The organism is Adlercreutzia sp. ZJ242 (assembly GCF_011038995.1).
Taxonomy (GTDB): domain Bacteria; phylum Actinomycetota; class Coriobacteriia; order Coriobacteriales; family Eggerthellaceae; genus CAAEEV01.
Map to the genome: position 1 here is coordinate 57,672 of NZ_JAAKEE010000004.1, position 57,671 is coordinate 115,342.

Genomic DNA, 57,671 nt, shown 5'->3' on the forward strand with positions numbered 1-57,671 from the left:
CACCACGGCGCGCATCGGCTTCACGTAGATGCGCGTGGGGGTGAGCAGGGCCTCGAGCACGCTGCGCCCCTCGAGCTCCTCGCGCGGCGCGCGCAGCTCCTCGGGCGTCCTGCCCTCGACGCACACCTTGCGCGCGAGCGAGTAGCCGTTGGAGTGCAGGCCGCTCGAGGCGAGGCCGATGAGCACGTCGCCCTCGCGCACGCTCTCGGGGTCGAGCATCTTCGGGCGGTCGACGATTCCCACGCAGAAGCCCGACAGGTCGTAGTCGTCCGGGTCCATCACGCCGGGGTGCTCGGCCATCTCGCCGCCGATGAGCGCGCAGCCGGCCTGCTTGCAGCCCTCGCCGATGCCGGCCACGATGTCGGCCACGGCCTCGGCCCTCAGCTTGCCGATGGCCACGTAGTCCAGGAAGAACAGCGGCTCGGCGCCCGTGGCCAGGATGTCGTTGGCGCACATGGCCACCAGGTCGATGCCCACCGTGGAGTGCTGCCCGAGCATCTGGGCCACCTTGAGCTTGGTGCCCACGCCGTCGGTGCCGCTCACGAGCAGCGGGTCGGCCATGTCCTTGGCCGCCGCGATGGAGAACAGGCCGCCGAAGCCGCCGATGTCGCCCACGACCTCGGGACGATACGTTTCGTGGACCACGCCCTTGATGGCGTCAACCGCACGCGCCCCCTCGGCCGTGTCCACCCCGGCCTGGGCGTAAGTCACCTGATTTTCCATGAGCATCCTTTCCAGGGAATTACCGATACCCGAATTATATACGTTCGCAGGTCATTCAGGCGTTCGCAACGTCGCAGGTCGTTCGCAGCGTCAGCGAGGGTTCGCGCGGTGCCTGAGATAGCCCCGCCTTGGGGCCAAGTTGGCTTCGCCAACGCAGTGCCCCAAACAGCAAACAGTCCTGCGAACTGTTTGGGACCATCTATGCGCCCGAGAGGGCGCGCCCTGAGCAGCTTTGCTGATCAGGGCTCCAGGTGCCGTACGAAGCCGCAGCGTCAGCGAGGGTTCGCGCGGAACAGCTCCTCGGGAATCTCCACGGGGTAGCGGCCGGTGAAGCACGCCTCGCAGAAGCCCTGGGTGCGCGCGCCGGCCACCGATTGGCGCAGGCCCTCAATCGAGATGAACGCCAGCGAGTCCGACCCGATCCACGCGTTCATCTCCGCAAGCGTCATGTTGGCCGCGATGAGCTGGTCGCGCGTGTCGGTGTCGATGCCGTAGAAGCACGGCCACGTCACCTCGGGGCTCACGATGCGCAGGTGCACCTCGGCGGCGCCCGCGTCGCGCAGCATCTGCACGAGCTTCTTCGACGTGTTGCCGCGCACGATGGAGTCGTCGATCACCACGAGGCGCTTGCCCGCGATCACGCTCGGCAGCGGGTTCAGCTTCAGGCGGATGCCCAGCTGGCGCATGGCCTGGGTGGGCTGGATGAACGTGCGCCCCACGTAGCGGTTCTTCACGATGCCGTCGGTGTAGGCGATGCCGCTGGCCTCGGCGTAGCCGAGCGCCGCCGGCACGCCCGAGTCGGGCACGCCGAGCACGAGGTCGGCCTCGACGGGCGCCTCCTGCGACAGGATGCGGCCCATGGCGCGGCGCGCCTGGTAGACGCTCTGCCCGTCGAGCAGGCTGTCGGGGCGCGCGAAGTAGACGTACTCGAAGATGCAGGCCGCGGGCTCGAGCGCGGGAACCGCCTGCTCGGAGTCGACGCCCGCCTCGGAGAAGCGCACCACCTCGCCGGGGGCCACGTCGCGCACGTACTGCGCGCCCACGATGTCGAGCCCGCACGTCTCGCTCGACACCACCCAGCCGCGGCCCTCGGGCAAGCGCCCGATGCACAGCGGCCGGATGCCGTGCGGGTCGCGGAAGGCGTAGAGCGCGCGGGGGGTGGCGAGCACCATGGCGTAGGCGCCCTTGAGGTTCTCCATGGCATACCCGATGCCGTCGCGCAGGCGGTGCGTCCGGCGCGTGACGAATCCGATGGCCTTGGCGGCCACCTCGGAGTCGGTGCCCGCCCGCAGCTGCACGCCCTCGGCGATGAGCTGCGTGCGGATGCGCGCGGTGTTCACGAGCGTGCCGTTGTGCGCGAGCGCGATGAGCTCGTCGTCGATGGCCGAGATGTGCGGCTGGGCGGCCTCCCACGACGCCTTGCCGCCGCTCGTGGAGTAGCGCACGTGCCCCACGGCCACGTGCCCCTCGAGCGCGGCGAGCGCCGCCTCGTCGAACACCTGGGTGACCAGCCCCAGGTCCTTCGCCACCATGACGGTCTCCCCGTCGCCTACGGCGATGCCCGCGCTCTCCTGCCCGCGGTGCTGCAGCGCCTGCAGCCCGTAGCAGGTCATGCGCGCCACGTCCTCGCCGGGGGCGTACACGCCGAAGACCGCGCACTCCTCCTCGAGCCGGTCGGGCCGCTCGCCCGGCATGGTCGACATGCTCACGAAACCCTCTCCTCTGCCATGTTGCTGATGTCCGAGACGTCGTCGGGACTCACCGCGTCGGCTCCGCCCTCCGAGCCTGCGCCGCCCGACGAGAGCGCAGCCGCGCCGCCTGCGACGTTCGAGCCGTTGAGCGAGGCGGTCCCGCCCGCGGGGAGGTACTCGACCACTTCCGCGAACGTGACGAAGCGGTATGTGTCCTGAGCGTTGTCGCAGGTGGAGAACGCGAACACCTGCGCGATCTCAGACGCGGGGCGCGGCGCGGGGTCGGGCGTCACGAGGGAGTCGTCCATGCGCTTCTGCACGTAGGCGGCAAGCTCGTCGGGCGTCTGGCTCGGCACCACGACGGTGGTGTCAGAGCCCGCGATGCGGTCGACGGCGAACGTGCTCAGGCGGAAGTTGCCCGCAGGCGTGAGCACGTAGATGGTGCGGTGCGCGTTGAACACGCTCGGGTCGGTGAAGCCCGCGAACGGGGCGAACATGGAGCCGTTCGCCATGTTGTGCCCGTAGACCACGTTCACCTCGTCGGTGAAGTCGCCGCCGTTCTCGCCCGAGAGCATGATGCAGCCGAACTCCGCGCCGAACTGGCCGGTGGTGTCGCCGCCGAAGGTGTGGTTGAGGTAGTAGCTGTCGTCGTGGTCGCGGTGCACGATGGGGTAGTTCACGCCGATGCCAGGCACGTACACCCAGCCCACCACGTCGGGGTTCACCGCGCGCAGGGCGTCCCAGTCAACCGAGAAGTCGGCGAGCGTGGCCGAGGCGGCGTCCTCGGGGACGGTGAGGTTCGCGCTGGCGATGTCATCGTAGGCGCGCTGCCCGCTCCAGTACGTGAAGCCGATGTAGGCGAGCGCGCCGAGCGACGCCACGAGCACCGCGAGCGCGAGCAGGAACACCACGCGCCACGGGCCGCGCTTGCGGGCGCGCGTGGCGTAGCGCCCGCTTTCGCGGCCGTACGCGGTTTGCTGGGGGTCGGGCGGTTGCGGTTGTCTCACGTGTCGAGCCATAAGGTCCTCTCAAAACGACATGACGCCATCATAATAGGAGGCGCCCCCGGTCGTCGGGGGCGCCCACGAGGTTTAACATGCAATTCATCCTGCCTGGCAACGCGACGCGGAGCTCATGCGCGAACGCGCTGCGATGCGAGGCGAGACGCTCATCGGATGCTACTTCTTCATCTCGTCGATGAAGCCCTTCGCGATGAAGATCACGATGATCAAGACGATGATCGCGACGATCACCCAGACCGCTTCCATGGGAATAAAGCTCATAAGGCTACCTCTTCGGCGTCAGGCGCGCGCTGCGCGCGGGTCGAGTCATGCATCCGAACATACTAGCGCGACCCCTCGTTTTCCGCAAGCAACGCCGCCCCTACTTTCCCAGGCGCTCCTCCAGGGCGTCCACGATGGTGCGCAGGGCCTTCACGCGGGCGTGGAGCTTGTTGTCGCTCTCGAGGACCACCCAGGGGGCGTAGACGGTCGAGGTCAGGCGGAACATGTCATCGATGGCGCTCTTGTACTGCGGGTACTTCTCACGGTTGCGCCAGTCGTCCGGCGTGATCTTCCACTGCTTGGAGGGGTCGGCCGCGCGCGCCTCGAAGCGGCGCAGCTGCTCCTCGGGGCTCACGTCGACCCAGAACTTCAGCAGGATGGCGCCCCAGTCGACCAGGTCGTGCTCGAACTCGTTGATCTCGTCGTAGGCGCGCGACCACTGGTCGGGCGTGGCGAAGCCCTCCACGCGCTCCACCAGCACGCGCCCGTACCACGAGCGGTCGTACATGCCCACATGCCCCGCCTTGGGCAGGCGCGTCCAGTAGCGCCACAGGTGCGGGTGGGCCAGCTCGAACTTCGTGGGCGCGGGGCTCGGGAAGATGGTGTAGGCGCGCGCGTCAAGCGCCTGGGCCACGCGCTTGATGTTGCCGCCCTTGCCGGCGGCGTCCCAGCCCTCGTACATGATGATGAGCGGGATGCGCGCCTGGTACATCATGTTCTCCAAGCGGAACAGGCGCTTCTGCAGCTGCTTGAGCTCTCTCTTGTACTCGTCGCGCTCAAGGGCGAGCGTGTGGTCGATGGTGTCCACCTGCGGGTAGTCGGCCGTGATGGAGAAGCGCGAGGCCGCCGGCGCGAACGCGTGCTGGATGCGCGCGGCCTCCTCGGGCGGGGTGCCGGGCTCCACCGCGGCGATGGCCTGCTTGTCCCGGTGCGCCTTGCGGGCGAGCGCGTCCTCGAAGGCCCTCACGAGCGTGCGCGCGATGGACAGGTTGGCTGCGCGCTTGTCCTCGCCGTTCACGAGCACCCACGGCGCGAAGTCGAAGTTGCTGCCCTCGAGCAGGCGGTCGTACAGCTCGTACTGGTCCTCGTAGCTGCGCGTGCTGGCGAGCTTCTTCTCGGGCGCGCGCCAGCGCGTGGCCGGGTCGTCGTAGAGGCGCTCGAGGCGCTTGCGCTGGGCCTTCTTCGTCACGTGGATGAAGAACTTCACCACCACGTAGCCGTCGCTCGTGAGCTGGCGCTCGAAGTCGCGGATGGGCTCGAGGTAGTGGCGCGCGCCCTCGCGCGGGTGCAGGAGCTCCCCCGCCGTGCGCGCGAGCATGCGCTGCGTGGCCTTGGTGTACCAGCCGCGGTCGTAGAACGTGATGCCGCCGCGCTCGCCGAGCGCCTGCCAGTACTCCTGCATGAGCGGGAAGTAGTCCGACACGCCGCTCGCGCGCCCGGGGAAGTCGCGCACCTTGGACGCGTCCACGTCAGACGCCACGTACACGCTGGTCGCGCGCGCGTCGAGGTTGTACATGAGGTCGGAGATGCGGCTGCCCTTGCCCGCGCCGTTCCATCCCTCGAACAGCACCACCAGGCCCACGCCCTGCTCGCGCGCCTGCTGCTGGAGCACCACCAGCCGGTCGACGAGCTCGTCGTAGTCCTGCTTGTACGCTTCCTTCGTCAGGGGCTTTTGGCTGAAGTCGACTTTCTCAAGCATGGCAGTGCCTCCTCGCGCGCGCCCGCGCACATCACCCGCAGGCATGCGAACGCGCCTAAATTCCATCGAAACTGATAAGATAGGATCATATTATCACTGTTATCGCTGGCTGCGCGCCCTCGGGCGGGCGGAGAGGGAGGCTCATGGCATACTACGGCGTCATCGACTTGGGATCGAACTCCATTCGCCTGGTGGTCTACGAGGTGGCTGGCAGCGCCCGCAAGCCCTTCTCGAAGAAGGACTTCCACAGCGTCATCAACGAGAAGAAGATCGCGGGGCTCTCCGCCTACGTGAGCGACGGCGTGTTCACCCAGGCCGGCATCGACCGCGCCGTGGAGGTGCTCGCCGAGCACCTGCGCCGCGCGCGCAACGTGGGCTGCGATCGCGTGCGCGTGTTCGCCACCGCCGTGCTGCGCAACTGCTCGAACTCGAAGGCCGCCACGCGCGCCATCAGCGACGCCATCGGGCTGCCCGTCGAGCTGCTCTCCGCGCGCGACGAGGCGCACCTGGGGTTCGTGGGCGCCACGTGCGACCGTGACATCGAGCGCGGCACGCTCATCGACATCGGCGGCGGCTCGACCGAGCTCACGCGCGTGGAGGGCGGCGCCGACAGCTGCGGCGTGAGCCTGCCGCAGGGCAGCGTGTCGTCGTACGCCCAGTTCGTGAGCATGATCCTGCCCACGCATGACGAGATGCACGTCATCGAGGACGCCTTCGCCGCGCACCTGGACACGCTCGGCGACCTCGAGCCGTACCGTGCCGCGCGCCTGTACGGCGTCGGCGGCTCCACGCGCGCCGCAGCCAAGATGTACGCCGCCGCCTTCGGCACGTCCGGCCGCCCGCGCACGCTCGAGCTCCACCAGCTCGACGCGCTCCTGGCCCTCCTGGCGCGCAACCCGCGCACCTTCGCGCACCTGGCCGTGAAGGCCACGCCCGACCGCCTGCACACGCTCGTGCCCGGCTGCCTCATCGCGATCACGCTCATGCGCGCGCTCGGCGCCGAGAGTTTGGAAATATGCAAGTACGGCGTACGCGAAGGGTTCCTCATTAGGCGTATACTGGAAGCGTAGGCTTTTCGAGGCTTCCCTGGCGCGCCCCAAGCCCTTACTGACGCTTGCGCGCCTTGCGCGCGCATGCCGTCGTCCCCATAAGAGAAAGCGAGATGCTATGGACCGTAACGCCGCACCCGTCAGACTCCCCTACATGCAGAACCGCGAACTGTCCTGGCTCGCCTTCAACAAGCGCGTCCTCGACCAGGGCGCCGACGCCACCGTGCCCCTGCTCGACCGCCTGAACTTCATCTCCATCTTCTGGAGCAACCTCCAGGAGTTCTTCATGGTGCGCGTCGGCAGCCTGACCGACCTCGCGCTGGTCAAGAAGTCGATCATCGACTCGAAGTCGGGCATGACGCCCGCCGAGCAGCTCGACGCCATCTACGCGCGCTGCCACGAGCTGTACCCGTACTACGAGCACACCTACGAGGACCTGCGCGCGCAGCTCGCCGCCGAGGGCATCGAGAACGTGCGCGCCGCCGACCTCTCCGACGACCAGCGCTCCTTCCTCGACGACTACGTGCACGCCCAGGTCATGCCGTTCCTCTCGCCGCAGATCATCAACGCGCGCCACCCCTTCCCCCACCTCGAGAACGGCGCGCTCTACATCGTGGTGCGCCTCGACGAGCGCGCTCTGCCGAAGAAGGACAAGAAGGCCCGCGCGAAGGACCCGAAGGCCGACAAGGCCGGGAAGGCCGCGGCGAAGGAGGCCGCCCGCGAGGCGCGCGCCACCAAGGACCTCGGCGCCGTGGGCGTGACGCTCGGCCTCATCCCGCTGCCGCGCCAGTGCGACCGCGTGGTGCAGCTGCCGGGCAAGGGGACCTCGTTCATCCTGCTCGAGCACGTGATCGAGATGTACGCCGCCGAGGTGTTCTCCATGTACAAGGTGAAGCACACCAACGTGATCTGCGTGACGCGCAACGCCGACCTCGACGCCACCGAGGGCACTGACGAGCACGGCGACGACTACCGCGAGCACATGAAGCGCATCCTGAAGAAGCGCTCGCGCCTGGCGCCGGTGCGCCTCGAGAGCGAGCGCGAGCTGTCGAGCACCGTGAAGCCCCTCCTCCTCGAGAAGCTCGGGCTCAAGGAGCACCAGACGTTCGTGACCTCGGTGCCGCTCGACCTCGGCTTCACCTGGGGGCTCGCCGGCCGCGTGTCGGCGAAGAAGCGCGCCGCCCTCGCGCAGACGCCGTTCACGCCCCAGTGGCCCGCGTGCCTCGACCGCAACCGCCCCATCATCGACCAGGTGAGCGAGCGCGAGGTGCTGCTGTCCTACCCCTACGAGTCGATGGACGCGTTCGTGCAGCTCCTGCGCGAGGCCGCGGCCGACCCGAAGGTGATCTCCATCAAGATCACGCTGTACCGCCTGGCCAGCCACTCGCACCTCGCCGAGGCGCTCATCGCGGCGGCCGAGGCCGGCAAGGAGGTCACGGCGCTGTTCGAGCTGCGCGCCCGCTTCGACGAGAGTAACAACATCGAGTGGTCGCAGCGCTTCGAGCAGGCCGGATGCCACGTGATCTACGGCTTCCGCGACTTCAAGGTGCACTCGAAGGTGTGCTGCATCACGCGCCAGACCGACGGCGGCCTGCAGCACATCACGCAGCTCGGCACGGGCAACTACAACGAGAAGACGGCGCGTCTGTACACCGACTTCTCCTTCATCACGAGCGACCCCTCCATCGGGCGCGACGCCGTGCAGTTCTTCCGCAACATGGCGCTTGAGAACGCCTCCGACAGCTACGACATCCTGTGGGTGGCGCCGCTGCAGATCAAGCAGAACATCATCGCCGGGATCGACGAGCAGATCGCGCTCGCGCGAAAAGGCGAGCCCTGCGGGCTGTACTTCAAGACGAACTCGGTGACCGACAAGGAGGTCATCGACAAGATCGCCGAGGCGTCGCAGGCCGGCGTCGACTGCACGCTGTTCGTGCGCGGCATCAGCTGCATCGTGCCGGGCGTGGAGGGGTTCACCGACCGCGTGCGCGTGGTGTCCATCGTGGGGCGCCTGCTCGAGCACAGCCGCATCTACTGCTTCGGCCCGCTTGACGACTGCAAGGTGTACCTGTCGAGCGCCGACCTCATGACGCGCAACATGGACAAGCGCATCGAGATCGCCTGGCCCATCCTGAACAACGACTTGCGCGACCAGGTGCTCGGGTACCTGGCCACCTGCATGAGCGACACCGCCAAGCTGCGCGAGCTTCTGCCCACGAGCGCCTACACCGAGCTCGGGTACTTCGCCGAGGCGGGCGCTCCTCTGTTCGACTCGCAGAACTACCTGATCGCCGAGGCGCAGCGCAAGCACCTGGCCGCCGCCGAGCTCGAGGCGCACCGCGAGGCCAACCGCATCAGCGTGGGCGGGCGCGCGTTCGCGCACGAGCCCCTCGGCGAGGAGGTGTCCGAGTTCGTGGACGTCCCCGCGATCGACGAGGACGAGGCCACAACGGTGGCGGGGAAGGTCTTCATGAGCGTCGGCGAGGCGGCCGGCGTCGCAAGCGCGACGGTGGGCGCGGCCGGGACCGTGGCTGCCGGGATCGCCGCCGGGACCGCGGGCAAGGCGGCCGAGGCTGAGGGCGCGGGCGCGGGCGCCGGCACGGGTGGCGCGGCTGGCGCGGCTGAGGCCGCCGTCGAGGAGATCGTCGTCGAGGCCACGCCCGTCGAGGACGAGGCTGCCTCCGACGAGGTGGACGAGATGCCCGGCGAGCTCGGCGGCGAGAGCGCCCGCGCGCACGCCACCACGCCGAGCCCCGAGCAGATCGAGCGCGCCAAGGCGGCTGCGAGGAGCGCCGCCACCAGCGTAGCGCATGCGGCGGGCAGCGCGGCCGTCGTCGCCGGGGGCGTCGCCGCGAGCGTGGCGAAGTCGGCCGGCAGCGTGGCGGCTGACGCGGCCAAGCAGATGGGGGCCAGCGCGGCTGACGCGGCGCGCAGCGCGCGGAGCACCACCGCGCGGGCAGCCCGCCAGGCGGCCCGCAACGCCGGGACCGCCGCAGCCGACGCCGCCAAGCAGGCTGCCGAGGCGGCGCGCGAGAACGCCCTGGCCCGCCGCGAGGCTCCCCGCCCCGCCAAGCGCCCCGGCCTCCTGAGCCGCCTGCTCGGCGCCCTGGGAAGGCGGAAGTAGCGAACGTATGGGCGCGCCGCCGGACCCAAAGCCCCGACGCCATGTCGCGCACGACATTCCCTGACGCAGAAGGGGGCGGAGCTGCAAGATGCGGCTCCGCCCCCTTCCTGTTAAGCGCCTCCATGCGAAGAGATCGCCTAATGCTCAGGCTTCTTGCCTTTCACCCCGATCCTGCCGCCAGGCGCCTCGAGCCTGCGCGTTGCAAGCTTGTAGACCCGCTCGTTGTCACGCTGCCCGATCGCTATGATCTCCACGACCTCAACGGTATTCTCGTCGACAATCCTGAACACCATGCGAAGGCCGGCATTGCGCCACTTGAGCTTCTTGCAGCCCGACAGCTCACGCTCGAGAGGGGTGCCGATTTCGTCAGCCCGCGTCTCCAGCTTCTTGAGCGCTACGTTGACCAGCTTCTTCGTCGAGCCGTCGAGCTTGCGGTACTCCTTGGCGGCGGCCTCGTTGTAGAAGACCACCTGGAATCTGCCGCTCATTCGAACAGGTCCTCGTCGGAAACGGAGTCAGCGTCGCAGGCCAGGTACGCGGCGTAGCCGTCTTCGCCCATGGCGTCTTCTAAGCTGACGCGCTCGCGGCCCGCGTCGACGTCACCCTCGGCGATGCGCGCGGCAGCGACGGCGAGCAGCTCGCGTTCGCGGTAACCCGCAAGCTCGCAGTACATGGCCTCGAACTCTTCATAAGACATGATGACGGAGTCGACCGCATTGCGATCCGTTATGAACTGAGGCTCCTTCTTCGCGCGCTTGCGCACCTCGGAGAATCTCTTCGCCGCCTCGGTGGCAGAAGTGAGCTGATCGACGTTGAACCTCGGCTTCTCGAGAACAGCAGGCGTCATGTTGATCCTCCTTGTAATGCACTGTAGATTGCATACTATCTTCCGTATTTTAATATTCAATTTCAAGGAGATCAAGAAGATGGTCTGCCTATGCGAGCGTCGCCCCGACACCGCATAGCTTGCTTGCCGCGCATCTGCACCATCGATGCCCCAGAGCACAGGTGCCTCCAGTGTCATGAGCAAGATGCGCAAAAAAGGGCCGGGATCGCAGATGCAATCCCGGCCCTCATGCCTTACGCGCCTTGCAGGCGCTCCGAACTCGCACGTCGAGCTGGCGTCGTGGCTAGCCCTCCACGCCGGCGACCACCGCGGCGATCGCCTTCGCGTGCTCGTCGGCGGCTGCCTCGTCGAGCGCCTCCACCATCACGCGCACCACCGGCTCGGTGCCGGAGGGGCGCAGCAGCACGCGGCCGTCATCGCCGAGCGCGGCCTCCGCCGCCGCCACGGCCTCGGCCACCTGCGCGCTCTCGCCCACCGCGTGCTTGTCCCTCACGCGCACGTTGATGAGCACCTGCGGGAACCTCGTCATGACCTTGATGGTCTCCTCGACCGGCACCCCCGAGCGCTTGACCGCGGCCAGAAACTGCACGGCCGTCATGAGGCCGTCGCCCGTGGAGTTGTGCTCGAGCAGGATCATGTGCCCCGACTGCTCGCCGCCGATGGCGTAGCCGTGCTCGCGCATCTCCTCGAGCACGTAGCGGTCGCCCACCTTGGTCTGCACCACGTCGATGCCGGCGTCGCGCATGGCGTGCACGAACCCGAGGTTGCACATCACCGTCGACACGGCCGTGTTGCCGGCGAGCACGCCGCGCTTCTTCATGTCGAGCGCGCACACGGCCTCCACGATGTCGCCGTCGATCTCGTCGCCCGCCGGCGTCATGAGCATCACGCGGTCGGCGTCGCCGTCGTGCGCGATGCCCACGTCGGCGCCGCTCTCGGCCATGAGCTCGCGCAGGGGCTCGAGGTGGGTGCTCCCGCACTTCACGTTGATGTCGGTGCCGTCGTAGTCGTCGTTGATCACCACCACGTCGGCGCCGAGGCGCTTCAGGGCCGCGGGGCTCGTGAGCGATGAGGCGCCGTGCCCGGTGTCGAGCGCGATGGTCATGCCGGCGAAGCTGATGCCCTGGCGCTCGATGGAGCGCACCGCGTGCTCCACGTAGATCTCGCAGGCGTCCTCGACCTCGACGGCAACGCCCAGGTCAGGACCAGAGGGCATCGCGGCCTCCTCGTCGCCCGCCGCGCGCGCGGCCGCCACGCGGCCCTCGAGGCCGCCCGCCGTGATGAACGCCTCGATCTCGTCCTCCACCGCGTCGGGAAGCTTGAAGCCCTCGGCGTCGAAGAGCTTGATGCCGTTGTACTCCGGCGGGTTGTGCGAGGCCGAGATGACCACGCCGCCCGCGGCGTTGAGCTCGCGCACGAGCAGCGCCACGCCCGGCGTGGGGATCACGCCGGCGAGCAGCGCCGTGCCGCCCGCGCTCGTGATGCCGGCCACGAGCGCCGCCTCGAGCATGTCGCCCGACAGGCGCGTGTCCTTGCCCACCACGATGGTCTTGCCGAGAAACTCGGCGGAGGCCTGCCCCAAGCGGTAGGCGATCTCGTTCGTCAGCTCGACGTTCGCCACGCCGCGAACGCCGTCAGTTCCAAAAAGACGGGCCATTACTTTCCCCTTCTCACAAATTCGTCGTGCAAGCGGACCGCGCCTTGAGGGCGCTCCGCGTCGGTCATGCGGTTGTTGAGCTCGGCGGCGAACTCGTCGATCGAGATGCCGAAGCGCTCCACGACCACCATCAGGTGGTATACCACGTCAGCCGCCTCGTAGCGCAGATGGTCGACCGCTGCGCCGCGGTCGGCGCCCCGAGCGGCGTCGGCGTCCTTCGCCGCCAGGCCCACCTCGACGGCCTCCTCGGCCACCTTCTTCAGCGGCCGGTCCAGCTCCCCGCACAGAAGCTGGTGCGTGTAGCTCTCCGCGCCCGCGCCGCGGCGCGCCGCGATGGTGGCCGCGAGCGCCTCGAGCGTCGCGCCGATCTGCGAGGCGGGCGCCGCCTCGCCCTCAGGTACATAGGTCTTATCCGCCATAGTCATTCCTTCGTCAAACGCTTCGGCAGGGAGACTCCCCCACAGGGAGGCGGGGCGGTGCTCACCAAGCGAGTTCCGCACGAGCCGAACAGCCGAGGGCTGTTCGCGCGAGCAGGACTGTCCGAGCGACTGAGCTCTGCCCCGCCTCCCGCACCGGCAGATCCACCGCGGCGGCAGATTCCCCCGCCTTTCTGTCGCATGCGGCAAGCCTGCCCCGCCTCCCGCACCGGCAGATCCCCCCGCCAAAGCAAGGGGGCGCGCAAGCTCGCGCGCCCCCCTTTGCTAGCAGCTAGTCGTCCAGCCTGTTGGACGCCTCTTCGTCCTCCTTGCTGGTGAGGCCGAAGCCCAGGCCGCCCACGGACCCCAGGAGAGCGTCGAGCTCCTCGAGGTTGCGCTGGTAGGAGCGCGGGGGCAGCGCCTCGCCGAGCATCTCCTCGCCGTCGGTGTTGAACGTCGGGGGCTCGTCGCCGCCGATGAGGATGGTGTCGTCGGGCGAGAACACCATGTCGAGCAGCTGCGACATGTCGTCGCTCGTCGCCGCCAGGTCGTCCTCGATCACGTGCATGAGGCCGCGCTCCTCCAAGCCCTCCTTGAGCTCTTCGATGGCCTTCACGCCGATGCCCTCGATGCGCAGCAGGTCCTCCTCGGTGTGCCCGAGCAGGTCGGCCACCGTCTCGATGCCCGCCTCGGAGAACTTGTTGGCCCAGCGCTGCGAGACGCCCAGGTCGTCGTAGATGTAGAGGCGCGCGTCCTCGTCGGAGAGGTTGTGCCCGCGATGGCCCATCGACAGCGCGCTGTAGTAGCCGCCGAAGCTCGAGCCGGCGTTGAAGTACCCGTCGGCGTCAAGCGACCAGTCCTGCGGCTGCGGCAGCAGGTCCTCGATCTCGCGCAGCGCGTCGGGGGCGTAGTCGGGCAGCACGTCGCCCGCAACCGGGCTCACCGGGCGGCCCTTGTAGGTCAGGCGCACGTCGCGGTAGCGAGAGAGGCCCGTGCCGGCCGGGATCGGCTTGCCGATGATGACGTTCTCCTTCAGGCCGGCCAGATGGTCGGTCTTGCCCTCGATGGCGGCGTCGGTGAGCACCTTGGTGGTCTCCTGGAACGACGCGGCGGACAGCCACGAGTCGGTCGCCAGGGACGCCTTGGTGATGCCCAGAAGCAGCGGCTGGCCCACCGGCGGCTCCTTGCCCTCGGCGATGAGCTCGTTGGCCGCCTTCTCGAACTCGAAGCGGTTGACCTGACGCCCCGGGAGGAAGTCGGAGTCACCCGCGTCGAGCACGGCCACCTTGCGCAGCATCTGGCGCGCGATGACCTCGATGTGCTTGTCGTTGATGTCCACGCCCTGGGACACGTACACGCCCTGGACCTGGCTCACGATGTAGCGCAGCGTGGTGTTCGGGTCGGTCAGGCGCAGCAGGTCGTGCGGGTTCACGGAGCCCTTGGTGAGCTGCTGGCCCACCTTGACCTCGCAGCCGTCGGTCACGCCCGGCAGCATCTGGGCGCGCGCCGACACCACGTACTCGCGGAAGTTGCCCTCCTGGTCGTGGATGGTGAGCGTCTTGGACGTCTTGTCGCCCGCGATCTGCAGCGTGCCGGCGATCTCCGCGAGCACGGCGAGGCCCTTCGGCTTGCGCGCCTCGAACAGCTCCTGGACGCGCGGCAGGCCGTGCGTGATGTCCTCGCCGGCGACGCCGCCGGTGTGGAACGTGCGCATCGTGAGCTGGGTGCCCGGCTCGCCGATGGACTGGGCGGCGATGATGCCGACCGCCGTGCCGATGTTGACCGGGCGCGCCGTGGCGAGGTCCCAGCCGTAGCACTTCTGGCAGACGCCGTGCTCGGCATGGCAGGTCATGATGGTGCGGATGACCACCTCTTCCACGCCCGCGGCCTGCATCTTCTTGAGGTCGGCCATCGAGGTGACGTAGGTGTCGGCGGCGAAGAGCACCTCTCCGCCCGCAGTCTCCACGTCCTCGAGCAGGCAGCGCCCGATGAGGTTCTCGTCGAGGTCGCCCTTCTCGTTGAGGATCGGGTAGGGCACGCCCTCGGGGGTGCCGCAGTCGATCTCGCGGATGATGACGTCCTGCGCCACGTCCACCAGACGGCGGGTCAGGTACCCCGAGTCAGCGGTGCGCAGGGCGGTGTCGGCCAGGCCCTTGCGGGCGCCGTGCGTGGAGATGAAGTACTCCAACACCGACAGGCCCTCGCGGAAGTTCGCCTTGATCGGGCGGTCGATGATCTCGCCCTTCGGGTCGGACATCAGGCCGCGCATGCCGGCGAGCTGGCGGATCTGCTTGATGTTGCCGCGGGCGCCGGAGAACGCCATCATGTAGATGGGGTTGAACTTGTCGAAGTTGTCGGCCATGGCCTCGCCGACCTCCTCGTTGGCGGCGTTCCAGATGTCGACGATCTGCTTGTGGCGCTCGTCTTCGCTCATCAGGCCGAACTCGTAGTCCTCGTCGATGGCGGCGACCTTCTCGTCGGCGGCGGCCAGGATCTCGGCCTTGTTCGGCGGCACGGTCGCGTCGTACACCGAGACGGTGACGCCCGCGCGCGTGGCGTAGTGGAAGCCGGCGTCCTTCAGGCCGTCGAGGATCGGCGGCACCTCGGACAGCTCGTAGGTGTTGGTGACGTCCTCGACCAGGCGGCTGATCTCCTTCTTGTTCATCTCGTAGTTCAGGAAGGGGTAGTCCATGGGCAGCACGTTGTTGAAGATGATGCGGCCCACCGTGGTCTGGATGCGGTCGCCCGCCTTGTGCTCCTCGAACACGCCGAAGGCCGTGGCCACCTTGCAGTCCACGCGCAGGCGCACCCAGATCTTGGCCTGCAGGTCAAGGTCGGCGCGGGCGTCGTAGGCGTTCATGGCGTCATCAATGTCGATGAACGCGCGGCCCTCGCCCGGGAAGCCGTCGCGCGCCGCGGTCAGGTAGTACAGGCCGATGATCATGTCCTGGGTGGGCACGGTCAGCGGGCGGCCGTGGGCCGGCGACTTGATGTTGTTGGAGGAAAGCATGAGCACGCGGGCCTCGGCCTGGGCCTCGGCGCCGAGCGGCACGTGCACGGCCATCTGGTCGCCGTCGAAGTCGGCGTTGAAGGCGGTGCACACGAGCGGGTGCAGCTTGATGGCCTTGCCCTCGACGAGCACCGGCTCGAAGGCCTGGATGCCGAGGCGGTGCAGGGTGGGAGCGCGGTTCAGCAGCACCGGGTGCTCGCGGATGACCTCTTCGAGCACGTCCCACACGTAGCTGGCGCCGCGGTCAACCGCGCGCTTGGCAGCCTTGATGTTGGCGGCGTACTCGAGCTCCACCAGGCGCTTCATGACGAAGGGCTTGAACAGCTCCAGGGCCATCTGGCTCGGCAGGCCGCACTGGTGCAGCTTGAGCTGCGGGCCGACGACGATGACCGAGCGGCCGGAGTAGTCGACGCGCTTGCCGAGCAGGTTCTGGCGGAAGCGGCCCTGCTTGCCCTTGAGCATGTCGGAGATGGACTTCAGCGGACGGTTGCCCGGGCCCGTGACGGGGCGGCCGCGGCGGCCGTTGTCGAACAGGGAGTCGACGGCCTCCTGCAGCATGCGCTTCTCGTTGTTCACGATGATCTCGGGCGCGCCGAGGTCGAGCAGGCGCTTCAGGCGGTTGTTGCGGTTGATCACGCGACGGTACAGGTCGTTCAGGTCGGACGTGGCGAAGCGGCCGCCGTCGAGCTGGACCATCGGGCGCAGGTCCGGCGGGATGACCGGGATCACGTCGAGGATCATGTCGGAGGGCTTGTTGTCGGACTTGAGGAACGCGTCGACCACCTTGAGGCGCTTGATGGCCTTGGCGCGCTTCTGGCCCTTGCCCGTGGCGATGACCTCGCGCAGGTCCTCGGCCGTGGCCTCCAGGTCGATGGCCTCGAGCAGGTCGCGCACGGACTCGGCGCCCATGCCGCCCGTGAAGTAGTCGCGGTAGTTCGCGCGCATCTCGCGGTAGAGCGCCTCGTCGGGGACGAGCTGCTTGGGCTCGATCTTCATGAAGGCGTCGAAGGCGTCCTGGCGCAGCGCCTTGCGCTCGTTGAACTCCTCGTAGATGTCGGCGATCTCCTCCTCGACCTCCTCGGGCGTGAGGCGCTCGTCCTCGTCGACGTCGTCGACGAAGTCGTCGTCCTCGGGCACGTAGTCGGTCGAGAGCTTGCGGGTGGCCTCGATGATGCGGTCGCGCTCGGCGTCGAGCTCCTCGAGGTCGGCGGCCAGCTCGTCGCGCAGGTCCTCGGCGTCCTCCTCGCGCGCCTCCTTGTCGACGCTCGTGATGATGGAGCTGGCGAAGTACAGGACCTTCTCAAGCTCCTTCGGCGGGATGTCGAGCAGGTAGCCCAGACGCGAGGGCGAGCCCTTGAAGTACCAGATGTGGCTCACGGGAGCCGCCAGCTCGATGTGGCCCATGCGCTCGCGGCGCACCTTGGAGCGGGTCACCTCGACGCCGCAGCGCTCGCACACGATGCCCTTGAAGCGCACGCGCTTGTACTTGCCGCAGGCGCACTCCCAGTCCTTGGTGGGACCGAAGATCTTCTCGCAGTACAGGCCGTCCTTCTCGGGCTTCAGGGTGCGGTAGTTGATGGTCTCGGGCTTCTTCACCTCGCCGCGCGACCAGCTGCGCACGTCCTCTGCGCTGGCAAGGGAGATGCGCAGGGCATCGAAATTGTTCACGTCGAATTCCGTGGTCATCTTTAAGCCTCCTCTCCCTCACCGATGAGGTCGTTGCCGGTTGCCTGGGAGACCTCGCTCATGAGCTCTCCCAGCTCCGCCGCGATGTCGTCGATGGCGCTGGCGGTCTCCTCTTGTTCGGTCTTGCGGGCGTCGGCGGCGATTGCCTCGAACAGCGCCTGGTCAAGATCGTCCTGCCCGGTCTCGTCCTCGCTCAGGACCTGGTTGTTGTGCCCCTCGAGCTCGATGTTGAGGCACAGCGACTTCATCTCCTTCACGAGCACCTTGAACGACTCGGGCACCTCGGGCGCCGGGATGTTCTCGCCCTTGACGATGGCCTCGTAGCTCTTCACGCGGCCGGCCGTGTCGTCGGACTTGACCGTGAGGATCTCCTGCAGCACGTTGGAGGCGCCGTAGGCGTAGAGCGCCCACACCTCCATCTCGCCGAAGCGCTGGCCGCCGAACTGGGCCTTGCCGCCGAGCGGCTGCTGGGTGATGAGGCTGTAGGGGCCGGTCGAGCGCGCGTGGATCTTGTCGTCGACCATGTGGCCGAGCTTCAGGATGTAGGTCTGGCCGACCGTGATGGGCTCGCGGAACTGCTCGCCCGTGCGGCCGTCGTACAGCCACGTCTTGCCGGTGCGGGAGAGCTGGGGGACCAGCTCGTCGCGGGCCATGTCGCCGTACTTCTTGTGGTTCATGTTGATGAGGTTGCGGTTCGCCTTCTCGATGGCGTCCGAGATCTCGTCCTCGGTGGCGCCGTCGAACACCGGCGTGGCCACGTACATCGGGCCCTCGACCACCTCGTCGGTCTCCTCCTCGTCAGACCAGCCCCACTTCGCGGCCCAGCCCAGGTGGTTCTCGAGCAGCTGGCCGACGTTCATGCGTGAGGGAACGCCCAGGGGGTTCAGGATGACGTCGATGGGGGTGCCGTCGGCGAGGTAGGGCATGTCCTCCACGGGCAGCACGCGCGAGATGACGCCCTTGTTGCCGTGGCGGCCGGACAGCTTGTCGCCCTGCTGCACCTTGCGCTTCTGGGCCACGTAGATGCGCACGAGCTCGTTCACGCCCGGCGCCAGCTCGTCGCCGTTGTCGCGGGAGAAGCGGTAGATGCCGATGACGCGGCCGCCGCTTCCGTGCGGCACCTTGAGCGAGGTGTCGCGCACCTCGCGGGCCTTCTCGCCGAAGATGGCGCGCAGCAGGCGCTCCTCGGCGGTGAGCTCGGTCTCGCCCTTCGGGGTGACCTTGCCCACGAGCACGTCGCCCGGGAACACCTCGGCGCCCACGCGGATGATGCCGTCGGCGTCCAGGTCGGAGATCATGTCGTCGGAGATGTTGGGGATCTCGCGAGTGATCTCCTCGGGGCCGAGCTTGGTGTCGCGCGCGTCGACCTCGTACTCGGAGATGTGGATGGACGTGAGCAGGTCCTCGGCCACCACGCGCTCGGACACGATGATGGCGTCCTCGTAGTTGTAGCCCTCCCACGGCATGTAGGCGATCATGAGGTTCTGGCCGAGCGCCAGCTCGCCGCCGTCGCAGCTCGGGCCGTCGGCGAGCACGTCGCCCGCGGCCACCTCGTCGCCCTTGCGGACGAGCGGGCGGTGGTTGATGCAGCCGGACTGGTTGGAGCGCTGGAACTTCGGGATCAGGTACTCGTCGTACTCGCCCTCGTCGTTCAGGATGATGATGGTCTGGCCGTCGACGTAGTCGACCACGCCGGGGCGCTGCGCCACGAGGATCTCGCCGGAGTCCACCGCGATGCGGTGCTCGATGCCGGTGCCCACGAGCGGCGCCGTGGGGCGCAGCAGCGGCACGGCCTGGCGCTGCATGTTCGAGCCCATGAGGGCGCGGTTCGCGTCGTCGTGCTCGAGGAACGGGATGAGCGAGGTGGCCACGGAGGTCATCTGGCGCGGGGACACGTCCATGTAGTTCACGAGCTCGGGCGCCACCTCGTCGGGCTCGCCGAACTCGCCGGCGGCGTTCTTGGTGCGGCAGAGCACGCGGGCGGCCTTGACCCAGTTGCCGTCCTTGTCGAAGGAGCCGTACTCGCGCGTCTCGGGGTCGAACAGGTCGTTCGCCTGGGCGATGACGTAGTTCTCCTCCTCGTCGGCGGTCAGGTAGTCGACGATGTCGGTCACCTTGCCGTCGACCACGCGGCGGTACGGGGTCTCGATGAAGCCGTAGGGGTTGATGCGGCCGTAGGTCGCCAGCGAGCCGATCAGGCCGATGTTGGGGCCTTCAGGCGTCTCGATGGGGCACATGCGGCCGTAGTGGGAGGTGTGGACGTCGCGGACCTCGAAGCCGGCGCGCTCGCGCGACAGGCCGCCCGGGCCGAGCGCCGACAGGCGGCGCTTGTGCGTGATGCCGGCGGCGGGGTTGGTCTGGTCCATGAACTGCGACAGCTGGGAGCTGCCGAAGAACTCCTTGATGGCCGCCACGATGGGGCGGATGTTCACGAGGCTCTGCGGCGTGATCTCGTCAGGCTCCTGCATGCTCATGCGCTCGCGCACGACGCGCTCCATGCGGGACAAGCCGATGCGGAACTGGTTCTGGATCAGCTCGCCGACCGTGCGGATGCGGCGGTTGCCGAAGTGGTCGATGTCGTCGGTCGCGAAGCCCTCCTCGCCCTCGTGCAGCGCGATGATGTAGCGCATGGTGCGCACGATGTCCTCGTCGGTGAGCGTGGAGGAGACGTTCTCGTCGGGGTCGTAGCCGAGCTTCTTGTTCATCTTGTAGCGGCCGACCTTCGCCAGGTCGTAGCGCTGCGGGTTGAAGAACAGGCCCTCGAGCAGCGTGCGGGCGCTGTCGATGGTGGGCGGCTCGCCGGGGCGGAAGCGCTTGTAGAGCTCGATGAGGCTCTCTTCCTTGGTGGTGGCGGGGTCGCGGTCGAGCGTGCGCAGCACCATCTCGGAGTTGCCCAGAAGCTCGATGATCTCCTCGTTCGTCTCGGCCAGGCCGAGCGCGCGCACGAGCAGGGTCGCCGGCTGCTTGCGCTTGCGGTCGATGCGCACGGAGAGCAGGTCGCGCTTGTCGGTCTCGAACTCGAGCCACGCGCCGCGGCTCGGGATGACCTTCGCGTTGTAGATGGTCTTGTCAGACGTCTTGTCGCGCTCGGCGGCGAAGTAGACGCCCGGGGAGCGCACGAGCTGGGACACGACGACGCGCTCGGTGCCGTTGATGATGAACGTGCCGCGCGGGGTCATGAGCGGGAAGTCGCCCATGAACACGTCCTGCTCCTTGATCTCGCCCGTCTCGCGGTTGATGAAGCGGATCTCCACGAAGAGCGGAGCCTGGTAGGAGACGTCCTTCTCCTTGCACTCATCGACCGTGTACTTGGGGTCGCCGAACTCATGCCTTCCGAACTCGACGCACATGTCCTTCGTGTTGTTCTCGATGGGACAGACGTCGGCGAAGGCTTGGGTCAGGCCCTCTTCTTTGAACCACTCGAAGCTATCCGTCTGGATGCCGATCAGATTCGGGACGTCCATGACGTCGGGAATCTTGGCGAAGCTTCTGCGATTCCTATAAAGGCTGGTGGAAGCGGTATTTTCTCCTTGAGCCACGAGGCTTTTCCTCCTTCACGCGCATCGCAAATCTGCAAAAAGTTGCAATTTGCTAAAATACAACGCCCCTGTGGCGCAGTCAAGAAAAATTTTAACGAGCTGTGGAAATTTGCTGGAATTTGAGGCCAGAAAACCCCGCGCGATCAGGCAAGACGGGCGTCGTTCGCCCTCCCGGGGCGGGCTGACGCTCGTGCGCTTCCCCGAAGCAGACCGTCGCCACATGCCCCCGGGGAAGACTGCCAGCATGAGCCTCGCTAGGGAGGCTGCTGCCACATGCCCCCGGGGAAGGCTGCTGCCATGCGCTTCCCCGAAGCAGGCTGCTGGCATCCTTCTCCCAAAGAAGATCTCCTCCATCAATCTCCCTGGGGAGGCCACCCCCCTTCGCCCTCCACCAGAGCAAGCTGCCCCCATTCGCCATCCCTGGGGCGAGCTGCCTCCGCCTGCTCTCTCTAGGCAAGCTGCCTCCATTCGCCCTCCCCAGGGGGGCTGCTGCCATCTATTTCCCCGAGAAGACTGCCCCCCCCCATTCGCCCTCCCCAGGGTGAATCGCCGATAACGGCTGTTTTCCATCCACCCGTTGGCGATTTGGGATGAAAAGAGGCCGTTATCGGCGATTTCCTGGAAAAAATGGCTGCAAAACCCGCGTTGTCGGCGATTTCAGGGGTTCAAACCACCGACAACGAGCATTTTCCATCCACCTTCCCCAAACAAGTGGATGGAAAAACGCCGTTATCGGTTCCGCAGCTTTCGGTCTCACGGCCCTCGGTTCCACAGCCTTTAGTTCCGCAGCGGCCTTCGGCCCCATGGCCTCCGGGCCTTCGAGCTTTCGGTTCCACAGCCTCCGTGCTTTCGGGCCTTCGGCCCCACGGCCTTCGGTTTCACGGCGCTCGTCAGCAAACTGGCGGCGCAAGCAGCTATGCCCGAGCGGAGAACAGGGCGCTTTGACGCTGCCTGAAGTCGGCAGCTTGCGGACGGAGACGAATCCCCAAACGGCGGGCTATCGCTCGTGCGATCCGGTCCATCTCAACCAGGTTGTCAAGCTGGAGCCTCGTCACCGTGATGACCTTGTACCCAGCCGCTTCCAGCGCGCGGCGCTTCGCGGCGTCATGGGCAATCCCTGACGAGGTGAGGTGAAGGTCGGAATCATATTCAACGACCAGCTTCTTCTCCGGCCAGCACATATCGGCTACGTAATAGCCCTGGCTTGTCTGCGACCGAGCCCGAGCCCCCATGTCAATGCGAAGGTTCAGCCGCGCTCCGCCAATGCCGTATCCTCCCCATTTGCCCGGAAGCGTCATGCGCATCGCCAGATCGGTCTCGCGAGGCGATGCGGAGCCGTCGCGAACCTGCGCGAGCACCCGTCGCGCCGACGGCAGCCCGCGCAAACCAGGGTTCCTGCTCAGATAGTCGCCGATGGCAGCCGTCGTGGTGAGCGGCGCACGTCCCGAAAGACCTGATTCCTCGCCTGCGTCGACCGCATAAGCTCCACACAGCTCGTAGCCCCAGCTCACTGCGTCGAGGAAAGGCTCGCTCGCCGACAGCTGCACGAAACAAAGCTCCGGGCATGCGACGTACAGGCCATTCGCCACGCGGATGAACGAGCCCGCACCGTACCGAAACGCAGAAACATGCGTCTCGACACCTTCGGCCTTCCTCGTATCGCATTTCGAAGGGACGAGGAGTTGATAGGGCTTCTCCACGTAAGGCGCGGCCTGCTCAAGATACTTCAAGGAGGAAGCCGTTGGGGAGCAGTCGGCAAGAGCCTGGTAGTCGAAGGCGTTGGAGGGCAAGCCTCGCGTCTGAGCGCGCGACCACCATTGAGCTGCCGATATGCCAGTGAGGAAAAGCTTCATGCGGAAACAGTACCACGGGACCGTTTCGCACGTCTTGCAAGAAGGCTCCACCGAAGCATGACGCGAAGCTGTCGAAGAGCGCGTCCCAACCTGGCGGATATCTGGCGAATCTTCTCAGCAATCCAGCGGGAACATGGCGGAGCAGCACTGCAACTTCCTCATCTGGAAAGCACATCAATCTACCTAGCCGGAACCTCCCTAGTCGGAATCAAGGGCCAAAGGCCGAAGCCAAAACCTCAGAGTGTCCTTCCTCGAGGAGCCTTGATCAAGCTGTCTTAGCCAAGCTGTCGCCTATGCCACTCAAGCAGGGCTCGCTCCAAACTCAGCAAGCCATCAACATAGCCGTTCGGAGCGCCAGCGCGTACGGCCTCGATGAGACGATCCACCCATGCCAGCGGATGCTCCTCGATAAACGCGCGTACTTGCGCCTCCAAGGAAAAGAGCCCCTTGGCAGACTCGGCAGTCAGGGCGAAGTCAAGGTCAGGATCGGGGGCAAGACCGGGTTCGACAGCTTGATCAGATCCGGAGTCAAACTCAGCTTCGGATTCGAGAGCAGAGGCAGGCTCAGGCTCAGGCTCAGGCTCCAGCTCAGATCCAAGTTCCAGTCTAAGTTCAAGGTCAGGATCGCTTACCTGCCGTGCCGAAGCTGCCTCAGCAGCCTGACGGCACAGCTCCGAGAGCAAAAGCAGCTCCACGCCCATATGGTCCTCATACTGGTTGGACGGACCCGACAGCTCGAGGCCCGCCTTTCGCAACAGCGCGCGCATCTCGTATGTGGCCCGGCTGAAGCCCACGCTCACCTCGGAAGATCCCCGGTGAAAGGTCTCCCAAGGAGCAGCAGCCGGCTTGGGCGGGCCTACGAACAGGCGGGTGTGCTCCACAGCAGCCTCCTGCACAGCAGCCTCCTCACCGGCTTCCCCAACACGACGCGCCCACCCACTGAGCTTGTCGGCAGCGGCGCGCACGGCCCCGTCGCCCAAGTCAGGGAAGACAGCCCAAAACTCAGGGTCTACCCCCTCATGAGACGTTTGGTTCATGGGCATGAGCAGGGAGTTCCCGATAAATGCGTATGCCGCAGAAAGCGTTTGCCAATCTTGCGAGTAAAGCATAGCGATGAAACCTTCTCTTCGATGGTGGCTTCCAGGCGGCGCAGAGAGGCGCGCCTCGCCCGAAAGCCGCGACTTCGGCCCTCTTCGTCGGAAGAGGAAAGCGCACGGAAAGCTGATAGGCAAGCCCGAGGAGGGTGAAGAGGGCTTGCCTATCGAACCAGGGAGGGGTAAGGGGGTTTGCCCAACAAGCTAGGGGGGCGAAGGAGCCGTCAGGCCGGGAAGGCAAAACCCAACGGGGACGGCAGCTGGGAAACGGCAGGCCGAATCCTAGGCGGAAGCCTCAGCCCCAGCAGCTGAAGCGGCCTCCTTGCCAGCAGCCGAGGCGACCCGCGCCTTTTCCTTGCCGCTTCCCTCAACCAGCATCTTGCGAGCGAGCAGCATGAAGGCGAGCGCGCCAAGCGCCAGCACGCCCGCAACCACCACGAGCTCAACCCACGTAGGCGCGTACGAGCTGGTCGCCGCCCACGTATCGACACCAGTCGCATGCGCAGCGGCCGACGAGCCGCTTGCGATGCCCGGTGCGCCGTAGACGTTCGGCACCACGAAGCTCGTAAGCAGCAGCCACACGCGCTTGCACAGCACGCCCAGAACCACCAGCACGCTCGAAGCCACCACGAGCTTCGTATTGGCGCGGTTCTTCGCGAACACCAGCACGCAGAAAGGCACGAGCAGACCGCCAACGACCTCAAACCAGAAGAACGGCGCGGTGGCTCCACCGAGCATGATGGCCAGCGCCTCAGCACCCGCCGCACCCGGATACGCCATGGTGAGCACCTCGCAGCCGATGAGGAACGCGTCGATCGCGATGCAGGTGGCGAGCAGCCCCGCGAGCGACTTCATGAGCTCGCGCGAGAACTTGAACCACCCTGCGGCGTCAAGCGCCACGAGCACCACCAGCAGAAGCGCGAGCCCCGAGTCCATAGCCGACGCAACAAAGATGGGCGCCATGATGGCCGAGTACCACTCTTTCGCCAGCTGCAGGCCAAAGATCCACGCCGTCACGGAGTGCACCAAGATGGCGGCAGGCAGAGCAAAGCGCGAGACGACCTCGACCTTGTGAGAATCAACGCCGTGCTTGGTCATGAACACCAGGTACAGGATGTTGAGCACCAGGTAGATGGTGATCACGCACATATCCCAGAACAGCGGAGACGTGGGGTTCGGCCCGGTGATGATGCGCCACACGCGCTGGATGCCGCCCATGTCGATGAGCACGAACATGCCAGCCACGCAGATGCACACCGTTGACAAAATGATGGCAGGCAGGGCCACGGCCTTGAACTTCGTGATGTGAAACACGCTCGCCGAGGAGGCCACGATCAGGCCACCGGCGGAAAGGCCCACGAACAGCATGAACATGGTGATGTAGAGGCCCCACGACGTGCCGTTGCTCATGCCGGTGACGCCGAGGCCGCCCATGAGCTGGTATATCCACGCAGCCACGCCGGCTGCAGCCAGCACGCCGAGCACGCCCACGGCGATCTTGAACTTAGGTGAAGCAGTTTGCATTCTAGGCACCTCCTCAGTTGAAATAATGGACTTGCGGGCGCGTGCCCTGCTCAGGCAACAGGACGTAGGCGCTCTTCTCGCGGATAAGGCGGGAAACCTCGGAGTTCGGGTCATCGAGATCGCCAAAGGTACGAGCCTCCGCAGGGCAGCAGCGCACGCACATCGGCTCATCGCCACGGTCGGTGCGTTCCTTGCACATGGTGCACTTCTCCATCACGCCCTTGGGTCGCACCGGCACGTCCTTGTCGCCGTAATTGAAGTCGGGGTCACGAACAGGGTCTTCCCAATTGAACACACGTGCATTGTAGGGACACGCCGCCATGCACATGCGGCAGCCGATGCACTTGTCGTAGTCGATCTGCACACGCCCCTTGTCGTCCTTATACGTGGCACCCGTAGGGCACACGCGCTGGCACGCGGGGTTCTCGCAATGCTGGCAGGCAATGGGAATCGTAGTGCGTTCAAGATGGGGGTAAGCGCCTCGGGCCGCTATTTCGCTATCGCACCCCTCGTTCACGATCCTGTTCCACATCATTCCCATGGGGACATTGTTTTGCATCTTGCAAGCCACCGTGCAGGTGTTGCAACCATTGCACCGATCGAGGCTTATCGCCATTCCGTATCTTGTCATCACGCATCACCTAAGCCTTCGTCACTTCAACGAGCGTGTCGTTATACGGAATAACGCGCCCGTTCTTGAGCTTCTGCCCGCGCGGGTTCGCGTAATCATTCGTAACGTTTTGCAGCGACCCCTCGTCCATATACTTGTCCCAAACGCCCTCAACCATGGCGATGGTTCCCGGTCGTATCGACTCGCTTACAAGGCAAGGGCATTTGAATGATCCCCGCCCGTTGAACACCTCGACGACATCTCCCGCAGCAAGACCGCGGCTTTCCGCATCTACGGGGTTCATTTCGACGCGCGGCGAGTAAAACTGCTGTATCCAGGTGGAGTCAACGAGGTTTTGGTGCAGGTGGTATCTCGTACGCCTCTGGAAGAACTGCAGCGGGTAATCGTTTCTCGCAGGGTTGGAGGCATATGCTTCGTTCGGCTCCTCGTAGACGGGAATCGCCTGTCCGCAGTCCGCCAGATTCTCGTAATAGACCTCTATCTTCCCTGACGGCGTCTTGTAGGTCTGATTCCCGTAGCTTTGATATATCTCAGGCTGATTGTTCATGGGAACGATGCCGTTATTCGCGATGAGATCATCGAGGCTGATTCCCTCGAGCGCCTTGTCCTTGGGATTGTCCAGCTGCCATCGAGCCAGCTCTTCCGTGCTTTGGGGCACGTCGTCACCATAGCCAAGGCGTTTAGCGAGCTCGTTTTCGATCCAGAAATCAGAATGGCTGTTGAAGAGGGGGTCGAGCACCTTCTCCTGCAGCAGCACGTGGCCCCTGAACGAGCGGAGCATGCCGATGTCCTCTTCGCATTCGAAATGAGAGCAAACCGGAAGCACTATATCAGCCCAGTCCACGGAAGGCGTATGCCATATCTCCTGCGCGACGATGAAGTCAAGGGTCTTCGCCCACTCGTTGGTCCTGTTCTGGTTGGCCGTTCTCTGCTGGAAGGCACCGTCTTGCAGCCAGATCATATGGATTCTGCTGTTCTCGTCGCGCATGTCTACGCTGTCCTTCGGAGCGGCCGAGGTTTTGCATTCGCTCGGCAACGGCCAAGCAGGGAAGCTTCCGGAGGCATGGCCATTATGGTAAGCCTTGACGTAAGCTCCGGCTCCACGTCCTGGAATCCCCGTTCCGAACGATCCCACCAATGTCGCAAGCGTCACGGCAGCATGGCCAGACACGTCAGCATTCGCAAACTTATCGGCTCCGCCGAAGCCAAACGAGAGGATAGACGGTCCTTTGCAGGCATATTTCTCCGTTATCTCATAGATGGTTTCCTCTGGAATACCGGTCTTCTCGGCAGCCCATTTTGCAGGGCATTCCGCCATCTTCTGCTTCAGCAGGGCAAAAGCGGTCGTATATTGCTCACCCTCGATAACGACGGTGCCTTCGAGCTGGGCTGATATGCCATCTGCATTGTACGAGCGAACCTCTCCCGTTTTCTGGTCTATTACCTTGAACGGATTAGAGGCGGGGTCTTCCCCCTTCGTCGCTTCATGATCGCGCAGCAACGAGCCGTCGGATGTTTTGACCAAAAACGGCAGGTTGGTATTCGCGATGAGGTAGTCCTCATCATACCAACCGTTATCCAGGATAATCGACATCATCCCGCTGTAGAGTGCCGCATCAGTCCCCGGCTCAATCGGTATCCATCGACTGCTATTTGCCGCCGTCGTGCTGAAGTTGGGGTCGATCGTGATGATCTCAGCGCCCGCGTCCTTCGCGTCGAAGAAATAGCGAGCAGTAACCATGCAGGTCTCGAGCGAGTTGCAACCCACGTTGAGAATGGTCTTCGCATTCTTCCAATCACGGAACTCGTTAGATGCCGATCCCTGATTGCTCGGCTCGGCGAGCGCAGGAGAGAAGCCGTTTCCAAGCCCAATGTCTATTCCCGAATGGGGTTTCTCCTGAGATCCCAAGAGCCTATTCAAGTTTACCGAGAGGGAGTCCACGGAAAGCATCGTGCATATCGCGTCTTTACCGTACTTCTCTTGGATCCGCTTAACTTCGTCGGCTATCGTATCGAGAGCTTCCTCCCACGAGATCTCTACGAACTCCCCTTGGCCACGCTCTCCCACGCGCTTAAGGGGCGTCTGCAGGCGTTCCAAGCTGTAAGTGTGCTGCAGCTCGGAGATGCCCTTCACGCAAATGGTCTCGTTGCGCTTGTCAGGCCAATCGTTCGGCTCTATCAGAGCCAAACGCCCATCACGCACCGTGCACTTCAGATGGCAGTTGCATTGGCAATGGCGATAGTGGAACGTGTACGCTATGCGCTCCTCGGGCTCGGCGTGAGCCTGAGCCGGAGCCAGCCAGCCGCTCGTGCTGGTCATGCCAGCGGCGCCTGCGAGGCCGACGGCGCCAGCCGCCGCCCCTGCCGTCTTGAGAAAGCTTCGACGCGTGAGCCCGCCCTGCGAGCTGTTCGCTGTTGACATTTCTCCTCCTAGAACTGGCGGAGCATCTCTTGCCGAGCGCGTTGGGCGGGGCAAATCCACCTGAGAGGCGGAAACGTCTCACGCGGAACAGCTTCCTCTCACGTGTTTGCAGCGCCGCGTCTTCCTGCGTTCAGCTTCGCTCTCCCCTTCGCCAGGCAGCTGCGCATGCCGCCTATTGCTTAAGGCTCGAACTATCGATGCTCCTCGCGAGCAGCTTCCCGAAGCTGCTCGCCCCTTTACGTCACGATAGAATCGGCCAAATTCCATTGAAATTACTATAGCAGCATTGTCCTATGACAATCAAGGATTATCATAGGACAATTTTCAGAGCAAAGAAAGCCGTCTTGCGGGCGAAGGCACTAACGCCGACGCTGGCACCGAGAGCTCGCGTCAAAGATCATTCGAGCTCAAGGCCGTTGTCGTCGCAGTACCTCTGGCACGACCTCAGCAGGGCGTCGAAGTCGTTCTCCACGACAAGCCAGATGATCTCCCGATCAACGTCTCCGTAGGCATGAGCGAGGCGGTTGCGCACGCCCAGCACGCCGTGACGATCGAACCCGTACCGCTCCACGACCTCCTCGGAGAGACGCCCCGCCTCTTCGGTCACGCGAAACACGCGGTTCATGATGCCTTCCGCCACCAGATCGTCTTGGTCGTCCCCAGGGTCAAGAAAACGCTCCCGCGTGATGCCAAGCGCCCTCATCTGGCGCTTGGTTTGCGTTATCACGTCGTAGATCTCCTGCAGCCGCGCAAGGTCACTGCTCTTCGCGCTCATAGACGAGCACCTTCTCCCTCTCGATCGCCGCCTCAAGATTTCGGTTCTTCAGCCGCTTTGCCGACACCACGTCAACCTCGCGACCCGTAGCCTGCTCAATGCGCTTTTGGAACTGCGCGAGCTCGCGCAAGCTGAACGAGCCGTCAGCATCGTACTCGATGCGCACGTCAACGTCGCTTTCGTCGTTGAACGTCCCCCGCGCGAACGAGCCGAACAGATATGCTTTCCTGATCGCGGGAAACGCAGCGGCAGCTTGGGCGACGGCCTCGCGCACACGCTCGCCGGAAGACACCAGGATCTTCTCCACCGCCAAAGGCTGCAGGCCCACCACGCGCGGACAGGCCTCCTGATAGCGCTTGACGAGCTCCTCGCCTTCATAGCCCGCCGCAACCAGCTGGCGCAACACGAACAGCGAGACGTCCCCGTCCTCGACGTTGATCGGCTTGAGGAGCAGGCCTTCTTCGGTTTCCTCAACCCATGCATACTCAGCGAAGCCCTTCTTCTTGTAGAGCTTCGAGGGGATGGTGATCTGCCGCTTGCTGGAGATGCGCACGGTCTGGGGTCTGGCCAACGTCGACTGCGTCATGGGCTCTCCTTTCGCCAATCGCTTGGTACCAAGCGCAAAGCGATTATAGCACGGGCACAATGCATGAGGCGTCCTCCTGCCACCCCGCCCCCGATACGCCCAGACTACTTCCCCAAGGGAGCCTTTCCGACCTCCCCCAAGATGTCACCGAAACCTTCGCTGAAGCTCGAGGGGACCACCACGGTACCGCCGGTCTCGCGAACGCTCTCGTAGAGCAAGTGCATGGCGCGCAGGCGCAGCGCGACGTCATTCTCGGCATAAGCCGCGCCCATCTCGCCCACCATCTCGCAGATGTCCTGCTCGGCCTCCATGAGGATGATGCGCGCCTTCTTGCGCTGCTCAGCCTGAGCCTCGAGCGACATCACCTCTTGCAGATCGCACGGCATGAGGATGTCGCGAATCTCAACGGACAGCACGGTCACGCCCCACGGCGCCACCTTCTCCTCAAGCATGTGCTTGAGCTCGCGGTCGAGCTGCTGACGGCGGATAGCCACCTCGGCAGCTCCGCCGCGCCCTATGGCGTCGCGCAGGGCCGTCTGCGCTGCCAGCTCAACGGCGCGCGTAAAGTCTCCCACCTCGAGGCATGCCGACTTCGCATCCCACACGTGCCAGAACAGAACCGCGTTCACGTCAAGCGGCACCAGATCGCTTGTGAGCGTCTCCTCAGCGCCGAAGGTGGTCACGCGCACGCGCGTGTCAACGCGCATGGTGTTTTGCTCGACCACGGGAAACGTCCAGAACAAACCCGGCCCCGACACGCGGTTGAACTTGCCGAGACGCAGCACCACCACGCGCTCCCACTCCTGCGCGATGTGCACCGAGCACGTCATGAGCGCCGCCGCCACGAGCGCTGCGCCAATGCCTGCGAGGCCGATCCTGCCTTCAATCAGATATGCCGTGCCTAATGCCCCGACGAAAACCACCGCGAAGACCACCGTCGAGAACAGCAGCACGCCTGCGCTCGACGCCCGCTCGCCCGATACCTCGGTATAGGCGTAGCCGCTCTGGCTGTCGGGCACCACGCGCCACGAGCGCCGCGCCGTCCGTCCAGCGTCACCCGTGCCACCACCCGCAGCACCCACATCAGCTCCCTGCGACGCGCGCCCGCCTCCCGCAGGCCTGCCCGCCTTATCCTCCGAACGCCGCATGGTCGCCTCCCTTCCGCACGCCTACCTCCACTTCCACGATGCGCCCGCGACCACCCGGCATGTCGCCCTGCGCCGCATGCGCTTCCTCGAACTTGCGCTGCTTGACGCGATGCGCTATGCGCGCCAGCATGTCGTCATAGCTCAACCCCAGGTCACGACATGCGTTAATGAACTCGTCCATCACGGCCTCGACGTCTTGCCCGAATTCTTCGCCCACCTCAGCCGCGAGGTCGCGCACGAACACACCACGCCCGCGCGCGGACTCCAGGTAGCCGTCAGACACCAGGCTCAGATACGCCTTGTTCACCGTGTTGTAGTTGATGGATATGTCCGATGCCAGCCCGCGCACCGTAGGCAGCTGGTCACCCGGCTTGAAGTAGCCCGAATTGATCAGGTAGATCAACCGCTGACGCAGCTGCACCCACAGGGGCAGGTCGCTTTGCTCATCAACTTCGAAGGGAAACATTTACATCACTCCTAGAGTTGAGACGATGGGATGGATGCCCGCTTCCACCATGCAGAAGCGCAGCGCTGCGCCACCCGCGAGAACGCACGCTGCAGCGACCAGCGAGATGCCAGGCAGCTGCACGCGCAGGGCATCGGCCGCCGAGTATCGGGCCGGCCATGGCGGTCGGCTGAGCGCGACAACCACATCGAGCACGAAGGGCGCAACCAGGCCCGCAGCCACGAGGACGCCCCAAAAGACCTCGGAGAGCGCACCTCCCGTGAGCATCTCCGCTGACGTCTGCGCGGCAAGCGCGCTCTGGCCGTCAAGCACGCCGCCCCGACTCGCCGTCGCGAGCAGAGCCGTGAGAACCGCAGCTTCGAGCAGGATGAGAACCGCGTCGACGGATGCCATGCGCGCGAAGACGCGCGAGAACGTTCGCGCAGCACCCGTGAACTGCGCCGTCACAAGCGTCGCGGCCGCACCGCATGACAGCGAGGACAGCACGAACAGCACAGGCAACCACGGGCTCGCCCACAGCGGGACCGCCGCCTGCGCTTGCAGCAGAAGACCCGTGTACGCCATGGTCACGCCTGCCGTCACGAGCGAGACCGCCTCGAGCGCTGAGCGCAACGCGCGAGCCGACGCGCCCAGGCGCGCACGGCGCCACAAGAGAGCGAGCGCCGCGGAGAGCGCGAGCGTGAAGAGAAGAGCGTACGCACCCACCGTGATGTGCACGAGCGTCGGACTCGTGACCAGCAGCAACAGACGGTCGGCGCGTCCCAGGTCAACCATGAGGCAAAGCACGCCGAGCGCAAGCAGGGCAAACGCCGCAGCGAAGCTCGGCGCGAGCAGGCGCTGATACGATCGGGCCTCGCCCGCGCTCTCCCTGAGCCCACGCGGAGACAGCTTCGCGAGCATGCTCGCGATGAAGCAAGCGCCTGCGCCCGTGCCGCCGAGGAAGAGATAGCACGTCACCAGCGAGCTGAACACGACGCCCTCCTTCCGCTTGCAGGTTCTCGGCCCCGAAGCACCTCACCGTCACGCCTCGAGGCGCTTCGGGCCCACCCTTTGACTTCGTTGAATTATCCTAGGACAATTCAACGGCATTGTACGCCATGAGAGCCCCTGGAGATTGGCGCAGCGACAAGATTTCCCATTTGGGCGAAGGGGACATGGAAAAGGCGTACTATTTACCTGGCAAGCAAAGGCTGCGAGAAAGGATGAATCATGGCCGTTATGCCGCAGGAAGTCAAGGAGCTGTTCGAGAAGGTGCCCGCCGTCGCGTTCGCCACCGCGACCGCCGACGGGCAGCCCAACGCGTCGATCGTGGGCATGAAGTGGGTCATCGACGACGAGACGATCTACCTGTCCGACCAGTTCTTCAAGAAGACGCACGCCAACGTGCTGGCCAACGCCAAGGTGGCGGTGGCGTTCTGGGAGGGGCACGACGCCTACCAGATCCACGGCACCGCGCGCATAGCCGAGGGAGCCGAGCTCGAGGAGCAGAAGGCGAAGGCCGACGCGAAGTTCGCGCAGATCGGCATGCCCATCAAGGCGAAGGGCGGCGTGTTCGTGCACGTCGACGCCGTCTACACCTCGGCGGCCGGCCCCACCGCCGGCGACCAGATCGCCTAGCGCAGCGCCGATAAGCGCAACGTCGCCAAGCAGGGCGTCTGCCCCCGTCCGGCAAGACCTCAAGCCTGGCGAGGGGCAGACGCGCTAGCTGGCGTTGAGCGCGACGCGGCCGCTTACGATGCCGAAGTCGAAGCGCGCCTTCCCGTCTCCGTAGACGTAGGTGTTCCCGCTCTGCCGTGCGTCGAAGGCGCACGAGAACGAGCCCGACACCTTCTCCACGACCGCCGTGAAGCCGCCTTCGTCGGGAAGCGCCAGGTCGACCTGGCCACTCGCCACGTTGACGCGCGCGTCGCCCGGCATCACCTGCTCGCACGCCACGCTGACGTGACCGCTTGCCACGTCAGCGCGCACGCTCTGCGAGAAGACGCCGGCGACGTCCACCTGCCCGCTCGCCACGCCGAGGTCCAGCACGTCGGCTCGCACGTCGGCCACCTTGACGCCGCCCGACCCCACGTTGAGGCTCAGCGTCTCGCACGCGAGTCCCGACAGGTCGTAGGAGCCCGACGCGCCGTTGACCTTTACCGTAAGCAGCTCGTCAGCCGTGCTGCGCGGGATGACCACCTCCAGGTGCCTCACGCCGTTCACGGCCATGCAGCCGAAGAAGCCACCCGGCATGCCGTACCGCACGCTCAGCACCCCACCTGATGCTGACCACTGCATCTGCTGCGAGCGCGCGATCATGCCCGTCTGCCGCTCCACGAGCTTGACGCGGCCGTCCGTCTCGCTATCGTCAGCCACACGTACGATGACCGAGCCCGCCGCCCAGTCGATGTCAAGCGAGCGCACCTCGCCAGCATCGACGTACCTGGTGGAGACTTCCTTCGTGTTCGCCGCGACCTCGCCCGCCGGCGCGGGCGCGGCCCACAGGCCCCACGGCCCCAGATGAGCCCAGCTCGTCGTGCAGGCGCCCAGCCCGCCGATCACGAGCACGCCGCACACCACGATGGCGATGATCTTGTTGCGTGATTTCCTCGTCAGCTTGGTCATGGCACCTACCCCTGTCCGTTGTGCTCAGCGCGATAGTTCGGGTCATCCTCGATGATGCGCGCGATCCAGTAATACAGCGGGATGGTGAGGAACACGAGCCACCCCGGGTGCCACCATCCGAACAAGCACCCCGTCAGCAGGTAGAACAGCGCGCACGCCACCGGGTAGGGAAAAGAGCGCCACGCGCCACGCGAGGAGCGCGAAGGGGCAGGCGCGGGCACGGCCGGAGCGGGCTCAGGTGCTGGTGCGGACACGGCAGGCACCGGCGCGGGCGCAGCGGCAGGCTGCGGCGCAGGCTCAAGCGCAGGCACAGATGCAGCAGGCGCAGACTCGGGAGCGGACGCGAGCGCCTTCGGCTCGGCTCGCAACTCATCTTGCGGCTCGTTTTGCAACGCGGGCTCAGGCGCGGCCTCTGCCTGAGCCCGGACCTCGGCCTCAGCCTCCGCCTCGGCCTGGGCTTCCGCTTCCGCCCGAACCTGGGCCTCCGCCTCAGCCTGAACCTCCGTCCGAGCCTCCTCTTCCGCCGGCGCCCTCCCCTCTTCCCCTCGCACGAGCTTGTCGAGCGTCACCTCGTAGAGGTCGGCGAGCGCTACGAGGTTGCCCGTGTCGGGCGCCGCCTCGCCGCGCTCCCACTTCGACACGGCCTGCCGCGACACGCCCAGCTGCGCGGCAAGCTCCTCCTGGCTCAGGCCCTTCTCCCGCCGCAAGCTGGCAAGGCGCGGGGCGATCTCTCTGTTCATGCGGGAACCTCTCCTCTTCGCGACTGTCATGTTGGTCTCGCCTTCCCAGATTACGGTAGCGTCCAGCCACCTGCCAGCAACTCTGATAGCCATTTTGCGCAACCGCTGGTAGCAATCACCCCTGACCAGGTGTTTCGCGCGAAATAAAAAAACGTGGGCCCCTTTGGAAGAGCCGACGCTGAAAGGACGCATGATGACGCGAGCGCCCGCGTTCCGTGCTTGCGCTCATGTTCGCGCTTGCGCTCATGCTCGCGTTCGTACTCGCGAGCGCGTTCACGCTCGCATTCGCGCCCGCGCTCGCGGCCAGGCCCTTCGACTCGCTTCGCTCGCTCGGGACGACCGGGGAGAAGCGGCGACGCCGCGCGTCCTACCTGCCGTCCCGGAGGGCCTTGAGCTTGGCGAGGGCCTCGGGGCTGATGCGGTCGGCGACCGTGTTCTTCCGCGCCACCTTCGGGGCCTCGTCGAGGCGCGCCTCCGTGTAGTACATGCCCACCTCGTGGGAGAATCCCTCGGCGCTCATGCGGTCAACCCCGCCGCCGAACACGGTGTCCTGGATGGTGGCGTCGGAGGTGACCACGAGCGTCTCGATCATGCGCTCGCGCGCGTCGTGCGCGAGCTTCTCGATCACCTTGTCGGCCGACTGCCCCGCCGGCGAGAACATGATCTGCACGCCGCCGACCGTCTCCACCTCGCCCTGGGAGAACTCGTTGTACGCGCCGTCGAACACGATGATGGCGCGCCACTCGCGCCCCGCGTAGTTCACCACGTCGTTGATGAGGCGCTCGCGGGCCGTGTTGAACGTGTCGTCAGTGTAGTCGGGGTGCGTCGCGGAGACCAGCTTGTAGCGGCTGCCCGAGCGCAGCACGTTGTAGCCGTCGACGATCAGCAGCTTCTTGCGTTGGCGCGGCACGCTACCCTCGCAGCCCCTCGGCCGCCGTGCGGTTCTGCCGCAGCCACTCGTACATGCAGGCGGTGGACGCCTGCGCCACGTTGAGCGAGGAGATGTCGCCCACCTGCGGCAGCTTCACGCCGAAGTCGCAGTTGCCCAGAACGAGGCTCGACACGCCCTCGCCCTCGTTGCCGAACACGAGCGCGATCTTGCCCTTGAGGTTGGCGTCCCAGATGTAGTCGGCGGCGTGCTCGGTGGCGGCGGCCACCCAGAACCCCTCCTTCTTCAGGCGCTCGAGGCAGCTCGAGATGTTGGCCACCTGCGTCACGGGGATGTGCGCGATGGCGCCCGCCGAGCTCTTGTAGGTGGCGGCCGTCACGCGCGCCGCGCGCTTGTTGGGGATGACGATGCCCGCAGCCCCCACCGACTCGGCCGAGCGCGCGATGGCGCCGAGGTTCCCCGCGTCGGTGATGTGGTCGAGCACCACCACGAGCGCGCGCCCGCCGTGCTCCTCGGCGCTGCGCTGCGCGGCCTTGAGGACGGCGGTCACGTTCACGTACTCGAACGGCTTGGCCTCGGCGACGACGCCCTGGTGGCTGCCGTGGTCGGACAGCTCGTCGAGCTTCTTGCGCGGGACGCTCGTCACCGGCACGTCGAGGTTGCGCGCCTTGCGCAGGATGTCGGTGATCAGGCCGTCGCGCTGGACGTTGTCGGCCATGAGGATGCGCTTCACGGGCACGTGCGTGCGCAGCGCCTCGACGACCGGTCGCTTGCCTTCTATGTAGTCTGCCATGGGACTGCCTCTTCGAAACATCGGGAACGGGAGCCAAACGTGAACCGTTAGTGTAACACGCCGCCCTACTTCCGTCGCCAGATGTCGAGCACGATCCAGACCGACAGCAGAAACGCGCTCACGTAGCCGACGGCGGCGAGCACGGGCACGCCGAGCACGCGCGGCTCCATCGACGACAGCGACAGCATCGACGACCCCATGAACAGCCCCGCCACGATGAGCGCCAAGGTCACGCGCGTGAACAGCTTCGACAGCTTGCGGAAGGGCTCGTCGGAGCCGGTCATCTCCATGTTCACCTTGAGCTGGCCGCGCGTGAGCATCTTGAGCGTCTCGCCCGCGTAGGCCGACGCCTCGAGCGCCCCCTTGCCCGACGCGCGCAGCGCGAGCGCGAGCTCCTGCAGCGCCAACGCGAGCATCTCGGACTTGTCCGCCTCGCGCTTGAGGTGGTCGTTGATGATGGACACGATGTTCTGGTCGGCGATGTAGGCGGCCACCGTGCCCTCCACCGTCACCAGCCCGCGCGCCACGTTCGTCACCGAGCTCGGCAGCATCACGCGGCACGAGCGCGTGAGCGCCATGATGTCGTTGAGCATGTTCCCCACGTCGATCTGGCTGATGTCGACCGAGCCGTAGTCAGCCAGAAGCCCGTCGAGGTCGGCGAGGAAGCGCGTGTGGTCGATGGCGGAGTTGTCCTTCTGCACGGCGAAGCGGATGAGCGCCTCCTTGAGCTCGGCGGCGTCGCGGCTGCCCACCGCCTTGATGATGCCCGTGAACCCCGCGCGGTCGCGGTCGCTCAGGCGCCCCATGATCCCCAGGTCGATGTAGACGATCTGCCCGCCGCGGATGATGAGGTTGCCGGGGTGCGGGTCGGCGTGGAAGAAGCCGTGGTCGAGCACTTGGGTGGCGTAGTTGTCGAGCAGCTTGACGCCGATCTCCTCGAGGTCGTAGCCCGCGGCGAGAAGCCGCGCCGACTGGTTGATGGGGATGCCCTCGACGTACTCCATGACGAGCACGTACTCGGTGCACAGCTCGGAGTACACGTGCGGCGAGCCGATGAACACGCACTTCTCGTTGAGGCGCGCGAACTCCTCGAGGTTCTCGGCCTCGCGGCGGAAGTCCGTCTCCTCCAGAAACGTCTGCCACATCTCCTCGACCACCTCGCGCAAGTCGAGGAACTGGTCGTCCTTCATCACGCGCGAGGCCCGCCGCGCCAGCATGCGCATGATGTCGATGTCGAGCGCCATGGTGGCCTTCACGCCCGGGCGCTGGACCTTCACCGCCACCTGGTCGCCCGTGGCCAGGCGCGCGCGGTACACCTGCGCCAGGCTGGCGCTGCCGAGCGGCGTGGGGTCGATCTCGGCGAAGATCTCCGGGCGACGCGGGCCGTACTCGGCGTCGAGCGCGGCGAGCATGTCCGCGAAGGGAAGCGGCTCGCACTCGGCCTGCAGCTTAGAGAGCTCGTCGCAGTACGCCTGCGGGAGGATCTCGGAGCGCGTGGAGAGCGTCTGCCCGATCTTCACAAACGAGGGCCCCAGGTCCTCGAGCATGGCGCGGAACTCCTCGGGCGTGACCGAGCTCATGAGCTTGTGCTTGCGCACGATCTTCAGGATCTCGGCCATGCGCGCGCGGCGCGTCTTGGGAGACAGGTCGAAGCGCCCCTCGGGGTCCACCTCGACCTGCTCGCTGAATATGTACTTGAGCAGCGTGTTGTCAGCCATGCGGTGGCCTGCCTACTGGGCAGGCGCCTCTCCTTGCGGGGCCTCGGCTTCCGCGGGCGCGGGCTCAGCGGCGGCGTCGGCAGCGTCGGCGTCGGCGACATCGGCTGCAGCTGCGGCGTCAGCGGGCGCGGCCGGCTCAGCTGCGGCGGGCGCGGGCTCGGCGGCAGGCTCGTCCTTGAGCGCGTCCTTGGCGTTGGCCGCGGCGGCCATCTCAGCCACCTTGGCGGCGAACGCCTCGCGCTCCTGCGCCGTCATGGCCGACAGCTGCGCGGCGATCGACTCCTCGCGCAGGGTCGTGGTCGCCGTGACGGCCTGGTGCTTGAGCTCCTCGTTGAGCTGGCGTCCCTGGTCGACCGTGATCTCGCCCTTCGCGATCAGCTGCTCGACCAGCTCCTTCGACTTCTCGGCGCCCATGGCTACCGCGCCTACGCCAGCGAGAAACGCGTCCCTGAACCCATCGGTGATGCTCGACATGGTGTGCCTCCGAATCCTCGTGATTCATTCGCCTGGGGGAGCGCCACGTGCGCAGGCCCCGCCTCCCATGTTACCACCTCGCACAGCGCAGGCTCGCGGGGTGACGAAAAACCACGCCCGGGGACGAGCCGTTGCCGAGGCGGCATGCGACCCGCGAACGAGCGCGGAACCCGCGGGCGGACGCAAGCGGACGCGAGGCCCGCAGCCCACGGAACCCGCGAGCGGACGCGGGGCCCGCGGCCCACGAGGCCGAGCCGCCCTACAGCCGCGCGAGCAGGGCGGGCAGCTCGGTAATGGAGGCGAGCGTGAAGTCGGGGCCCTCGGCGGCGAGCACCTCGGGCGGGAACATGCCCCAGGTGGCGGCGACCGTCACGCACCCCGCGCCGTTGCCCGCCTGCATGTCGAACGGGCTGTCGCCCACGTACAGGCACGTCTCGGGGCGCAGGCCGAGCAGGTCGCAGCCGTGCTCCACCGGGCCGGGGTCGGGCTTGTGCGCCGGGTAGTCGTCGGGACCCACCAGGAACTTGAAGTTCGGCGCGATGCCGAGCACGTCGAGCGCGCGCTGCGCGAGCGCATGCCGCTTCGACGTGACCACGCCCATGGGGTACCCTTCCGCGGAAAGCGCCTCGAGCACCTCTTTCACCTGCGGGAACGTATGCACCATGGCGTCGTGGATGGAGTGGTTGTGCTCGCGGTAGGTGCGCACGAGCAGCTCGTGGGTGGCGTCGTCGTCCGCGAAGTCCCACATCTGCACCACGAGCGGCTGCCCCACCTTCTGCATGAGCACCTCTTCGGGAAGCTCCCTTCCGAGCACCTCTCGCGTGGCGTGGCGGAACGACGACAGGATCAGGTCATGGGTGTCGATGAGCGTGCCGTCCAGGTCGAACAGCACGCCTTGTATCTCATGTGACATGCAGCGGCTTTCCTCCTGCCTTCCGGCGGGCGGCGTCCGCGTCGCGGGCCGCCCGCCGGAAGCGCGTCATAGGCGGGCTTACGAGAAGATCGTGCTGAAGCTGCCCAGGCCGTCGGGGCGCGCGTTCTTCAGGTTGCGGTGCGCGAAGGCCATCAGCTCGGCGATGGAGGCGAGCGGCACGTTCTTCTTCTGGCCCGTGCGGCGCAGCTTCACCTCGACCATGCCCTCGGCCAGGCCGCGCTTGCCCACGATCACCTGCAGCGGCCAGCCGATGAGGTCGGCGTCGGCGAACTTCACGCCCGCGCGCTCGTTGCGGTCGTCGATGACCACCTCGAAGCCCACCTCCGCGAGGTCGCGCGCGAGCTTCTCGGCGGCGGGCTGCACCTCCTCGTCGCCCACCGTCAGCGGGACCACGCAGATGTGCGCCGGCGCCACCGACATGGGCCAGATGATGCCGTGCTCGTCGTTGTGCTGCTCGACCACGGCCGCCAGCGTGCGCGACACGCCCACGCCGTAGCAGCCCATGATGAAGGGCTGCTCGTTGCCGTCCTCGTCGGCGAAGGTGGCGCCCATCGTCTCGGAGTACTTCGTGCCGAGCTGGAACACCTGCGACACCTCGATGCCGCGCGCGCCCTCGAGCGGCAGCCCGCAGGAGGGGCAGCAGTCGCCCGGCTTCACCACGCAGAGGTCAGCCCACGCGTCAACCTGGAAGTCCTCGCCGAGGCGCGCGCCGACGAAGTGGAAGCCCTCCTCGTTCGCGCCGACGACCCACTGGGGCACGGCCTGCAGGCTGGTGGCGGCCACCACGCGGGCGCCCGCGGGAAGGCCGACCGGGCCCATCGAGCCCTTGTGCAGGCCGAACGCGAGCATCTCCTCGTCGGTCAGCAGCGTGAACCCGGGCACGGCGCGCTCGGCCTTGATCTCGTTGAGCTCGTGGTCGCCCGGGATGAACATGACCACCAACTTGCCCTCGGCGTCCTTGCCGGAGAGCGCCTTGACCGTGGACGTGGCCGGGATGTCCAGGAACTCCGCGAGGTCCTCGATGGTGTGGATGCCGGGCGTGGAGATCTTCTCCATCTGCGCGGCCTCGTGCACCGTGGGACGGGCCAGGCAGTCGCCCGCCTCGGTGTTGGCGGCGTAGCCGCAGGTGCAGTGCACGAGCTCGGCCTCGCCCGCCTCGGCCAGCGCCATGAACTCGGTGGTCACCTTGCCGCCGATCTGGCCCGAGTCGGCCTCGACGGGACGGTAGTCCAGCCCGCAGCGCTCGCAGATGCGCCCGTACGCGCCGCTCATGTCGTCGTAGGTCTCCTGCAGCGACTCCTGGGTGGCGTGGAAGCTGTAGGCGTCCTTCATGATGAACTCGCGCGAGCGCAGAAGCCCGAAGCGCGGGCGGATCTCGTCGCGGAACTTGACTTGGATCTGGTACAGCGAGCAGGGAAGCTGCTTGTAGGAGCGCAGCTCGTTGCGGATGAGCGAGGTGATGAGCTCCTCGTGGGTGGGCCCGAGGCAGAAGCCGTGGTCGTGGCGGTCGACCAGGCGCATGAGCTCGGGGCCGTAGTCGTTCCAGCGGCCGCTCTCGTGCCACAGCTCGGAGGGCTGCAGCGCCGGCATCATGATCTCCTGGCTCCCGATGCCGTTCATCTCGTCGCGCACGATGTTCTCGACCTTCGAGAGCACGCGCTGGCCGAGCGGCAGGAACGTGTACACGCCCGACGCCGTCTTGCGGATCATGCCCGCGCGCAGAAGCAGGCGATGGCTCGCTATCTCCGCGTCGGTCGGGTCCTCCTTGAGCGTGGGTGCGTACAGCTTGCTCATGCGCATTACATTGGTCATAGCTTCTCTATCTCCTCCATCAGGGCGTCGACGATTGCCGACTCGTCAACTTTTCGGACGATTTTACCATGGGAGAACACCACTCCCGCGCCGTCTCCGCAAGCCACCCCGATATCAGCATCGGCGGCCTCGCCGGGGCCGTTGACCACGCACCCCATGACGGCCACCTTGAGCGGCTCGGGGATGGCGGCGACGCGCTCCTCCACCTGCTGCGCGAGGCTGATGAGGTCCACCTGGCAGCGGCCGCACGTGGGGCAGCTGATGAGCTCCGGGGAGCGCTGGCGCAGGCCCAGGGCGCCGAGCAGCGTCCAGCACGCGCGCACCTCGAGCACGGGGTCGTCGGTGAGCGAGATGCGCATGGTGTCGCCGATGCCCTCTTCGAGCAGCACGCCGAGGCCGCACGCGCTCTTGATGACGCCCTGGAACGCCGTGCCCGCCTCGGTGACGCCGATGTGCAGCGGGACGTGCGGGATCTCGGCGGCGAGCAGGCGGTAGGTGTCGATGGTGGCCTGCACGTCATGCGCCTTGGCCGACACCACCACGTCCGTGAAGCCCCGCTCCTCCTCGAAGTAGCGCACGTAGTCGGCCGCCGACGCGGCGAGCTTCTGCGGCAGCGTGAGGTCGGCGCGCTCCTTGAGCGCGCGGTCGAGCGAGCCCGCGTTCACGCCGATGCGAATGGGGATGCCCGCCGCGCGTGCCGCCTCGATGACCTCGTCGGTCTTGGACAGGCCGCCGATGTTGCCGGGGTTGATGCGCAGCTTGGCCGCGCCGCGCCGCGCCGCCTCGATGGCGATCTGCGCGTCGAAGTGGACGTCGGCGACCACGGGCAGAGGCGACGCCTCGCAGACCGCCGCGAACGCGTCGACGCAGTCGATGTGCGGGATGGCCATGCGCACGATCTCGCAGCCCGCGTGCGCGAGCGCGTCGATCTGCGCGAGGTTCGCCGCCACGTCAGTCGCGGGCGCGTTCAGCATCGACTGCACCGCCACCGGCGCGCCGCCGCCCACGCCCACATCACCCACCATCACCTGGCGGGTGGAGAAGCGCGGCTTCTCAGTTCTCGTCTCTCCCAACTTCGTCAGCCTTCCTTTCCGATGCGAGGGCGCCCGATGCGAGGGCGCGGGCGACGCACGGCGACGCACGGCGCTTCGCTCCGGCGCGGGACGCACGGCCCTGCCGCTTCGCCCCGGCAGGCGGCGCCCCGTCGCTTCGCCCCGCCTTCCTATGAGTAGAATCCCGCGAAGAGCCGCTGCACGTCCTGGCTCAGCATAATCGCGAAGAAGCCCAGGAACAAGACCATGCCCGCGACGGTCAGGTACCCCATCACCTTCGTCGGCACCGTCTTGCGCGTGAGCTTCTGGAACACCTCCACCGCGAAGCGGCCGCCGTCGAGCGGCGGGATGGGCAGCAGGTTCATGATGCCGAGCGACACCGAGATCATCGCCATGAAGAAGAGGCTGTCCACGAAGCCCTTCTCGAAGAAGTCGCCCGACATGGCGACGATGCCCACGATGGACGCCGAGCTCTCGACCGTCTGCGCCGCCGTCGCCGGGTTGAACAGCCCCGCGACCGCCTGCACCACCATCCCGATGTAGGCGAAGCCCGCCTGGATGGACTGCAGCGGCGTGGCGTGGAAGTGGATCACCTCGCCGGTGTCGACGTAGCGCAGGTCGACGCCGATGACCGAGTAGATCACGACGAACGCGACCATGGTGAACAGCAGGTTCACGAGCGGGCCTGCGAGCAGGATGGCCGAGCGCTTCCAGAAGGGCAGCGAGCGGTACTGCTGGGCGTGCTCGCGGTCGAAGAGGGCCTGCGGGTCGTCGACGGGGCGCGGCTCGCCGAGCGCGTAGGACGCGAGGGCGGGAGCCGCGGGCCGAACGGCGAGCGAGGGGTCGACCACGCCGGCGGGATGCGCGGCGCGCGCGGCTCTGAGCTGCTTCCCCGTGGGCCGCACCTCGGGCGCGCGATACGTGTTGAACTGGTCCTTCTTCGTGGGACCCGAGCAGCTGCCCCATTCGACGAGCTCCTCGAGCGCCTCGTACGCCTCGTCGTCGGTGATGCCGCAGTCGGCGGCGACGTCCTCCATGGTGGCCGTGCCCCGGCGGTACAGCGCCGCCAGCACGTCTCTCAGATGCGGGCTCATCTCGCCGGCCTCCATGCCGCACACGCGCGCATAGCCGCCCAAGAGCACCGCGGTCACGCCGTAGCGCGTGCCGCCCTTCGTGAACCCGATGCCCGGCCCCGGCAGGCCCAGCATGAGCTCGGTCACGCGCACGCCGAAGGCGCGCGACGCCAGGAAGTGCCCCGCCTCGTGGATGAACACGAGGAAGCACAGGGCCAGAACGGCGCAGACGATCATAACGAACGTGGTCATGGGCCTCGCTTTCCCGATCAGCGCGCGCCTTTGCATAAGGCGCGCTAGGCGAGCGGCGCGCCGGGGCCGCGTCAGGCCCCTGCGCTCTCGCCGTTGCGTTTTCGCTGATCATTATAGGGAAGCGAAATACCGCCCGGCCCGCATGCGAGAAAAACCTACAAGCGCTGCGCGATTTTGCCAGAAGCGCGCCCCGAAGCAGAAGCACCATGTCTTATCCGGCTAGGGACGTAGCGCATCAGCTCCTGCCGCAGCGTCCGATTTGCGCCAACATCCCGCTTGATATGCGCCAGATTGTGATGGGCTTCTACCAGATCTGCGATGGCCGAAGAAGGGTCTCTGCCAGACGCACGTCCGCCGCGCGCGCATCCTCCTGCCCATGCGCACCTCGCGCGCGCAGGCGCCCTCTCCCCCACCGCGTCGATTCCTCATCAAATCTCGCGCAGCAATCCGCCAATCCCCCGCCATGCATCTGCCAGGCGGGTCCTCTACGCTTGGGGCAAAGCGAACATCCCTCAGCGCAACCGCGCAGAAAGGAGCGACCATGCAAGCAGCGCAACGGCAGGCAGCCTCGAGGGCGGCGAGGCTCTTTCTGGCCCTCGCGATCGCAGCAGGCCTCATCCCGCTCACGAGCTTCGCGTGCTCGCGGCAAGCCTACGCCGACACCGGCCGGCTCTCCGTGGGGCGCGACATCCGCTACGACAACTACGGCACCACCTTGTTCTCCGACGGCAACGGCTGGACGGCCTATTGCGCGCAGCCTTCGAAGCTCACGCCCGCACCCGGCACCTACCCGAAGCTCTCGCTGCGCGACGCCTACGAGGGAGGGTCAAACGTGGAAAGTCCCGCAGCAGTTTTGTACTTCGGCTACGGCGGCCCGGGGTTCAACCCGAGCATGTGGCCGTCTACCTGGTACGACGGCTCTCCCATGACCGATGACAACTACTACGCCATCACGCACATCCTCATCGCCGACCGCATGTACTGGGACGCCGACGCCGCCCTCACCGGCTGCTCTAAAGCGTTTCGACGGTACTACGGCTACTACTGCCAAGGGCAGAAGTACTGGGTCCAATATGCGGGCATGGGCGAATCGGCGAACCCCGACGGCGTGTACATGCGCATGATCGCCGCGTGGCAGGCGCTGCCGAGCTCGACGCGCAGCGCCTACGTCGACTCCTGCTACGCCTTGAGCACCGGGAAGACGCAGAACATCGTCGTGGTGTGCCCCCATGAGCCGACAGGCGGCCTCGAGCTGTGGAAGTCATCGGCAAACCCTTCCCTTACCAGCGATAACGCTTGCTATTCGCTCGCAGGCGCCATCTACGGAGTGTATCGCGACAGCGCATGCACGTCCGAGCTCATCACGATAACCACGAACGCCGACGGCTGGGCGCGCGCCGAAGGACTTGCCGCGGGCACCTGCTACGTCAAGGAGAAGGCACCTTCCAAAGGCTACGCGCTCGACAGCGCAACCCATGAGGTGAGCATATCTGGCGGGCAGACCGCGCGCCTCGACGTAGAGGAAATCCCACAGAGCGGCCCCGCAGATCTCTGGCTCGCCAAAGCCGACCTCGAGACGAGAACCAACATCCCGCAAGGCGCGGCAACGCTGGAAAACGCGCAGTTCTCCGTCCGCTACTTCGACGGCTACTACGACACGCCCGCCCAAGCCGAGGCGTCGGGAGCGCCCACGGCGACCTGGCTCGTGAACACCGACGAAAACGGGCATGCGCCGCTCGGCAACGCGCACACGCCGGACGGCGGAAACCTGCCCCGGAACTCGCGCGGGCAGACAGCCATCCCCTTGGGAACCGTGCTCATCCAGGAGGTGAGGGCGCCCGAGGGCTACCTCGCGAACAGCGGCGAGGTGATCATTCGCCACGTCACGAGCACGGGCACCGGCGAGGACGTGCGCACCTACCGGGCGCCTACCGTGCCTGAGCAAGTCATACGCGGCGGCGTGTCCATCGAGAAGCGCGATGCTGAGAGCCGACTTCTGACGCCTTTGGGCGCAGCCTCGATTGACGGAACCACCTTCGCCGTCACGAACAAGTCGCCACGCGCTGTCTACGCGAACGGCACGTGGCGCAAGCCTGGAGAGGTGGTCGCCACCATCGTCGCGCATGACGGCGTGGCTGCCACCGCCGCCGACGCGTTGCCCTACGGGACGTACGCTATCGAGGAGACGTCTGCGGGCACGGGGTACCTGCCCACCGACCAGGAGGAGCGCACGTTCACAATCCGCGAGGAAGGCGCGATCGTGGCGCTCGGGGCGAGCGGAAGCTCAGATGGCGCCGCTTACGACCAGGTCAAGCGCGGAGACTTGGAGTTCGTGAAGACACGCGAGAGCGACCAGAAGCGCCTCTCGGGCATCCCCTTCAAGATCACCTCGCAGACCACGGGCGAGTGGCACGTCATCGTGACCGATAGCAACGGCGAGGCCAAGACGAACGCGGCGTGGATCTCCCATACGACCCGCACCAACGCCAACGACGCCGCGCTCAACGCTGACGGAACGGTAGACGAGGCGAAGCTCGACGCGTCAGCGGGCGTGTGGTTCGGGCTCACCTCAACCGGATCGCTGACCAAGGCTGATGACAGCCTCTCAGCGCTGCCCTACGACGTCTACACCATCGAGGAGCTGCCCGTCGCGGCGAACGAGCACCTGGAGCTCGTCGAGCTTGCCGACGTGGCCATCGCGCGCGACGGCTACAGCGTCAACCTGGGAACCCTCGACGACCAGTCAGCAGGCGAGGTTTCGATCAGCACCGCCGCGCGCGACGCGCTTGACGGCGACAAGGCGCTGCTCGGCGCCGCTGACGCGCGCGTCATCGACCGCGTCGCATACGGAGGGCTCACCGCCGGCAAGCCCTACGTGCTCACGGGCATGCTCATGGACAAAGCCACCGGGGAAGCCGTCCTCGATGCCGACGGGCAACCTGTGACAGCTTCGAGAGAGCTCACGCCCGAGAAGACCACCGGCTACGCCGAGCTTGCCTTCACGTTCGACGCGCTGGCGCTCGGCGGGCGCGACCTGGTGTGCTTCGAGCAGATCGCCGCCGCAGAGGCGCCCGGCACCGTGATCGCCGCACACGAGGACTTGGACGACTACGAGCAGACCGTCCGCGTGGAGACTCCCGCGATCAGCACGAAGGCCGTCGACGTGCAGGACGGCGACGGCACCGCCTCAGCCGACGTCGACGCCGCCATCATCGACATGGTGAGCTACCGCAACCTCGTAGCCGACGGGCGCGCATACGTCCTGCGCGGCACGCTCATGGACAAGGACACGGGCAGCGCCTACCTCGACGCCGACGGCAACGAGGTGACCGCCCAGGTTGAGTTCACGCCCGAGAAGCCGAGCGGCACCGTCGAGGCAACTTTCGCGTTCAACGCCGCAGGGCAAGGCGGCGCGCAGGTCGTCGGCTTCGAGGAGCTGCGACAAGGCGAACGCGTCCTCGCGGCGCACGCCGACCTCGAGAACGCCGCGCAGACCATCGAGCTTGAGAGTCCCGCGGTCTCGACGACGGCCGCTGACGCCGCCGACGGCGACCACCTCGTGCGCGCCGATCCCGAGAGCAGCGTCATCGACATCGTGGCGTACGAGGGCCTCGTCCCCGGCAAGGAGTACGTCGCCTGCGGCACGCTCATGATAGCCGACGAAGGCGCAGGAGGCTCATCCGACGCGTCAGGCTCGCCTGGGGTCACGCCGCTGCTCGACGCCTCAGGTGCGCCCGTGGTCGGCAGCACCGCCTTCACGCCTGAAGCGCCGACCGGCGCCGTCAAGGTCGCCTTTGACTTCGACAGCACGGGGATTTCCGGGCGCAATATCGTGGCGTTTGAGAAGCTGACCCGCGACGGCGTCGAGGTCGCCTCCCACGAGGACCCTGCCGACGAGAGCCAGACCGTCTCCGTAAGCTCCGTGGAGGAGGAGCATGGGGCCGCCGTCGCAAGCCAGCCGCCCCCAGGCTCCCTGCCCCGAACCGGCGACAGCTCTCGGCCCTTCCAACTCGCAGCCGCCCTCGCAGCCATCGCCGGGGTCGCCCTCGTCGCAGCCCGCATAAGATCCCGCCGACAGCGCTAGCAGGGAAAGCCCGGGGCGGCGCGCCGCCGCCCCGAAGACGACGGCACCATCTCGTTGACGGCCTTCTACTTTCGTCTTATAATACTATTGTAAGACGAATTAAGGAAACATTTTGTCTTACCTTGCCATTGCGGAACACGCCCTCAAGCACGGACTCGACGAGAGCCAGATCGCACACGCATGGAAGAACGCAGTGGTCTGCACGCGAATCGAGCGAAAGGACGGCTTCGTCGACTATGTGGCTGTCGGGCCAGACCAGAATGGCCGAGTAATCGAGATGACCGGGCGAGCGAAGGACTTCGGGATCCTGATCTACCACGCGAACACTCCTCCGACCACACGGTCGCTCCGCGCGCTCAACCTGCAGAAGAGAACGAGGAGGCTCAAATGGAAGCCGTCGTACTGACTGACAAGGATCTCATGGAAAAGCTCGGCATGACGCGAGAGGAAATCGAGCAGCTCAAGCGCGATGCCGATGCTTACGATCGCGGAGAATGGCCCGAAGCCAAGTCTGTCACCGTCCGCTACGGCCGGCCTCCCCTCTTTGAAGATGACGAGCTCGTCAGCGTCACCTTCAAGATAGGAAGATCCCAGTTGAAGCGCGTCGACGAAGCCGTCAAAGAGCAAGGTTGCTCGCGCTCCGAGTTCCTTCGCTGTGCAGTGGAGGACGCCCTCGGACTCCTCGAGAGCGAGGAGCCTGAGGGCGCTGGCGATGGAGCCTAGCGGGCCTTGACCCAGGCGCGGGCCTTCGCCCTCGCCCAGGCGTCGACCTCCTCGAGCTGGCCGAGGCTCTCCACCTGCTGGACGCCTTCGGCCGCATGAGCCTCCATGACGGCCTCCACGCACGCGGCGATGCCGAGGTAGGTCCCCTCCTCGGCCAGAAACGCCGCCACGGCCACCTCGTTCGCAGCGTTCATGGCGCAGGGCAGCGTGCCGCCCGTGCGCCCCGCCTCGCGAGCGAGCGCCAGGCAGCGGAACGTCTCGGTGTCGGGCGCGGCGAACTCGAGCGAGCCGAGCGTGCGGAAGTCGAGCGGGGCCACCGGCGCGCTCCAGCGCTCGGGGTACGAGAGCGCGAACTGGATGGGGATGCGCATGTCGGTGGTGCCGAGGTGCGCCTTCACGCTGCCGTCCGAGTACTCGACCATGGAGTGGATGGCGCTCTGCGGCTGCACCACCACCTCGATCTTGTCGTAGGGCATGGCGAACAGGTGGTGCGCCTCGATGACCTCGAGGCCCTTGTTCATGAGCGTCGAGGAGTCGATGGAGATCTTGGCGCCCATGTTCCACGTGGGATGCGCGAGCGCCTGCGCAGGCGTGATGCCCTCGAGCTCGGCGCGCTTCCTCCCGCGGAAGGGGCCGCCCGAGGCCGTCACCCACAGACGCGACACCTCGCGCTCGTCCTCGCCCAGGAGGCACTGGTAGATGGCGCCGTGCTCGGAGTCGATCGGCATGAGCGCGCCCGCAGGACCCGCCTTCGGGGCCGCGCCGCGCACGCGGCGCTGCTCGTCGACGCGCGCCGCCAGCGGCATGATGAGGTCGCCCCCCACCACGAGCGACTCCTTGTTGGCGAGCGCGAGCACCTTCCCCGCGCTGAGCGCCTCGAAGCTCGCGCGCAGGCCGGCAGCTCCCACCAGCGCGTTCACCACGACGTCGGCCTCGGGCAGGTGCGCGAGCGCCGCCACGCCCTCGGGCCCGAACGCCAGCGAGCCTGAGCCTGAGCCCTCGCCGCCGCGCGCCTGCGCGAGCAGCTCGTCAGCCACGGGCAGGCCCGCCGCCTCCTCGCGCCCCACGGCCAAATGCCGCACGCCGAACTCACGCGCCTGCGCGAGCAGCTCGTCCGTGCGCGTGCCGACCGCCAGCGCCACGACCTCGAGCTTGTCGGCATGCTGGCGCACCACGTCGAGCGTCTGCGTGCCGATGGACCCCGTCGATCCCAAAACAACAACGCGCTTCTTAGCCAATGTCATCCCTCCGAAAGCAGCGCGCGCCGCAGGCGGCAGAGCCCGCTCGCAGCGTGCGCCGTCAAAACGCTAGAACACCGAATAGGGTATGCACCCGCCTGCGATGAGCAGGATGGACGCGGTGATGGACGCCAGGAAGATGGAGTCGCAGCGGTCGAGCAGGCCCCCGTGCCCCGGCATGATGGTCCCCGAGTCCTTGAACCCCGAGTTGCGCTTGATGCGGCTCTCGGCCAGGTCGCCCAGCACTTCCATGAGCCCGCAGACCAGGCCGAACACCACGGCCATGGGAATGGGCATGGTGATGCCCGGCACGAGCGACAGCACGCACCAGAACGCCACCGAGCCGACCAGGCCCGCGATGAACCCCTCCCAGCTCTTCTTCGGGCTGGTGCGCGGCGCCAGCTTGTGCTTGCCGATCTTGCTGCCCACCAGGTAGGCGAACGCGTCGTTGGCCCACACGCTCACGAACAGCAGCAGCACCGCCACGCCGCCCCACGGGTCGCCGAGCGCCTGGCGCACGATGACCAGCCCGCACAGCAGAAGGCCCGTGTACGCCGCGCCGAAGAAGCTCACGCCCACGTCGGGGATGCGCGCGCGCAGCCAGAACACGTACCAGACCAGAAGCGCCAGAAGCAGCCCGAGGCTCACGATCAAGGCGCCCGCAAGCCCGTAGAAGTACACGCTCGGCGGGTAGAGCACCGTCGCGATGATGCCGAGCATCTCGTTGGGCAGCTTCGCGTCGGAGCGCAGCATGTAGTAGAACTCGCCCGCGCAGATGCCGGCCATCACCATGAGCATGCACAGCATGGGCAAGTCGCCCGCCAGCACGCAGGCCACGGTGACGACCGTGTACACCGCGCCCGTCCGGAAGCGCACCTGGAAGCCCGAGGGGTTCTTCAGCTTCTCGGGCGTCTTGTCGAGCGCGGCCGCCTTGATCTTCTGGCGCTTCTCGGCGCGGTGCCCCTTGCGCTCGAGCAGCTCGGCGCGCTCCTCCGGCGTCATGCCGTAGCGCCAAGGCGGGCCGTCGGGGACGGCGCTGGCAGCGTCGGAGGGCAAGGCCTGCGAGGATGCGTCCTCGTCGAGCTCGACCAGGTCCTTCGTGGTCGGGCGCGTGCTGAAGGGCGGCAGGTCGGACGACGCCTGCGCGCGCAGGCACGCCGTGCGCGTGCGCAGGCGGGCGCGCGCCTCCCGCTGCTTCTCGGTGAGCTGGCCTTTCGCCTCAGGATCCCTCACTTGACTCCCCCGAAGCGACGGTCGCGCCGCTGGTACTCCAACAGGCAGCGCAGAAGCTCGTAGCGGTCGAAGTCGGGCCACAGCACGTCGGTGCACACGAACTCGGAGTACGCGATCTGCCACAGCAGGAAGTTCGACACGCGCATCTCGCCCGACGTGCGGATGAGCAGCTCGGGGTCGGGGATGCCGGCGGTGTAGAGGCCGCGCTCGAACAGCTCCTCGGTGATGGCGGGCACCTCGCCCGTCTCGCGCGCCGCCTCCACGGCATGCTGGGCGCACGCCTGCGCGGCATGTAGCATCTCCTGGCGCGATCCGTAGTTCACGGCCACCACGAGCGTCATGCCGTCGTTGCCCTTCGTCTTCTCCCACGCCTCGTCAAACGCCGCGCGCGTCTCGTCGGGCAGCGCCGACACGTCGCCGATGGTCATCACGCGCACGTGCTCCTCATGCAGGCCGTCGACCTCGGCGAGCATGGTCTTGGCGAACAGGTCCATGAGGCCGATGACCTCGTCTTGGGGCCGCCTCCAGTTCTCCGTGGAGAACGAGTAGATGGTGAGATAGCGAACTCCCAGGTCAGATGCGCAGCGAATCGTCTCGCGCACCGCCTCGATGCCCGCCTTGTGCCCGCGCAGGCGATTGAGCGCGCGCTTCTTCGCCCAGCGCCCGTTGCCGTCCATGATGACGGCGACGTGCTCGGGGATGTTCGCGCAGTCGAGCGCCGTCGGGTCGAGCCCGGCGGGCGGGTTGGGGAATATGTAGTCAAGCGTCCTGTTCACAGCACCATCACCACCTCAAGGTGTCAGAGGGGACGAGATCCCGGCCTGCCGCTGCGAAGAGACAGCAGGCAGAGAGACCCTGGTCGTTCGCAACGTCAGCGAGAAGCGCTCCGGCGCCCCTTAGATCTCCATGACCTCGGCTTCCTTCTTCTTCAGCAAGGCGTCGACCTCGGCGACGAACTTGTCGGTGGTCTTCTGCACCTCGACCTCAGCGCGCTTGGCCTCGTCCTCGGGCAGGTTGTCGTTCTTCTGCGCCTTGTCGATGGCGGTGTTCGCGTCGCGGCGGGCGTTGCGCACGGCCACGCGCGCCTCCTCCGCGAAGGTGCGGCACTGCTTGACCAGCTCGCGGCGACGCTCCTCGGTGAGCGCCGGGAAGGGCAGGCGGATGACCGAGCCGTCGTTGTTGGGGGTCACGCCCAGGTCGCTCTCGAGGATGGCGTGCTCGATGGCGCGCAGCATCGACTTGTCCCACGGCTCGACCACCAGCAGGTGCGCCTCGGGCGTCTTGACGCCGGCCATCTGGTTGATGGGCGTGGGCACGCCGTAGTAGTCAACCTTGATGCGGTCGAGCAAAAGGGCGCTCGCGCGGCCCGTGCGGACGGAGGCGAAGTTGTCGCCCAGCGCGTCGATCGCCTTCTCCATGCGCTCCTCAACTTGAAGCATGATCTCGTCAATGTCGGCCATGATGCCACCTTCCCCTGTTCTCCAAAGGGCGCGCCGCACCTCTCGGTCCGCGGCGCGCATGCTGTCAGTCAGATGCTCGGCTATTCCACCGTGGTCCCCACGGCCTCGCCCTTGAGCGCCGCCTTGATGTTGCCGCGCTTGGTGAGGTCGAACACGATCATGGGGACGTTGTTGTCCATGCAAAGCGACGTGGCCGTGGCGTCCATCACGTTCAGGCCGCGGTTGAGCACCTCCAGGTAGGTGATGCGCTCGAAGCGCTTCGCATCGGGGTTCTTCTTCGGGTCGGAGTCGTACACGCCGTCGACCTTCGTCGCCTTCATCAGGCAGTCCACGTCGAGCTCGCACGCGCGCAGCGCCGCCGTGGTGTCGGTGGTGAAGTACGGGTTGCCCGTGCCGGCGGCCAGGATGACCACGCGGCCCTTCTCGAGGTGGCGGATGGCGCGGCGGCGGATGTAGGGCTCGGACACTTCCTGCATGTTGATGGCGCTCTGCACGCGCGAGAACACGCCGTGGCGCTCGAAGGAGTCCTGCAGCGCGAGCGCGTTCATGACCGTGGCCAGCATGCCGATGTAGTCGGCCTGCGCGCGGTCCATGCCCTCCGCCGAGCCCGCCAGGCCGCGGAAGATGTTGCCGCCGCCCACGACGACCGCCAGCTGCACGCCGTCGTGCACGATCTCGGCGATCTCGTCGGCCAGGTCGTCAACGACCTTGGGATCGATTCCGTAGCCGAGGTCACCCGCCAAAGCCTCGCCGGACAGCTTGAGCAGCACGCGATCGTACTTGTATTCGTTCGACATGAAACCTATCCCTTCGTCGAGAACGTTTAATCTTATATATAGTACCCGAAGCCGAAGGCCCGCGCAGCCTCGCAGGTCAAAAACAGCGGCCCCGCCGCACAAAAAGCCCTCCCGCCCCAGCCGACAGGCTCAAGCGGGAGGGCTCCGGGAAGGCGCGAAGAGGAGGCGTCGGCGCGAAGCTGGCGTCGCAGGGCGCCAAGGTCCAGCGAGGTCAGGCGCCGCGCGGGGCGCTTCGGACGCCCGCGGCCGCAGGACAGGGCGCCGCGCCTACCGCACCTCGGAGAGGTCCTTGTTCGCGTGCTCGTGCGAGGCGATCATGGCCACCAGCGCGATCACCGCGATGAACACCATGTAGAACGCGGGCGCGATGTCGCTGCCCGTCACCGAGATCAGCCAGAACGAGATGTAGGACGCCGAGCCGCCGAAGATGGCGTTGGCCAGGTTGAAGCTCAGCGCGAAGCCCGAGTAGCGCACCTCGGTGGGGAACGTCTCGGTGAGGTAGCTCGCCAGCGTGCCGTCGTTGATGGTGAGGATGAGGCACATCAGGAGCTCCACCGCCAGGATGACCGTGAAGTCGAGCGTGCCGAGCAGCATGAACGCCGGGATGGTGCACACGATGAAGCCCACGCACGCGATGATGAGCATCTTCTTGCGGCCGAAGCGGTCGGACACGCGCCCCGACAGGAAGATGAACGCGATGTAGACCACCAGCACGATGGTGGTGATGGTCGACGCCGCGCTCGCGTCGTAGCTGAGCGTGGTCTCAAGGTAGTTCGGCAGGTAGGTGAGCACGGCGTAGAAGCCCACGGCGTTCAGGACGCAGGCGCCGAACGAGATGACGAGCACCTTGAAGTGCTTGGTGAACAGCGTGCGGATGGGCTGCTTCTCAGGCGGGTTGCCCGTGTACTCGAGCTTGCGCTGCATCTCCGCGTACACCGGCGAGTCCTCCAGGTGCGTGCGGATGTAGTGCGTGATGTAGCCGAGGGGCAGCGCCAGCAGAAACGGGATGCGCCAGCCCCACTCGATCACGAACGACGAGGTGGCACCCCAGGCGTTGAACATGAACGTGGCGAACATCGAGCCGATGAGCAGGCCCGCCGCCGTGGAGGCCGGCACCATGGAGCAGTAGAAGCCGCGGTGGTTCTTCGGCGCGTACTCGGCGATGAACGTGGCCGCGCCGGCGTACTCGCCCGAGGCCGAGAAGCTCTGCAGCATGCGCAGCAGCAGGAGCAGAAGCGGCGCGCCGACGCCGAGCACGGCGTAGCCCGGCAGGCAGCCGATGAGGAACGTCGCGCCGCTCATGAGCAGGATCGAGATGGACAGCGCCCACTTGCGCCCCTTCTTGTCGCCCATGTTGCCCCAGAATATGGCGCCGACGGGGCGCACCAGGAACGACAGCGCGAACACGCCGAACGTGCTCATGACGGCGACGGTCTTGTCCGCGTCGGGGAAGAACACCAACGCTATGACCGTCGCGAGGTACGAGTAGCTCGCGTAGTCGAACCATTCGATAAAGTTCCCCAAGAACGAGGAGAAGACCACCTTCTTGAGGGTCTTCTGCTGTTCGTCGGCAGTGTAGGCCGCCGATGGGGCAGCCTTGGTGCTCTCGCTCATGAACCGCTTCCCTTCCCTGTTGCCTCACGGCGCGCGCAAGCGGCCGCGTCACGCGGCGCGCCTCTCGCACCATCTCGAGCTTTGGCAAGGGAAAGCCAACCAACCAGTCTACGAATCGCTGGATCCCGCAAGCTGAAGACTCAGCCCAATGCACGACGAACCTTCTGCCGTGCTCACACCGATCTGCTGACTACCTGTTAGCCCGCCCCCTGCGCGTACTCTTCCACGAGGGTACCCTACCATACCCGCCTTTCAACGGCGCTTTACACTCCCTTAATGGGAAAAATGCGGGGGGTATGGCAGGTCAGCGGCACTTCGCGGCGGGTCAGCGGCGAGCCGCGAAGAGGCCAGGGGGCAGAAGCGACGGCAATCTGGCGGGGTGAGCGCAGGGGATGCGCGGCGAGCTGCGCAGGGCCCAAGCGGCGGGCGGGGCGCCTTTGCACAGCACCCGGGCGGCGGGTCAGCGGCGAGTCGCGGAGCTGCGCAGCGCCTGGATGGCGGGCAGCGCGCCGCCGACCAGGATGAGCGCGCCGCCGATCACGGTGCCCGCCGTCATGGCCTCGTGGAACACGAGCACGCTGGCCAGAAGCGACACGACGCACTCCCAGTACGAGATGGTGGAGTACTCCACGGCCGGCAGGTTGCGCCCCGCCACGAGCAGGAGCCCGAGGCCCACCGGCCCGCAGACAACCCAGAGCGCCAGGGCGAACCCCCAGTTCGCAGGCGTCATCGCCACCTCGCCGAGAGGCCACGTCCCGCACATGGCGCACGCGACGGCGAGCGACCCCACCGTCGCGAACAGGAAGTTCCACACGCCGCGCACCGTGGAGTCGCAGTCCTTGCGGTAGCCGTTGAAGAACAGCGACAGCCCGTAGAACACGCCCGACAGAAGGCCGAGCGCGTCGCCGAGGCCCTTCTGCGGGAACTCCGGCGTGGAGGCGGCCAGGGCGAGGCCCACGCTCACGCCGCCCGGGCCCACCGAGACGACGCCCGAGGTGAGCAGCATGCCCGCGAACACCGCGCAGAGGCACAGCCCCTGGAAGCGGCTGATGGGCTCCTTGCGGAACGCGCGCGCGAGCAGCGTGCAGAACAGCGGCCCCGTGTAGATGAGGAACACCGCGTTGGCGAGCGAGGTGAGCAGCGCGCTCACCAGGTAGAACGCAAACGACACGCCCACGGAGAGCCCGCCGAGCACGATGGCGGGCGAGATCCGCGTGCGGCGGAAGAGGGTCGTCTTGTGCGTGAGCACGAGCAGGATGGCGAAGAGCAGAAGCCCCATGCCCATGCGGCCGACCGTCATGAACGCGCCGATGGACTCGCCCGCCACGAGCTCGCCGCCGAAGAAGTCGACGCGCGTGGCGCCGCGGTTGAGCAGCCCCGACAGGCCCATGCCCGTCGTCGCCACGAGCAGCGCGACGACGCCGCGCCGCTTGTCCATCTGAAAGTCGCCCCTGCCCTTGTCGCCGTCGCCGCCCACGAAGCCCCTTCCCTCTTCAACAAAAAATCTGGCACGCAGCGCAGCCACGTGCCAGATCATCATAGCAAACCCACGGCAAACCCGCCTGTCGTTCGTAACGTCAGCGAGGGTTCCTGCGGTGCCTGGAATAGCCCCGCCTTGGGGCCAAGTGGGCTTCGCCCACGCCGCGCCCCAAACAAGGGGCTAGGTCAGGTGCCGCAGGAAGCCGCAGCATCGAGCGGTCCGCCCGCTCCGTCAGGACGGGCGGAACGAAATTAGTCGTTCCACATCTCCGGACGCACGAGCGTGCAGTCCTTGACGCGGTTCGGGAAGTAGTCCTCGCAGCCGCCCTCGCGGTAGACGTCAGCGGTGCAGCAGTGCAGGCCGCCGCCGAACGGGTAGGCGTCGCGCAGGTCGCAGGGGATGACGTTCATGCCGAGCTTGTCCATCTGCTCCATCTGGTAGACCTCGGAAGCTTCCACGACGACCGTCTTCGGGTCGAGGACCAGGCAGTTCATGGACAGCCACACGGAGCTGTAGCAGAGCTCGGGCGGCTCGGTGTGAGCCGGCTTGGCCGCCTCGACGATCTGCCAGTCGTTCGCCTCGAAGATGGCGCGCTGCTCCTCGGGCAGCGGGCGCACCGGGTTGTTGATGATCAGGCCCGGGCGCAGCGGCACGAAGGTGGCGTCGATGTGGATGGGGTACGGGTCGCCGGGGAAGTTCACGGCGTGGATGCGCAGCTCGGGATGGTAGCGCTGCATCCAGTCCATGGCGGCGCGGTTGGTGGTCAGGCCGTGCTGGACGAAGATGTCCTTGCCCATGCGCATCCAGTCGGCGGCGTCCCACATCGGCTCGACCTCGGTGGTCACGAAGTCCTTGTTGGCGGTGCGCACCAGGCGCTCCTCGAGCGTGATGGACTCGTCGTAGTAGTTGTGCTTGTAGGACTTGTCAGTCAGGCGAGGACGCGGGGCCTGGGTCCACTTGAACTCGGGATCCTCCTCGAAGTACTTCTCCATCAGCGGCCAGTACGCCAGGTACTCGAAGTAGCGGCAGCGGAAGGACTGCGCGGCGGCCATGATCTCGTTGCCGATGGTGAGCAGCACGTCACGCGGCGGCATGCAGCCCATCATGGAGTCGTTCGTGAAGTCAGGCGTGGCGATCTTCTGGTTCCACTGCAGAGGCGTCGGGCGGTCGACCTTGACGCCGCGGTCCTCGAGGATCTTCACCAGACGGTCGAGAGCCTCGTTGCCCTTCTCCACCGTGCGCAGCGGGCGCAGGCCCCACATGCCGCGCATGTCGGAGTCGACCGGAACCTTCTCGGAAGTCGCGGGCTCCTCGGGCGGGATCATGCCGTTGTCGCAACGGCCGACGATCACGTGCTTCAGCGGATCCCAGTCATTCCAGGAATTAACGATTTTCGCCATGAAAATCTCCTTTCGTTTTACTAGCCTCCGTCGTTATACCACCTTTTGCCGAAGAGTGCATTAACAAACCGCCACGTC

General features: G+C 66.5%; 44 protein-coding genes (1 of these 44 only partly in view). 6 read left to right on the forward strand and 38 right to left on the reverse strand.

Annotated features, from left to right (window positions below; all coding sequences use genetic code 11):
- The 4 genes from purM to G7Y49_RS02295 all read right to left on the reverse strand — a co-directional run.
- Positions 1–723, reverse strand: partial view of a phosphoribosylformylglycinamidine cyclo-ligase gene (gene purM, locus G7Y49_RS02280; RefSeq protein ID WP_241157228.1) — the 5' portion only. The gene continues 357 nt to the left of window position 1, outside the view; only the first 723 of its 1,080 coding nucleotides appear in the window; it begins with the start codon at positions 721–723; the stop codon falls past the left edge of the window.
- 272 nt (positions 724–995) lie between these two features.
- Positions 996–2,432, reverse strand: coding sequence for an amidophosphoribosyltransferase (gene purF, locus G7Y49_RS02285; protein WP_165170814.1), 1,437 nt, complete (start codon positions 2,430–2,432; stop codon positions 996–998).
- Positions 2,429–3,421, reverse strand: coding sequence for a class B sortase (locus G7Y49_RS02290; RefSeq protein WP_165170815.1), 993 nt, complete (start codon positions 3,419–3,421; stop codon positions 2,429–2,431). The genes purF and G7Y49_RS02290 overlap by 4 nt, the downstream gene beginning before the upstream one ends.
- Positions 3,422–3,797: 376 nt before the next feature.
- The gene (locus G7Y49_RS02295; protein ID WP_165170816.1) at positions 3,798–5,396 is read right to left on the reverse strand and encodes a polyphosphate--AMP phosphotransferase; all 1,599 of its coding nucleotides are present in this window, start codon (positions 5,394–5,396) and stop codon (positions 3,798–3,800) included.
- Positions 5,397–5,539: 143 nt separating this feature from the next.
- Here G7Y49_RS02295 and G7Y49_RS02300 point away from each other — a divergent pair, with 143 nt between their 5' ends.
- Positions 5,540–6,466: an exopolyphosphatase gene (locus tag G7Y49_RS02300; protein ID WP_165170817.1), complete on the forward strand. Its 927-nt coding sequence runs from the start codon at positions 5,540–5,542 to the stop codon at positions 6,464–6,466.
- A gap of 97 nt (positions 6,467–6,563) precedes the next feature.
- A complete protein-coding gene (gene ppk1 / locus G7Y49_RS02305) occupies positions 6,564–9,569 on the forward strand; it encodes a polyphosphate kinase 1 (RefSeq protein WP_165170818.1) in 3,006 nt (1,001 codons plus the stop codon).
- Between the two features lie 137 nt (positions 9,570–9,706).
- Here the strand turns inward: ppk1 and G7Y49_RS02310 are convergent, their stop codons facing one another.
- The 16 genes from G7Y49_RS02310 to nrfD (G7Y49_RS02385) form a co-directional block, all read right to left on the reverse strand.
- Positions 9,707–10,057 carry a type II toxin-antitoxin system RelE/ParE family toxin gene (locus tag G7Y49_RS02310; protein WP_165170819.1) on the reverse strand — a complete coding sequence of 117 codons (351 nt, stop codon included), beginning with the start codon at positions 10,055–10,057 and terminating at the stop codon, positions 9,707–9,709.
- Positions 10,054–10,416, reverse strand: coding sequence for a type II toxin-antitoxin system Phd/YefM family antitoxin (locus G7Y49_RS02315; RefSeq protein WP_165170821.1), 363 nt, complete (start codon positions 10,414–10,416; stop codon positions 10,054–10,056). Before G7Y49_RS02315 ends, G7Y49_RS02310 begins: the two co-directional genes overlap by 4 nt.
- Positions 10,417–10,699: 283 nt before the next feature.
- Positions 10,700–12,073 carry a phosphoglucosamine mutase gene (glmM, locus tag G7Y49_RS02320; protein ID WP_165170823.1) on the reverse strand — a complete coding sequence of 458 codons (1,374 nt, stop codon included), beginning with the start codon at positions 12,071–12,073 and terminating at the stop codon, positions 10,700–10,702.
- Positions 12,073–12,492 (reverse strand): phosphoribosyl-ATP diphosphatase, encoded by a 420-nt coding sequence (gene hisE / locus G7Y49_RS02325; RefSeq protein WP_165170825.1) that lies wholly within the window; start codon positions 12,490–12,492, stop codon positions 12,073–12,075. Before hisE ends, glmM begins: the two co-directional genes overlap by 1 nt.
- A gap of 289 nt (positions 12,493–12,781) precedes the next feature.
- The gene (locus G7Y49_RS02330) at positions 12,782–17,185 is read right to left on the reverse strand and encodes a DNA-directed RNA polymerase subunit beta' (RefSeq protein ID WP_165170827.1); all 4,404 of its coding nucleotides are present in this window, start codon (positions 17,183–17,185) and stop codon (positions 12,782–12,784) included.
- A 2-nt stretch (positions 17,186–17,187) separates the two neighbouring features.
- The gene (locus G7Y49_RS02335) at positions 17,188–20,724 is read right to left on the reverse strand and encodes a DNA-directed RNA polymerase subunit beta (RefSeq protein ID WP_165170829.1); all 3,537 of its coding nucleotides are present in this window, start codon (positions 20,722–20,724) and stop codon (positions 17,188–17,190) included.
- A gap of 914 nt (positions 20,725–21,638) precedes the next feature.
- Positions 21,639–22,454 (reverse strand): endonuclease domain-containing protein, encoded by an 816-nt coding sequence (locus tag G7Y49_RS02340; protein ID WP_165170831.1) that lies wholly within the window; start codon positions 22,452–22,454, stop codon positions 21,639–21,641.
- A gap of 398 nt (positions 22,455–22,852) precedes the next feature.
- Complete coding sequence (locus G7Y49_RS02345; protein ID WP_165170833.1) at positions 22,853–23,686, reverse strand: molecular chaperone TorD family protein; 834 nt, start codon at positions 23,684–23,686, stop codon at positions 22,853–22,855.
- 267 nt (positions 23,687–23,953) lie between these two features.
- Positions 23,954–25,195, reverse strand: coding sequence for an NrfD/PsrC family molybdoenzyme membrane anchor subunit (gene nrfD, locus G7Y49_RS02350; protein WP_165170835.1), 1,242 nt, complete (start codon positions 25,193–25,195; stop codon positions 23,954–23,956).
- A 13-nt stretch (positions 25,196–25,208) separates the two neighbouring features.
- On the reverse strand, positions 25,209–25,826 hold the full coding sequence (locus tag G7Y49_RS02355) for a 4Fe-4S dicluster domain-containing protein (protein ID WP_165170898.1): 618 nt from the start codon (positions 25,824–25,826) through the stop codon (positions 25,209–25,211).
- A gap of 10 nt (positions 25,827–25,836) precedes the next feature.
- Complete coding sequence (locus G7Y49_RS02360) at positions 25,837–28,248, reverse strand: molybdopterin-dependent oxidoreductase (RefSeq protein WP_165170837.1); 2,412 nt, start codon at positions 28,246–28,248, stop codon at positions 25,837–25,839.
- Positions 28,249–28,645: 397 nt separating this feature from the next.
- Positions 28,646–29,023 carry a DUF86 domain-containing protein gene (locus G7Y49_RS02365; protein WP_165170839.1) on the reverse strand — a complete coding sequence of 126 codons (378 nt, stop codon included), beginning with the start codon at positions 29,021–29,023 and terminating at the stop codon, positions 28,646–28,648.
- The gene (locus tag G7Y49_RS02370) at positions 29,004–29,609 is read right to left on the reverse strand and encodes a nucleotidyltransferase family protein (protein ID WP_165170841.1); all 606 of its coding nucleotides are present in this window, start codon (positions 29,607–29,609) and stop codon (positions 29,004–29,006) included. Before G7Y49_RS02370 ends, G7Y49_RS02365 begins: the two co-directional genes overlap by 20 nt.
- A 104-nt stretch (positions 29,610–29,713) precedes the next feature.
- Positions 29,714–30,757 carry a slipin family protein gene (locus G7Y49_RS02375; protein ID WP_165170843.1) on the reverse strand — a complete coding sequence of 348 codons (1,044 nt, stop codon included), beginning with the start codon at positions 30,755–30,757 and terminating at the stop codon, positions 29,714–29,716.
- Positions 30,738–31,223, reverse strand: a complete 486-nt coding sequence (locus G7Y49_RS02380) for a GntR family transcriptional regulator (protein ID WP_165170845.1) — start codon at positions 31,221–31,223, stop codon at positions 30,738–30,740. Before G7Y49_RS02380 ends, G7Y49_RS02375 begins: the two co-directional genes overlap by 20 nt.
- Positions 31,224–32,195, reverse strand: a complete 972-nt coding sequence (gene nrfD, locus G7Y49_RS02385; protein ID WP_165170847.1) for an NrfD/PsrC family molybdoenzyme membrane anchor subunit — start codon at positions 32,193–32,195, stop codon at positions 31,224–31,226.
- A 237-nt stretch (positions 32,196–32,432) separates the two neighbouring features.
- On the opposite strand from nrfD (G7Y49_RS02385), the gene G7Y49_RS02390 reads away from it, so the two are divergent.
- Positions 32,433–32,840, forward strand: coding sequence for a pyridoxamine 5'-phosphate oxidase family protein (locus G7Y49_RS02390; protein WP_165170849.1), 408 nt, complete (start codon positions 32,433–32,435; stop codon positions 32,838–32,840).
- 84 nt (positions 32,841–32,924) lie between these two features.
- On the opposite strand, the gene G7Y49_RS02395 is transcribed toward G7Y49_RS02390, so the two are convergent.
- The 10 genes from G7Y49_RS02395 to G7Y49_RS02440 form a co-directional block, all read right to left on the reverse strand.
- On the reverse strand, positions 32,925–33,827 hold the full coding sequence (locus G7Y49_RS02395) for a DUF4097 family beta strand repeat-containing protein (RefSeq protein WP_165170851.1): 903 nt from the start codon (positions 33,825–33,827) through the stop codon (positions 32,925–32,927).
- Positions 33,828–33,832: 5 nt separating this feature from the next.
- Complete coding sequence (locus G7Y49_RS02400; RefSeq protein ID WP_165170853.1) at positions 33,833–34,567, reverse strand: helix-turn-helix domain-containing protein; 735 nt, start codon at positions 34,565–34,567, stop codon at positions 33,833–33,835.
- Between the two features lie 367 nt (positions 34,568–34,934).
- Positions 34,935–35,477, reverse strand: coding sequence for an NYN domain-containing protein (locus G7Y49_RS02405; protein ID WP_165170855.1), 543 nt, complete (start codon positions 35,475–35,477; stop codon positions 34,935–34,937).
- 1 nt (position 35,478) lies between these two features.
- Entirely contained in the window at positions 35,479–36,249 is a 771-nt protein-coding gene (rlmB, locus tag G7Y49_RS02410; RefSeq protein ID WP_165170857.1) for a 23S rRNA (guanosine(2251)-2'-O)-methyltransferase RlmB, read from the reverse strand.
- 65 nt (positions 36,250–36,314) lie between these two features.
- Positions 36,315–37,967: an AarF/ABC1/UbiB kinase family protein gene (locus G7Y49_RS02415; protein ID WP_165170859.1), complete on the reverse strand. Its 1,653-nt coding sequence runs from the start codon at positions 37,965–37,967 to the stop codon at positions 36,315–36,317.
- A gap of 12 nt (positions 37,968–37,979) precedes the next feature.
- Positions 37,980–38,441 (reverse strand): hypothetical protein, encoded by a 462-nt coding sequence (locus G7Y49_RS02420; protein WP_165170861.1) that lies wholly within the window; start codon positions 38,439–38,441, stop codon positions 37,980–37,982.
- 259 nt (positions 38,442–38,700) lie between these two features.
- The gene (locus tag G7Y49_RS02425; protein ID WP_165170863.1) at positions 38,701–39,354 is read right to left on the reverse strand and encodes an HAD family hydrolase; all 654 of its coding nucleotides are present in this window, start codon (positions 39,352–39,354) and stop codon (positions 38,701–38,703) included.
- 78 nt (positions 39,355–39,432) lie between these two features.
- Entirely contained in the window at positions 39,433–41,187 is a 1,755-nt protein-coding gene (locus tag G7Y49_RS02430) for a proline--tRNA ligase (protein ID WP_165170865.1), read from the reverse strand.
- Positions 41,184–42,260, reverse strand: a complete 1,077-nt coding sequence (gene ispG, locus G7Y49_RS02435; protein WP_255465897.1) for a flavodoxin-dependent (E)-4-hydroxy-3-methylbut-2-enyl-diphosphate synthase — start codon at positions 42,258–42,260, stop codon at positions 41,184–41,186. Before ispG ends, G7Y49_RS02430 begins: the two co-directional genes overlap by 4 nt.
- A gap of 149 nt (positions 42,261–42,409) precedes the next feature.
- A complete protein-coding gene (locus G7Y49_RS02440) occupies positions 42,410–43,564 on the reverse strand; it encodes a site-2 protease family protein (RefSeq protein WP_165170867.1) in 1,155 nt (384 codons plus the stop codon).
- Between the two features lie 541 nt (positions 43,565–44,105).
- Between G7Y49_RS02440 and G7Y49_RS02445 the strand changes: the two genes are divergently transcribed.
- From G7Y49_RS02445 to G7Y49_RS02455, 3 genes are all read left to right on the forward strand, one after another.
- Positions 44,106–47,648 (forward strand): VaFE repeat-containing surface-anchored protein, encoded by a 3,543-nt coding sequence (locus G7Y49_RS02445; protein ID WP_165170869.1) that lies wholly within the window; start codon positions 44,106–44,108, stop codon positions 47,646–47,648.
- 112 nt (positions 47,649–47,760) lie between these two features.
- Positions 47,761–48,054, forward strand: coding sequence for a hypothetical protein (locus G7Y49_RS02450; RefSeq protein ID WP_165170870.1), 294 nt, complete (start codon positions 47,761–47,763; stop codon positions 48,052–48,054).
- A complete protein-coding gene (locus G7Y49_RS02455) occupies positions 48,036–48,371 on the forward strand; it encodes a ribbon-helix-helix protein, CopG family (RefSeq protein ID WP_165170871.1) in 336 nt (111 codons plus the stop codon). Before G7Y49_RS02450 ends, G7Y49_RS02455 begins: the two co-directional genes overlap by 19 nt.
- On the opposite strand, the gene dxr is transcribed toward G7Y49_RS02455, so the two are convergent.
- The 8 genes from dxr to G7Y49_RS02495 all read right to left on the reverse strand — a co-directional run bounded on the left by dxr (position 48,368) and on the right by G7Y49_RS02495 (position 57,593).
- Positions 48,368–49,609, reverse strand: a complete 1,242-nt coding sequence (gene dxr / locus G7Y49_RS02460) for a 1-deoxy-D-xylulose-5-phosphate reductoisomerase (protein ID WP_241157229.1) — start codon at positions 49,607–49,609, stop codon at positions 48,368–48,370. The genes G7Y49_RS02455 and dxr overlap by 4 nt on opposite strands.
- A gap of 69 nt (positions 49,610–49,678) precedes the next feature.
- Positions 49,679–50,842: a phosphatidate cytidylyltransferase gene (locus G7Y49_RS02465; protein WP_241157230.1), complete on the reverse strand. Its 1,164-nt coding sequence runs from the start codon at positions 50,840–50,842 to the stop codon at positions 49,679–49,681.
- Positions 50,839–51,618: an isoprenyl transferase gene (locus G7Y49_RS02470; RefSeq protein ID WP_165170873.1), complete on the reverse strand. Its 780-nt coding sequence runs from the start codon at positions 51,616–51,618 to the stop codon at positions 50,839–50,841. The genes G7Y49_RS02465 and G7Y49_RS02470 overlap by 4 nt, the downstream gene beginning before the upstream one ends.
- A gap of 120 nt (positions 51,619–51,738) precedes the next feature.
- Entirely contained in the window at positions 51,739–52,302 is a 564-nt protein-coding gene (gene frr, locus G7Y49_RS02475; protein WP_241157231.1) for a ribosome recycling factor, read from the reverse strand.
- Between the two features lie 80 nt (positions 52,303–52,382).
- On the reverse strand, positions 52,383–53,099 hold the full coding sequence (gene pyrH / locus G7Y49_RS02480) for a UMP kinase (protein WP_165170874.1): 717 nt from the start codon (positions 53,097–53,099) through the stop codon (positions 52,383–52,385).
- Positions 53,100–53,366: 267 nt separating this feature from the next.
- Positions 53,367–54,713, reverse strand: coding sequence for an MFS transporter (locus G7Y49_RS02485; protein ID WP_165170875.1), 1,347 nt, complete (start codon positions 54,711–54,713; stop codon positions 53,367–53,369).
- Positions 54,714–55,173: 460 nt separating this feature from the next.
- The gene (locus G7Y49_RS02490; RefSeq protein ID WP_206214523.1) at positions 55,174–56,190 is read right to left on the reverse strand and encodes a DMT family transporter; all 1,017 of its coding nucleotides are present in this window, start codon (positions 56,188–56,190) and stop codon (positions 55,174–55,176) included.
- Positions 56,191–56,444: 254 nt separating this feature from the next.
- Complete coding sequence (locus tag G7Y49_RS02495) at positions 56,445–57,593, reverse strand: serine/threonine protein kinase (protein ID WP_165170876.1); 1,149 nt, start codon at positions 57,591–57,593, stop codon at positions 56,445–56,447.
- Positions 57,594–57,671: the final 78 nt, after the last annotated feature.

Bases quoted from the DNA above. Each gene is read 5' to 3' on its own strand.
- nrfD (WP_165170835.1), bottom strand. From the start codon at position 25,195: ATGCAAACTGCTTCACCTAAGTTCAAGATCGCCGTGGGCGTGCTCGGC.
- G7Y49_RS02315 (WP_165170821.1), bottom strand. From the start codon at position 10,416: ATGACGCCTGCTGTTCTCGAGAAGCCGAGGTTCAACGTCGATCAGCTC.
- G7Y49_RS02300 (WP_165170817.1), top strand. From the start codon at position 5,540: ATGGCATACTACGGCGTCATCGACTTGGGATCGAACTCCATTCGCCTG.
- glmM (WP_165170823.1), bottom strand. From the start codon at position 12,073: ATGGCCCGTCTTTTTGGAACTGACGGCGTTCGCGGCGTGGCGAACGTC.
- pyrH (WP_165170874.1), bottom strand. From the start codon at position 53,099: ATGTCGAACGAATACAAGTACGATCGCGTGCTGCTCAAGCTGTCCGGC.
- G7Y49_RS02485 (WP_165170875.1), bottom strand. From the start codon at position 54,713: ATGAGCGAGAGCACCAAGGCTGCCCCATCGGCGGCCTACACTGCCGAC.
- G7Y49_RS02440 (WP_165170867.1), bottom strand. From the start codon at position 43,564: ATGACCACGTTCGTTATGATCGTCTGCGCCGTTCTGGCCCTGTGCTTC.
- G7Y49_RS02425 (WP_165170863.1), bottom strand. From the start codon at position 39,354: ATGTCACATGAGATACAAGGCGTGCTGTTCGACCTGGACGGCACGCTC.
- G7Y49_RS02495 (WP_165170876.1), bottom strand. From the start codon at position 57,593: ATGGCGAAAATCGTTAATTCCTGGAATGACTGGGATCCGCTGAAGCAC.
- hisE (WP_165170825.1), bottom strand. From the start codon at position 12,492: ATGGCGGATAAGACCTATGTACCTGAGGGCGAGGCGGCGCCCGCCTCG.
- G7Y49_RS02345 (WP_165170833.1), bottom strand. From the start codon at position 23,686: ATGCTTTACTCGCAAGATTGGCAAACGCTTTCTGCGGCATACGCATTT.
- G7Y49_RS02430 (WP_165170865.1), bottom strand. From the start codon at position 41,187: ATGACCAATGTAATGCGCATGAGCAAGCTGTACGCACCCACGCTCAAG.
- G7Y49_RS02395 (WP_165170851.1), bottom strand. From the start codon at position 33,827: ATGACCAAGCTGACGAGGAAATCACGCAACAAGATCATCGCCATCGTG.
- G7Y49_RS02375 (WP_165170843.1), bottom strand. From the start codon at position 30,757: ATGCGGCGTTCGGAGGATAAGGCGGGCAGGCCTGCGGGAGGCGGGCGC.
- G7Y49_RS02370 (WP_165170841.1), bottom strand. From the start codon at position 29,609: ATGACGCAGTCGACGTTGGCCAGACCCCAGACCGTGCGCATCTCCAGC.
- G7Y49_RS02330 (WP_165170827.1), bottom strand. From the start codon at position 17,185: ATGACCACGGAATTCGACGTGAACAATTTCGATGCCCTGCGCATCTCC.
- G7Y49_RS02360 (WP_165170837.1), bottom strand. From the start codon at position 28,248: ATGTCAACAGCGAACAGCTCGCAGGGCGGGCTCACGCGTCGAAGCTTT.
- G7Y49_RS02400 (WP_165170853.1), bottom strand. From the start codon at position 34,567: ATGAACAGAGAGATCGCCCCGCGCCTTGCCAGCTTGCGGCGGGAGAAG.
- G7Y49_RS02355 (WP_165170898.1), bottom strand. From the start codon at position 25,826: ATGACAAGATACGGAATGGCGATAAGCCTCGATCGGTGCAATGGTTGC.
- G7Y49_RS02295 (WP_165170816.1), bottom strand. From the start codon at position 5,396: ATGCTTGAGAAAGTCGACTTCAGCCAAAAGCCCCTGACGAAGGAAGCG.
- G7Y49_RS02455 (WP_165170871.1), top strand. From the start codon at position 48,036: ATGGAAGCCGTCGTACTGACTGACAAGGATCTCATGGAAAAGCTCGGC.
- G7Y49_RS02390 (WP_165170849.1), top strand. From the start codon at position 32,433: ATGGCCGTTATGCCGCAGGAAGTCAAGGAGCTGTTCGAGAAGGTGCCC.
- G7Y49_RS02310 (WP_165170819.1), bottom strand. From the start codon at position 10,057: ATGAGCGGCAGATTCCAGGTGGTCTTCTACAACGAGGCCGCCGCCAAG.
- G7Y49_RS02415 (WP_165170859.1), bottom strand. From the start codon at position 37,967: ATGGCTGACAACACGCTGCTCAAGTACATATTCAGCGAGCAGGTCGAG.
- ppk1 (WP_165170818.1), top strand. From the start codon at position 6,564: ATGGACCGTAACGCCGCACCCGTCAGACTCCCCTACATGCAGAACCGC.
- G7Y49_RS02365 (WP_165170839.1), bottom strand. From the start codon at position 29,023: ATGAGCGCGAAGAGCAGTGACCTTGCGCGGCTGCAGGAGATCTACGAC.
- frr (WP_241157231.1), bottom strand. From the start codon at position 52,302: ATGGCCGACATTGACGAGATCATGCTTCAAGTTGAGGAGCGCATGGAG.
- G7Y49_RS02445 (WP_165170869.1), top strand. From the start codon at position 44,106: ATGCAAGCAGCGCAACGGCAGGCAGCCTCGAGGGCGGCGAGGCTCTTT.
- G7Y49_RS02420 (WP_165170861.1), bottom strand. From the start codon at position 38,441: ATGTCGAGCATCACCGATGGGTTCAGGGACGCGTTTCTCGCTGGCGTA.
- G7Y49_RS02380 (WP_165170845.1), bottom strand. From the start codon at position 31,223: ATGTTTCCCTTCGAAGTTGATGAGCAAAGCGACCTGCCCCTGTGGGTG.
- rlmB (WP_165170857.1), bottom strand. From the start codon at position 36,249: ATGGCAGACTACATAGAAGGCAAGCGACCGGTCGTCGAGGCGCTGCGC.